This window comes from Brachybacterium sp. EE-P12 (assembly GCF_003711805.1).
Classification (GTDB): Bacteria; Actinomycetota; Actinomycetes; order Actinomycetales; family Dermabacteraceae; genus Brachybacterium.
Genome location: NZ_QXCP01000003.1, coordinates 229,264 through 284,822 on the forward strand (window position 1 = coordinate 229,264; position 55,559 = coordinate 284,822).

The following is a 55,559-nucleotide window of genomic DNA, read 5'->3' on the forward strand; positions in this document are numbered from 1 at the left end:
CGGTGGTCACCGTGGACCGCGAGAAGGCGGCCGCGCTCGGGCTCACCGAGGAGGCCGTGGTCGGCCTGGTCGCCCAGCAGATGTACCCCGGCGCGATCGGCACGATCACGCTCGAGGACGACGAGCTGGACATCGTCGTCGAGACCGGGGAGAGCGTGGACACCTTCGCGCAGCTGCAGGACCTCGAGCTCATGGGCTCGATCCCGCTGACCGACGTCGCCTCCGTCGACGAGGACCTCTCCCGCCCCTCGATCGCCACCCAGGACGGGCTCGAGACGGTCACCGTCTCGGTCACCCCCGAGGGCGAGGACGTCGGCGCGGCGACCGCCGCGGCGAACGACGCGATCGAGGCGGCGGACCTGCCCGAGGGCGTCGAGGCGACCGTCGGCGGCACCGCCGCGGACATCGACGAGACCTTCGGCCAGCTCGGCATCGCCATGGTCGCCGCGATCCTGCTGGTGTACGTGCTGCTGGTGTGGATCTTCAAGTCGCTGATCCAGCCGCTGATCCTGCTGGTCTCGATCCCCTTCGCGGCGATCGGCTCGCTGGGCCTGCTGGTCATCACCGGGGTGCCGCTCGGCCTGCCCTCGATGATCGGCCTGCTGATGCTGGTGGGCATCGTGGTCACCAACGCGATCGTGCTGATCGACCTGGTCAACCAGTACCGACGGCACGGGCTCGGGCTGGACGAGGCGCTGCACCTCGGCGCCTCCAAGCGTCTGCGCCCGATCCTCATGACCGCGGCCGCGACGATCTTCGCCCTGGTCCCGATGGCGCTGGGCCTGACCGGCAACGGCGGGTTCATCGCCCAGCCGCTGGCCGTGGTGGTCATCGGCGGCCTCGTCTCCTCGACCCTGCTCACCCTGGTGATCGTGCCGGTGCTGTACCGCATGGCCGAGGGGCCGGGGGAGCGGCGCCGCCTGCGCCAGGAGGCCCGCGCCGACGAGCGACGGGGCGGTCGCGCGCGCCGTGAGGAGGCAGAGCGGCGCGAGGCCGAGGGCGATGCCGTCGTCGATCATCTCGAGGGGACGGACGGCGCTGCCGCGCAGGCGTTCGATGCAGCTGGTGCGCAGGATGCACCGGCCGACGCCCAGCAGCAGGACCTCGCACGGCGCCGCTCCCTGAAGGAGCGCGGCGGGATCATCGGGATCGTGAAGCGCAGGCTCGGACGGGACTGACCCGTCGCGGGCCGGCGATGGTCAGGTGCTGGCGTATGGCGTCCCTCTACGGACATATCGGCGTACTGGGACGCCATACGCCAGCAGATGACCACGACCCCGCCCGCCCCGCCCCGCCTGCCCCGTCTGCCCCGCCTGCCACGCCCCGGCGGCGGCGCTCCCCGGAGGGCGTGGTCGCCTACGATGCCCGGGAGGGCACGGACGTGCACGCGCGCGGGCCTCGCGGCCGCCGAGCTCACCGGCCCGCTCCCGGGCCCGGCCACGGAGAACAGCAGCGGGGGAGGAGCACATGGCGTCGAACGAGGCCCCCGAGCACAGCCGCACCTCCCGCCCCGCCCGCGGCCCCTCCCGCTGGACGGTGCGCACCCGGGTGCTCTCGACCCTCCTCGCCTTCGTCGCCGGGGGTCTCGCCGTGACGGGCGTGCTCACCTTCGCCGCGCAGTTCCGTGCCCTGGACCAGCGGGTCGACGCCGAGCTCTGGCAGGAGCACAGCGAGCTCGCCCTGATCGCGAGCTCCACCGAGGCCGACGGCAGCTCCACCTACACCACGGTGGACGGCCTGCTGCTGCACGCGACGGACTCCGCCGCCCCGTCGGACCACGAGTCGGTCATCGCGATGGTCGACGGGCAGGCCCGGTATCAGCCGCGCCAGCAGGAGTTCTCGCTGGTGCCGCGGGTCACCGACGACATGTCCGCGACCGAGGCCGCGGCGGTGAAGGAGCAGGCCGAGCTCGTCCGCACCCAGCTCCTGGACGCCCAGGTGCCCGGGCGCACCGTCATCGTGCCGATGGAGATCGACGACCGGGACCTGCGCGTGCTCATCGCCTCGGTCACGGTCTCGGGAGATGACGCGCAGGGCGTGTTCGTCGTCGCCAGCGACATCGGCGCCCAGCGGCGCGAGCTGTGGCAGAGCGTCGCGGTCTTCTCCGGCCTGTCGGTGCTGACGCTGCTGCTGGGAGGCTGGGGCGGCTATGTCGTCACCGGGCGTCTGCTGCGGCCGCTGGAGGACCTCCGCCGCGCCACCGAGCAGGTCACGGTCACCGATCTCGAGCATCGCGTCCCGGCCACGGGCGGCGACGACATCTCCGCGCTCGCCCAGAACTTCAACCGCATGCTGGAGCGGATCCAGGAGGGCTTCGCCGAGCAGCGCCGCTTCATGAGCGACGTGGGCCATGAGCTGCGCACCCCGCTGACGATCGTGCGCGGCACCCTCGAGACGACCGACGTCGAGGACCCCGCCGACGTCACCGAGGCGCACGAGATCGCGGTGGAGGAGCTGGAGCGGATGGGCCGCGTCGTCGGGGACCTCTCCGAGCTGGCCGCCTCGAGCCGCCCCGACTACGTGCGTCCCCGTCCGGTCGAGCTCGCCGGCCTCACCCGCTCGGCCTTCGCCCGCCTCGAGCACATCGCCGATCGGGACTGGATCCTCTCGCGCAGCGAGGACGTCGTCGCCGACGTCGACGAGCAGCGGCTCACGCAGGCGGTCGTGCAGCTGGCCGCCAACGCCGTCCGCTTCAGCGACGAGGGGAGCCGGATCTGGTTCGGGGTGGCCCAGGTGCTCGGGCCGGACGGACCCGAGATCCACTTCAGCGTGCGCGACGAGGGCATGGGCATCGCCGAGGAGGACCAGCGCCGCATCTTCGAGCGCTTCATCCGTGCCGAGGGCGCCCGCGGCTCCGGTTCCGGGCTGGGCCTGCCGATCGTGCTCGCCATCGCGGAGGGCCACGGCGGGACGGTGCGCCTGCTGTCCTCGCCCGGGCACGGCTCGACCTTCACGATCGTGCTGCCGCAGTTCAGCGCCCGCGAGCCGGCGGCCGACGGGGACGGGCACGCGGCGAGCAGCGGCCATACTGGTGAGCGGGAGCCGGGCCTCCCGGAGCACGACACCGACCACGCACCCCGGAGGGAGCACGGATGAGGATCCTGATCGCCGAGGACGAGGCGCGCATCGCCCGCTTCATGGAGCGCGGTCTGAAGGCCAACGGCTATGCGACCACCGTGGTGGAGGACGGCATCTCCGCCCTCGATCTCGCCTCCGCCGGCGAGTTCGACCTGCTGATCCTCGACGTCGGCCTGCCGCGGATGGACGGCTTCCAGGTCCTGAAGGCGCTGCGCGGCATGGACGTGCAGATCCCGATCCTCATGGTCACCGCCCGCACCGGCGTGGAGGACACGGTGAAGGGCCTCGAGGACGGGGCGAACGACTACATCGCCAAGCCCTTCCGCTTCGAGGAGCTGCTGGCGAGAGTGAAGCTGCGGGCGCGGGAGGCGAGCGCCGGCGCGGGCGCGGTCGGCGCCGACGTGCTCACCCTCGGCGACCTCTCCCTGGACCTCCGCTCCCGCATCGCCCGCTGCACCGTGGACGGATCGGAGCGCGAGGTGGAGCTGTCCTCGCGGGAGTTCACGATGGCGCGGGTGTTCCTCGAGAACCCGCAGCAGGTCCTCACCCGGGATCTGCTGCTGTCGAAGGTGTGGGGCTACGACTACGACGGCGCCTCGAACGTGGTGGACGTGTACGTCGGCTACCTGCGCGGCAAGCTCGGCGCGCCGCGTCTGGTGACCGTGCGCGGCGCGGGATACAAGCTCGTCGACCCCGCCGCCTGAGACCCCCGCCGCCTACGATCGATGGTGATACGTGCAGGTCACGGCCTGGATGAGAGACCTCTCATCGACTCTTCACGACCGTCTCATCGCGCGCTGGGAGCCTCCCTGCCATGAAGACCTTGCGGACAGTCGGGATCCTCGTGGCCGTCGCGCTCGCGGCGGTCACGCTCGCTCTGCTGCCCGTGCTCCAGGCGGAGGTGACCTCCGACCGTCCCGGCATCGCCGTCGGCGAGGCCTCCGACGCCGGGGGAGCGGGCGGCGCGGAGCGCGTCGACCTCGACCCCGCTGCGACGAGCACGGCCGACGGGACGGGCGACCCGGAGGGCACGACGACCGGTGAGGACACCTCCGTCGCGCTCCCACGCTCCAGCGCGTCCGAGCAGCCGGTCTCCGGGGTCCATTCCGACACCGGGGTCGGCGCGATGGAGACCGAGCCCTCTCCTGAACCGGCCGACACGTCGAGCCCCGCGACGAGGAAGCCGTCGACGGGCAGCTCCCCGTCGTCCGACTCCTCGTCGTCCGGTTCCTCGGGATCCTCTGGCGGAGGATCCTCCTCGGGCTCGTCGGACCGCCGCACCGACGACGGGGCGTCCACCCCGCCGCGCCCCTCGAGCGTGTGCGAGTGGGACGACGGCGAGCTCGACTGCGATGACGATGACGATGACGATGATGACGACGACGATGACGACGACGATGACGACGACTGAGCGCGCACCCCGCTGAACGCGCTCGGCCCGGAGGGCTCAGGCGGGCACGCCGAGGCGCGCGAAGGCGTTGCGGAAGATCGTCAGCCCGTCCAGGCCCGGCATCTTCTGCACCCGCTTGTCGAGCTTGTCGAGCTCCCCGCCCTGATGGGCGAAGAGATGGTTCATCACGTGGCGCACCTCGGACTCGTCCATCATCCCGCTGCCCACCGGCTTCCACACCTTCGACATCACCAGGCGCACGAGCTTCTTCGCCGAGTTCGACGCCTCCAGGTGCTTGCGGGCCGAGGTCGTGTAGAAGGCGACGTGCCGGGTCTCCTGCTGCGCGATGCGCTTGAGCAGCGGGGACAGCGCCGGATGGTCGGTCATCGCGGAGAGCCGGCGGTAGGCCGCCACGGCCGAGAGCTCGTTGGCCGCGCCCCACACCATGTGCACGGCGACGAAGTCGGTGCCGGCGAGGTTGGTCAGCGCGGACTGCTTGAACGGGCCCAGTGCCTCGCGCCAGCCGAGCTTGACCCGCTTGGCCTTGACCTCGTCGTAGTCGACGACGATGCCGTGGCGCTCGAGCACCTTCGCCAGCGCCTCGCCGTGCCAGAACTCCTCGCGGTTCCACATGGTCATGAAGCCGCCCGCCTCCTCCTCGCGGTGGGAGGGGGTCACCAGCAGGTCCCGCAGGAAGCAGGAGGTGTGGTACTCGACGTCGCACATGTAGCGCAGGGAGCGCAGGGTCGGCGCGTCCAGCGGCTGGGACTCGAAGGTGTCGAAGTCGAGGTCCTCGTACTTCACGGGCACCGAGGTCTCGGCGAACTGATCGATGTCGAAGGCCATGTCACGCTCCGGTACGAGGCAGGGAGAGCAGGTGGGGATCGGGAAGGTCGGGCCCGGGCAGCAGCCGGGTGATCTCCCACCGGGCGCTGCGCAGCGCGGCACGGTCGCGCGGGTCCGCGCCGAGCACCTGCAGCGCGGCGTCGAGATCCGGGTCCGGCACCCCGCCGCCGTGCAGCGGGGAGCCCGTGGCGAGCACGAGGCGCGCGGTCAGGGCCTCGCGCGCGGAGCGGGTGATGCGGCCGATCGCCTCCGCGACGAAGAAGTCCCGGGCCGCCTCGTGACGTGCCCGCACGGTGCGGACCACCCGCTCGGCCTCTCCGCCGAGCCGCCGGGCGACCGCGTCGAGGCCGCCCATGAGCGAGGCCTCCTGGATCGCCATGCGCGCCATGTGACCGGCCGCGATCGCCTCCCCGGCGGCCGCGTTCCACAGCGGGGTCAGCAGCGGCTGGACCCGGTCCACGTGCACGCGCCGCAGCACCGCCGACGGCGAGGGGCGCCGCCCCGGCTCCGGCCGCTCCACCGGGTCGTCGCCCGTGAGCAGGTCGCGCAGGGCGCGGCCCTGCCAGTGCCGGTCCACGAGCCAGGTGGCGAGGAAGGCGGTGATCCGGGCCTCGTTCGCGGTGACGGTCGCGAGCATCATCCGGGACTCGGCCAGTGCCGAGGACTCCAGGCGCTGCAGCATCCCGAGCGCGAGCCGCTCCGCAGCGCGCAGCGGCTCCTGGGAGGCGTGCAGCGCGGAGTCCACCGGCAGCCGGGAGGTGCCCCGGCGCACATAGGCCGCGACGTCGAAGTCGGTGAGCAGGGCGGGGGTGATCGTCTCGTCGAAGTGGAGGTGGCCGGCGAAGCGGCCGGCGCGCGGCATCGACGCGTGCGGATCGGGCGAGGGGCCGGTGGCGCTCCCTCCCCTGGCGTCGTCGGACGAGGCCGACGGGTCCGCGGCGAGGTCGACGGTCACCTTCCACCTCTCTCTCGGGATGTGCGGGATCGTGGCGCGGGAACGATGCGGGAGGCCGCACCTCTGCGGAGCGACCCGGACCAGTGTACGGAGAGGACCTGGTCGATGTCCGGGACGGGCCCCAGGTGGCATGATGCCCGACTTGGTAGGTTTCCTGCTGTGATGACCTCTGGTGCCGCCTCGCTGCCGGTGCCGGGCGATGACCGCGCCGGGCGGGACCTGCCCGGACCCGAGCAGCTCCGCCTCGCGCTGCGTCCGGCGGAGCTCCCGCTCGCGCATCCGCGCGACGTCGGCCGGGCCGCCGCCCGGGTGAGCGATCTCATCTCGGCCGGTCGCCTGGACGAGGCGCGGCACCTCGCTGGGGAGTTCCGACGACGCCCCGCCCGCCCGACGGAGCGGGCGGCGCTGCTGCGCGCTGCCCTGAGAGCCGCGGACTCCGCGCAGGTCGAGAGCGACGCCGCCGATCTGGTCTCCCTCTACCACCGCAGCGGGTGCACCGAGCAGGCGGCCGCCGTCGTGCAGGTGCTGCTCGAGCGCGGTCCGATCGCCGAGGCGCCCTCCTCGCGGGGCCGACGGCGCGGCGAGGCCGCACGGGCCTCCGCCCCGATGCTCGCCGTCGTGCGCGCCCTCGAGCAGAGCGCGCTGCCCGGTCCCGACGGGGGCGAAGCCGGCACCGTCGATCCGCGCCTGGCCGTGGCACGCCTGCGCGCCGCCCTCGCCGCGCTGCCCCAGGTGCGGGAGCAGCTGCTCGAGGATCCCGAGCGGGAGCTGCGCCTGCGCCTGGCGCAGGCGCTCGAGGCCGTGGGCGACACGAGCGGCGCCACCAGCCAGGCCCTGGACGTGCTCGAGCTGACCGAGCAGCAGGCGGCGGAGACCGGCACGGCCCCCGCGGACCCGTGGCGCCTGGACACCGGCGCGCACGCCGTGCTCGCCCGCACCCTGGGCAGGGAACGGCCCGTGCCCGCCGTCCATCACGCGCTCGAGGCGCTCGGCGCGCTCGCCGACGTCGAGGACCCGCCGCTGCGGGTCGGGCTGATCACCTCCCTGCTGCAGGCCCTCATGGCGGCGGGGGCGACGGACCTCGCCGGACTCACCGCCGGGCGGCTGCTCTCCCTGCAGCGCACCGTCGCGCAGGACCGGCTGCGGACCGGACCGCTGCTGGCCGTCGCCGCACAGCGCGTCCAGGCCGAGAGCTACGAGGAGGCGTGGGTGCCGCTCGAGCAGGCCCGCACCCTCGCCCGCGAGCAGCGCGACCACCGCTGCCTCCTCGAGGCGGCGCGCCTGGCCGCGAGCATCCACGAGCGCACCGGCGACCTGGCCTCCTCCCTCGGCGAGCTGCAGCGCCTCGCCGCCGTGGCGCGCTGGCTCGTCGACGACCTCGACACCCCTCGCGCCGAGCGGTCCGAGCTGCTTCGCACCGAGCTGAACGCGAACTCGCTGGCGATGCGCCGGGCGCTGGACCTCGGCCGCTCCGGGGCGGTCCACGTCGCGGCGCGGGAGATCGAGCGCCGCACCCGCCCCGACGCGGGCTGGGACCTGCCGCCCGAGCTGCTGTGGGACCATCTCGTCGACGCCCGCGTGGGAGCGCTGATCGCCGTCGGCGACGCCCTCGCCCGGGGCGCGGAGGGGGTCGACGCGGCCGGCTACGAGACGCGACGGCGCGAGGCGCTCGAGGCGATCGGGCGGATGCCCGAGGGGCATGACGCCCGGGCCCGCTACTGGGCCGCCTATCTCGATGACCGCCACGCCGAGCTGCTCGCCCGACGCGGCGAGACCGCCGCCGCGTGTCGCGCCGCCCGGCGCGCCCGCGATGCGTATGCGGCGCTCGGCCTGGACGAGGACGCCGACCGCATGGCCGGGCTGCTCGTCGACGCGCAGCCCGGCGGTGACCGCCCGGGCTGACCGCGTCCGCAGGCGGCCGGCTGTCGGACGCGGGTGGCGGGGCGGTCAGCTCCCGTCGGCCTCGCGCATCGTCGACTCGAGCACAGCGATCACCGCGTCCGGGTCCGTCGCCGGGTTCACGAAGGCGAGCCGCAGCGCGATCTCCCCGCGGAACGCGGTGGGCAGGCACAGGATCGTCCCCTCCCGCGCCAGACGCTGCGACCAGCGTCGGTACTCGGCCGGCGTCCAGCCGGGCCGACGGAACACCACCACCGACAGCTCGGGCTCCATCAGCAGCTCGAGATGGTCGCTCGCCGCGATCGCGTCGGCGACGGTGCGGGCCGAGGCCAGGCAGCGGTCCACCGCGGCGGCGTAGGCGGAGGTGCCGTGCGTGGCCAGCGAGTACCACAGCGGCAGGCCGCGGGTGCGGCGGGAGAGATGGGCGGCGAGGTCCGAGGGGTTGGACTCGCCGCGGTCGATCGAGTCGAGATAGGCGGCGTGCTGGGAATGGGCGGCGGCGGCCGGGCGCGGGTCCCGGTACAGCAGCGCGCAGCAGTCGTAGGGCGCGAACAGCCATTTGTGCGGGTCCACGATGAAGGAGTCGGCCCGGTCGATCCCCGCGAAGCGCTCCCGCGCGGTCCTCGAGGTGAGCGCCGCCCCGCCGTAGGCGCCGTCCACGTGCACCCAGGCCCCGTGGCGGTGGGCGACCTCGACCACCGAGGCGATGTCGTCGATGATCCCCGCGTTGGTGGTGCCGCCGGAGGCGACCACGGCGCAGATCCTGGGGTCCTCGGCCAGGAGCGGCTCGAGCGCCGCGCCGGTGAGATGGCCGCGGTCGTCCACCGGGACCGTCACCACGTCCATGTCCAGCAGGCGTGCGGCCGAGGCGACCGAGGAGTGCGCGGTCGAGGCGCAGGCCAGCGCCCAGCCGCCCTCGGGACGACGGCCCCGCTCGCGCAGGGCGTGGTCGCGGGCGGTGGCGAGCGCGGAGAGGTTGCCCTGGGTGCCGCCCGAGACGAACACCCCGGCCGCGTCCGCCGGCCAGCCCAGCAGGTCGGCGAGCCAGCGCAGCACCTGGTTCTCCGCGAAGATCGCCCCGGCGCCGTTCTCCCACACCCCGCCGAAGACGTTCGCGGCCGAGACCACCGTGTCGAAGGCGACCGCGGCCCGGGTGGGCGCGGCGGGGATGTAGGCGAGGTTCATCGGGTCCTCGGCGGAGCGGGTCGCCGGCAGCAGCACCTCGTCGAACAGCTCCATCGCGCGGGCGGCGCCGATGCCGTCCGCGGTGATGGTCGCGCCGACCTCGGCCTGCAGCTCTTCGGCGCTGCGCGCGGTGGTCTTCGGATCGGTGGCGACCGTGGTGTGCGAGGCGGCCCAGCGCAGGGCGAGGCTCACCGCCTCGCGCTCGTCGCCCCAGATCTCCGAGGGCTCGCGGTGGCGCTGCAGCGCATCCGAGGCGCGGGAGAAGGCGGAGTCCTCCGGGGTGGGTGTGCCGCCCGCCGGTGCCGGGGCGCCGGTAGCGGGGGATGGGGACTGGGGCTGCACGGAGTCCGGGATCACGTCCCGCATCGTCGCATGCGTTCGGCGAGCGGGAGGACAGGACGGTCCGTCCCGCCCGCGCCATCCCCACGTGCCCGGCCCTGACAGCGCAGGCCTCCCTGCCGTACCGTGGAGACACCGACCGGAAGGTGACCGCCATGCCCACCGGAACAGGCGGCAGCCCCGCGGAGCACGTCCACGGGCCCGAGGAGACCATCGCCGTGCGGGACAACACCGCCGCGCGACGCTACGAGGCGGTCCGGGGCGGGCAGGTCGTCGGGATCATGATCTACGAGCGCACGCGGCGCCGGATCGATCTGGTCCACACCGTCACCGATCCCGAGCACCGCGGCGAGGGCGTCGCCTCCGTCCTCGTGCGCACCGTCCTCGCCGAGGCGCGGGCCGCGACCCTCCCTGTCCTCGTGATCTGCCCCTTCATCGAGAGCTGGCTCCAGCGGCACCCCGAGCAGACCGACATCGTCATCGCCGAGGACTGAGCGACCGGGCGCCGCTGCACGGCACCCCCATCCCGCCGCACGTCACCCCCACCCCGCCGCCTGGTCATGTGGTGGCGCAGGGCGTCCCCGTACGCCTATATAGGCGTACGGGGACGCCACACGCCAGTACCTGACCATGGAAGGGCTGCCCGCCGCGCGCAGGACAGCAGTGCCCGCCCCGGGACCGCGGGCGTTCCGGCGCGGGAACGAGTACCGTCTCCTCATGGACGCCCTCGTTCTGCTCCGAGACCTCGCCTCCCGCCCGCGTCATGCCGCCGACGCCCTGCGCGGCCGACTGGATCCCGCCGTGCTCGCGGCCCATCCGGGAGGGCACCCGAACTCCGTGGCCTGGCTGCTGTGGCACACCGGGCGCGAGATCGACGCGCAGCTTGCCGCGCTGACCGGCGAGGACGAGGTGTGGGAGACCCGCGGCATCGCGAAGCAGCTCGGCCTCGGGGAGGAGGGCGCCGCGGTGGGCTACGGCCACACGCCGGAGCAGGCCCGCGCGATCGAGGTGACCGACGGCGAGGCGCTGCTGGACTACGTCGAGGCGGCCCTCGACGCGTTCGACTTCCACCTCGCCGGGGTCACCTTCGCCGATCTCGACGACATCGTCGACGAGGCCTGGGACCCGCCCGTCACGCGCGCCGCGCGCCTGGTGAGCATCCTCGACGACGCGATCCAGCACCTCGCCCAGGCCGCCTACGTGCTCGGGATGCCTCAGCGCGGCTGAAAGCGGTCGGGTACGGCCGCAGGCGGTGACGGCCCTGACCTCTCCTCCCCATCGCCGCGCCGTCCCCGCGCCGCGAGGATCACGTCCCGCCCGTCCGTCGGACTTCCTACACTGGCTCGGTGACATCCACCGAAGCCTTCGAAGCCGGAACCGACCGCGGACTGGAGCGCACCCCGCCCCAGGACCTCGCCGCCGAGCGCGGCGTGCTGGGCGGCATGATGCTGTCCAAGGACGCCATCGCCGACGTCGTCGAGACGGTGCGCGGCGCCGACTTCTACCGGCCCGCGCACGAGATGATCTACGAGGCCATCATCGACCTGTACGGCCGCGGCGAGCCCGCGGACCTCGTGACCGTCTCCGACGAGCTCTCCAAGCGCGGCGAGCTGCAGCGCGTGGGCGGCGGCGCCTATCTCGCGGACCTCATCGACATGGTCCCCACCGCCGCGAACGCCGGCTTCTACGCCGAGATCGTCGTCGAGCGCGCCCAGCTGCGCCGCCTCGTCGAGGCCGGCACTCGCATCGTCCAGCTCGGCTTCGCGGCCGACGGCGGCGAGGTCGACGAGGTCATCAACGAGGCCCAGGCCCAGATCTACGCGGTCACCGAGCGCGGCCAGAGCGAGGACTTCCTGCCGCTGGGCGAGGTGATCGACGAGACCCTCAACGCGATCGAGGCGACCCAGAACCGCGGCGGCCAGGTCACGGGCGTGCCCACCGGCTTCGCGGAGCTCGACGAGCTCACCCAGGGTCTCCACGGCGGGCAGATGATCATCTTCGCGGGCCGTCCCGCCATGGGCAAGACGACGCTCGGCATGGACGTGCTGCGCTCCGCCTCGATCCACAACGGCCAGACCTCCGTCATCTTCTCCCTCGAGATGGACAAGACCGAGATCACGATGCGACTGCTCTCCGCGGAGTCGCAGGTGCCGATGAACCGCATGCGCGACGGGTCGATGGACGACCGCGACTGGCAGTCCATGGCCCGCGCCATGAGCCGCATCGCCGACGCGCCCCTGTTCATGGACGACTCGGCGAACATGTCGCTGATGGAGATCCGCGCCAAGTGCCGACGCCTCAAGCAGAAGCACGATCTCAAGCTCGTGGTCATCGACTACCTGCAGCTGATGAGCTCGGGCAAGAAGGTCGAGTCCCGTCAGCAGGAGGTCTCGGAGTTCTCCCGCGCCCTGAAGCTCCTGGCCAAGGAGATCGACGTGCCCGTCATCGCGATCTCGCAGCTGAACCGAGGCAGCGAGCAGCGCACCGACAAGACCCCGATGATGTCGGACCTGCGCGAGTCCGGCTCGATCGAGCAGGACGCCGACGTCATCCTCCTGATCCACCGCGAGGACTACTACGAGAAGGAGTCCGCCCGCGCCGGCGAGGCGGACCTCATCGTCGCCAAGCACCGAAACGGTGCCACGAAGACGATCCCCGTCGCGTTCGAGGGCCACTACTCACGCTTCAAGGACATGGCGAACGCCGGCGGCTTCAGCGGCTGAGCTCGGGCCGGTGCCGCCATGGGCGTAGGGTGCGCCCGGGCAGCTCCGGCTCGCCACCGAACGGTGCACGCGCCCTGAACGCGCCTGTGGGGGTCGTCACATCTGCTAGCGTCGACCCGATCCCGCCGTCCCCAGGGCGGGACCGACCGAGCAGAACGAAGGAGTTGTGCCCGTGCCACCCCCACCCCTGAGCCCCTCCTCCCCGACACCCGAGCAGTTCCAGCAGGTCCAGCACTCCGAGGACTTCAGCCGCCTGCGCCGCAGCTTCCGCGGCTTCGCGATCCCGATGACCGTCGCGTTCCTGATCTGGTACTTCGCGTACGTGCTGCTGTCCACCTACGCCGAGGCCCTGATGTCCACCCCGGTGCTGGGGAACCTCAACCTCGGCCTGCTGCTGGGCCTGAGCCAGTTCCTGATGACCTTCCTGATCACGTGGCTGTACATCCGCCACGCGAACCGGTCACTGGACCCGATCTCGCAGAAGCTGCGCGATGAGCTGGAGGGGGAGAGCTGATGGAATTCGGGAACCCGATCTTCAACATCGCGATCTTCCTCGCGTTCGTGGTGATCACCCTGGTCGTGGTCATCCGCGTCTCGAAGCAGAACGTCACCGCCGGCGACTTCTACCACGGCGGCCGCGCCTTCTCCGGCCGGCAGAACGGCATCGCCATCGCCGGCGACTACCTCTCGGCCGCCTCCTTCCTCGGCATCGTCGGCGCCGTCGCGCTCTACGGCTACGACGGGCTGCTCTACTCCGTCGGCTTCCTCGTCGCCTGGCTGGTGGCGCTGCTGCTGGTCGCCGAGCCGCTGCGCAACACCGCGAAGTACACGATGGCCGACGTGCTCAGCTTCCGCATGCGCCAGCGCCCCGTGCGCACCGCGGCGGCCACCTCGACGCTCGCCGTGACCTTCTTCTACCTGCTCGCACAGATGGCCGGCGCCGGTGCGCTGGTCTCGCTGCTGATCGGCATCGAGGGGCGCGTGGGCCAGTCGGTGGTGATCGCGGTCGTGGGCGTGGTGATGATCGCCTACGTGCTCATCGGCGGGATGAAGGGCACCACCTGGGTGCAGATCATCAAGGCGGTCCTGCTGATCACCGCCGTCGGCGTCTCGACGGTGTGGATCCTCGCGCTGAACGGCTTCAACCTCTCCGAGGTGCTCGGCAGGGCCGTGGCCGAGCATCCCGACGGCACGACGATCCTCGAGCCGATGCACCAGTACGGCACCTCCGGGGCGACCAAGCTCGGCTTCGTCTCCCTCGCGATCGCGCTCGTGTTCGGCGCGGCGGGGCTGCCGCACGTGCTGATGCGCTTCTACACGGTGCCGACGGCGAAGGAGGCCCGCCGCTCCGTGGTCTGGGCGATCGGCCTGATCGGCTTCTTCTACCTGTGCACCCTGGTGCTCGGCTTCGCCGCCGCGTACATGGTGGGCGTGGACGTGATCGGCACCCTGCCCGGCGGCTCGAACTCCGCCGCGCCGGCGCTGGCCTACGCCCTCGGCGGCACGGTGCTGATGGGCATCATCTCCGCGGTCGCCTTCGCGACGATCCTCGCGGTCGTGGCGGGGCTGACGATCACCGCCTCGGCCTCCTTCGCGCACGACATCTACAACGGCGTGCTCAAGGACGGGGACGCCACCCCGGCCCAGGAGGTCAGGGTCGCGAGGCGCACCGCCGTGGTGATCGGCGCCGTCTCCATCATCGGCGGCATCCTCGCGGCCGAGCAGAACGTCGCCTTCCTGGTCTCCCTCGCCTTCGCGATCGCGGCCAGCGCGAACCTGCCCTCGATCCTGTACTCGCTGTACTGGAAGCGGTTCAACACCCGCGGCTCGCTGTGGAGCATCTACGGCGGGCTCGGCAGCGCCCTGTTCCTCATCACCTTCTCCCCGGTCGTCTCCGGCTCCGAGACGGCGATGATTCCCGGCGCGGACTTCGCCTGGTTCCCGCTGTCGAACCCGGCGCTGGTCTCGGTGCCGCTGGGCTTCTTCCTCGGCTGGCTCGGCTCGGTCACCTCCCCGGAGCACGACGAGCTCAAGCAGGCCGAGATGGAGGTCCGCTCCATGACCGGCGCCGGCGCGGAGAAGGCCACCCAGCCGCACTGAGCCGCGGCGGGGTGCCAGCTCCTCTCCCCGGTGCAGCCGGCGGGGCGCGGGGCGTCAGCAGAGCAGGGCGAATGGAGTCGCCGTTCGCCCTGCTTCGCTGCGCTGCCCCTCCCCGTGCTTCCCTGCGCCCCGTTATGCGGCGCTGGACCTGGTGCTCAGGCGAGCGGCAGGCCCGCCTCCGGGCGGGTGGCGCGGTCGTGCAGGTCGATGATCCGCTGCTCGAGGGCCGACGGAGCGGGCCCGGTCACCTCGAGCAGGCGGCACACGGCCACCTGCGCCGAGGCCTCGCCGTAGCGCCGCACCCAGTCGCTGTGCTCGAGATCCTTCGCAGAGCGGGTGCCGAGCGACTCGAAGCGGTCGGCGCCCACTCGCCAGGGCTTCGGGGTGAGACGGGCGCGGTAGGTGTCGTGGACCCGACACAGCAGCATGTAGAGCTGGTCGCTGCGCACCTCCTCCATCAGCGCGCGGGCGCGGTCGCTCGCGGGATGGGCGCCTGTGCCGGAGACCAGCAGGCGGAACCCGTTGCGGGTGCGATAGGCGCGCACGCCCAGGTCGGGGTGTCGTCGGCCGAACTCGCGGATGCTCTCGAGGATCTGGGCATGTGCGCGACCGCGCTCGCCGGCACCCTGCCCGCCGAGCTCGTCCGGGAGGTCGGCGGAGGCGGCGTCGGTCCCGTGTGCAGCGGCTCCTGAGGCTTCCGCGGCACCGCCGCGCCCCTCGCCCGACGAGCCGCTGTCGACGTCGCGCTCGGTACGACCTCCGCCGAGGAGCCGCGACAGCAGTCCGGGACGCTTCCCCACGCCCGCCGATCTCGTGTCCGCCGACGTCGTGCGCCCCGTGATCTCCGGCGGCAGGTCGACGTCGCTGATCAGCAGGACGTCGGTGTTCAGCACCGCCGCGCCATAGCGGTTGCGGGTGACCGCGGCGACCAGCGTGCCGTCCTCGTCGTGGACCTCCTCGAGCAGCTCCTCGGGGAGGCGACGGCTCGGGTAGTACTCGTGCTCGGAACCGCCCCGCTGCCCGGGCCCGCCGGCGGCGACGAGCGCATCGAGCCGACGTCGGGCATCGTGACGGGCGTCCTCGACGGAGACGTCCGAGGCACCGTTGACGGTGAGGGCGAAGGTGCCTCTGCCGGGGAAGGCATGGGTCTCATGGACGGCGGCCCAGTAGCGGGGGATCGGTTCCATGATGTCGACCGTACTCCTCGCCGCGCCCCTCTCGACGCTCGCCCGGCGGCCGGAGTCGAGGTTCGGTGAGGGCACCCGCTCGATGGGCGTGCGCGGCGGCGAAAGAACCTGCCCGGCGGCGGTGCGGGCTGGGCGAGGGGTGTGCCCGGTGGTGGAGCCGACCTGGCTCACGCACCGCGACCTACCCGACGGTATCCAGTGTCAGATGTCGGAATGCGTCTCGATAGCGACACCTGACACTGGATACCGCGCAGTAGCTCAGCGGGGCGGCGGTCTCCAGCCGGAGACGGCAGTGCCGGCCGGAGACGGCAGCGTCAGCCGGGGGAGCAGCGGCATCGGCACCGCAGCAGCCCGTCGGAGAGCGACCGCCCTCGGGCCTGCGCCGTCTGCACGCCGCCCCCGGGCTCAGCCCAGCGTCGCGGTGAGCGTGATGTCCACGCCGGAGAGCGCGGCGGAGACCGGGCAGGTCTTCTTCGCCTCCTCGGCCAGGCGCTGGAAGTCGGCGTCGTCGATCCCGTCGACCTTCGCGGTGACGCTCAGCTCGATCCCGGTGATGCCGCCCTCGCCGACGTTGAAGGACACCGCGGCGGAGGTGTCCATCGAGGTGGGAGGGGTGCCGTTCTCGGCGAGCAGGTTCGAGAACTGCATCGCGTAGCAGGCGGAGTGGGCGGCGCCGATCAGCTCCTCGGGTGAGGTCGTCCCCTGCTCCGAGTCCTCCGAGCGCGCCTTCCAGCTCAGATCCATGGTGCCGAGCTTCGAGGTGTCCAGGGTGGTGGTGCCGGAGCCGGAGATCAGGTCGCCCTTCCAGATGGTGGAGGCGTTGCTGACGACGGTGCGGGGCATGGTGACTCCTTCGATCGAGGGTCGCGCCCGCGCTCCTGCGGGGCGCTCCTGCCACGCTAGCCCGGACCGCTCCCCACGTCGATGCCCGTTCGAGCCGGGCGCCGGGCAGACGGCGGCTCCCGACTCTCAGCCGAGACGTCGTCGCACAGACTTTCCTACTGCTCTCCTACTGCAGCGACTCGAACTTCCGCGCCCAGGCGGAGCCGATCGGGTTCGCGTCGGCGACCATGATCCCTAAGCGGTCCCCGGCGATCTCGGCGACCTCGGTCAGCGCCACGCGCCGCTCGTGCTCGGGGGAGTGGTCCAGGCGCCGCACCCCGGCCTCGAGGATCTGCGCGAAGGAGTCGGTGCGGCCCAGGAAGGCGACGAAGGGCAGGTCGAACTTCTCGGCGTAGCGGTCGGCGAGGTCGCGCAGCGCCTCGACGTCCTCCTCAGCCAGGCCGTCCAGCGCGAAGGAGCCGACGTCCTGGCTGATCGCGCCGGCCTGCTCCTCGTCGGCCGTGACCAGGGTGGCCATGTCCGGATAGGCGCGCACGAGCGCGTCCTGCTCGGCGCGCTCCGCGGTGAGCACCGCGTCCTCGATGGCCGCGCGCAGCGCGGGCGCGTCGGCGAAGGGGCGGGCCTCCCAGGCCCGCTCGAGCGGCCAGGTCGCGCCGTTGAACAGCGAGCCGAAGGTCGCCACGAAGGTCTCGCGGTCCATCTCTCCGACCTCCTCGATGCCGATGCGCTCCCCGCCCGCGGTGGTGGCGACGTTCGCGCCGCGCTGCCGGCCCAGGTGGAAGAACAGCACGTTCAGCACGATCGCGGTGAGCGCGCCGACGGTCACGCCGGAGGAGACGAACACCTGCGCCCACGACGGGAACACCCCGGCGATGTCGGGCTTGAAGCTGACCAGCATCGCCAGACCCAGGGAGGTGCCGACGATGACGGAGCTGCGGTTGTCGGTGAGGTCGACCTTCGACAGGGTCTGGATGCCCACCAGCGCGACCGAGGCGAACAGGGCCAGCGACGCACCGCCCAGCACGGGGGAGGGGATCGCGGCGACGACCGCGCCGGCCTTCGGCAGCACGCCGAGCACGATCATGATCACGCCCGCGCCCGCGACGACCCAGCGGGACTTCACGCGGGTCAGGCGCACCAGGCCGATGTTCTGCGCGAAGCAGGTGTAGGGGAAGGAGTTCAGCACCCCGCCCAGCAGGGTCGACAGGCCGTCGGCGCGCAGTGCCTCGGAGATGTTCCTCGGCCGGATCCGCCGGCCCACGATCTCCCCGGCGGCGAAGACGTCCCCGGTGGTCTCGACCATCGTGATCAGCATGACGATGATCATCGAGACGATCGCGGTGAGCGAGAAGGTGGGGATGCCGAAGTAGAAGGGTGTGGTGACCCCGAAGGCGGAGGCCTCCGTGACGCCGCTGAAGGAGGTGTCGCCCAGCAGCACCGCGACGAGGGTGCCGATCACGAGGCCGAGCAGCACCGCGATCGTGCCGAGGAAGCCGCGGAAGAAGCGCTGGACGAGCACGATCACGGCGAGGGTGCCGAGCGCGTAGAGGATGTCCCGGGTGGCGGGGGTGCCCTCGGCGTAGTTCGTGATGTCCCCTGCGGAGACGCCCAGCAGCGTGATCCCCATCGTCGTCAGCACGGTGCCGATCACGACCGGCGGGAAGAACCGCAGGATCTTCGCGAAGTACGGCGCGGCCAGGAAGGTGAACAGGCCCGCGACGATGATCGAGCCGTAGATCATCGGCAGGCCCTCGGCGCCGCCCTCGCCGCCGGTGGCCGCGAGCCCGATCGCGATGATCGGGGAGACGGCGGTGGTGGTCACACCCTGGATGATCGGCAGGCGCACGCCCACCTTCCAGAAGCCGACGGACTGGATCAGGGTCGCGATGCCGCAGGTGAACAGATCAGCGTTGATGAGGTGGATCGTCTGCTGTGCGGTGAGGTCGAGGCCCGAGGCGATCAGCAGCGGCACGATCACGGCGCCCGCGTAGAAGGCGAGCACGTGCTGGATCGAGAGCACGGTCAGCCGCGCGGGCGGCGGAGCCTGGTCGACGGGGTGCACGGGCGGCGCTGCGGGGGCGTCCGGGGCGGGCGATGCTGCGGCGGAGGTCATGGGCGTCCTAGGGATCCGTCGGGCGAGGGGCCGACGCAGGGATGGCGGGGGCGGGCCCGGCGCGCCGGGCCGCGCACCAGCGTAGGCCCGGTCGCGGCCGTGCGCGGGAATCGTTCGCTCCACGATCCCCGCGGGCGACGGCCGACGAGCCCGTGACCGGCCCCGGAGGCGCCGACGTGAGATCGAAGGCACCTGATGGCATGTCCTGGCCGTTCCGGCCGCGGAGGGGTAGAAGGGAATCGTGAGCACCTCTGCGCAGTCCGACGACCTGACCCCGGGAGCCCCTGTGGCCTGCGCGAGCGACGAGCCCGTCGGAGTCGACACCGCGATCGGCGCCGCCGACCCCGCGCCCGCCGGCCGAGGCGGCCGCGTCGTCGGCGGTGTGCTCGCCGTGCTCGCGGTCGCGACGATCGCGGTGAACCTGCGCCCCGGGGCGACCGGCGTCGGCCCCCTCATGGACCCGATCGTCGCCGCCTACGGACAGGGGCCGGCCGCCGCGGGCCTCCTGACCGCCCTGCCCTGCCTCGCCTTCGGTGCGCTGGGCCTGCTCGCCGTGCCGATCTCGCGGCGGCTCGGGCTGTCCGGCACGGTCGTCGCCTCCTTCGTGCTCGCCGCGATCGCGCTGCTGCTGCGGCCCGGCACGGACGTGTTCTGGCTGTTCGTGGCGCTGTCGGTGATCGGCCTGATGGGCCCGGCGCTCGGGAACGTGCTGGTCCCGGCCTGGATCAAGCTGCACGGAGGGCGGCACGCCGTGGCTCTGATGACGCTGTACAGCGTGGTGCTCGCGATCGGCGGCTCCGCCGGGGCGTCCCTCGCCGTGCCGCTCGCGGGCGGCGGCGCCGACGGATGGCGCGCATCCCTGCTGTTCTGGGGCGCCGTGATCGCGCTGCCCGTCGTGGTGTGGGCCGTGGTCCTCACCCGCACCGGGCACGACTTCCCTCCCGCCCCGCCGCGCGGCACCCTCAGCGGCTCCCTGCTGCGCTCGCCCACCGCGATCGCGCTGACGGTCATGTTCGCCCTCCAGTCCCTGAACGCGTACACGCAGTTCGGGATGCTCCCGCAGATCCTCGCCGACGCCGGCATCACTCCCACCCGGGCAGGGCTGCTGGTCGGCGTGATCTCCGGCTGGGGGCTCGTGGGCGGTCTCGTGATGCCGACGGTGATCGCTCGCGCCCCCGGCCTGCGCTTCATCGTGGCGGGCTTCGGGGCGCTGACGACGATCGGCTATCTGGGACTGCTCCTCGCGCCGACGGCGAGCCCGCTGCTGTGGGCGTGCGTGCTGGGGATCGGCGGCTTCGCCTTCCCCACCGCGATCGCGCTGCTGCCGGCCCGGACCCGCTCCCCGCTGGTCACCGCCCGCCTCTCGGGCGCCACCCAGCCCGTCGGCTATCTCCTCGCCGCCCTCGGCCCGATCCTCGCCGGGATGCTGCTGGACGTCACCGGCGCCTCCGCGACCGTGCTGTGGTTCCTGGCCGGGACCGGTGTGCTGCTGGCGATCGCCGGATATCGCGCGGGCCTGCCGCGCACCGTCGACGACGAGCTGCACGCCTGAGGACCGGCCCTCGGGCGTGCACGCGGCGCAGGCTCGGAGTCCGTGGGAAGATGCCTCCATGAGCCTCGTCCGCACCCTGCGCATCCTGGCCTCGCAGCGGCCCTCCCTGCCCCCGCGCGCCGTCGCCGATCCCTCCCGGGTGCGGCGCGTGCGCCACGACCGGGTCCCCGTGACCTGGATCGATCCGGGGCTCGCGAGCACCGCGACGATCGTGCACCTGCACGGCGGCGCGTACGTGCAGGGCGAGTCGCGGCAGACCTGGGAATGGCTCGAGGAGGTCGCGCGGCGCTCCGGTGCCGCCGCGGCGATGATCCACTACCGCCTCGCCCCGCGTCACCCCTATCCCGCCGCGGTGGACGACGTGCTCGCCGCGCTCGCCGACATGCAGCGCGAGGCGGTGCTGCGCCCGGGCCGATGGGTGCTCTCCGGCGACGGCGCCGGGGGCGGGCTCGCGCTCGCCGTCGCGCAGTCCCTCGCCGGCTCCGGGGCCGACGCCCCCGCCGCAGTGCTGCTCGAGTCGCCCTGGTCGGACCTCTCCCGGGAGGATCACGGCCAGGAGTCGCTGCGGGTCGCCGCGCGCCTGTACGCCGGTGCCGTCCCGCGCACGCAGCCGCGGCTGAGTCCCGTGCACGGCGACCTCGCAGGCCTGCCGCCCGTGCACCTCGTGACCGGGGCGGAGGACCCGCTGGTGCGGGACGGCCGGAGCCTGGCCGCCGCGCTCCTCGACGCCGGCGCCGAGCACCACGTCCTCGAGCTCCCCCACGGCGGCCATCAGGTCGCCGTCGCCGGGGAGGGGCCGCAGGCGCAGCAGGCGCGGCGCTTCCAGATCAGCGCCGTGCGCGCGGCGATCGGCCTCGACGAGTCCGCCGCGCACTGACGACGTCCCGGAAGACCTGACACTGTTCGTCTTCTCGGGAGGCGGCGCTACTCTGTGGCCATGGACGCAGGGGACCGGCCTGTGGGCGGGCACGTGATCTGGGACGGCAGCCCGCGCGCGGTCGCGCGCCTCCGCGAGGCCGTGATGCCGCATGCGGCGGTCGGCGTGCTGCGGGTGGTCCTCCAGCAGCTCGTCCTCCACGAGGAAGGACGGGAGGCCGGCCGCCACGAGGTCATCGACGAGATCGTCGACGTCGGCGGGAACCTCGTCGCCTCCCCGATGCGGGAGTCGGTGCGGGCCGATCCGGCGGCCTCGGCCGCGCTCGACGGCGCGCTCGCCCAGCTGCGCGCGGACATCTCCGCCGAGCTCCATGCGACGGTCGACTCCCTCGAGGTGGTGCTGGATCGCGACGGCCGCCACGAGGTGCGCCTGCTGCTGTCCGCGGAGGTCTCCCCGCGCGAGCTCGCCGAGGGGCCCGCCCCCGAGGCTCTGCACGACGGCGACCATCACATCCGCCACCAGTCGCCCGCGCTCGAGGAGCTGCGCGACCGGCTCGCCGTGCCGTCGGGTCCGCTGCGGCGGGTGCTGGACGGGCTGCGCGAGCGCCTCGTCCGTCGCGCCTGAGGACCCCTCCCGGGTCGACGCCTCTGCTCAGCGGTGCGACACCGCGCCCTCGGCCACGCCCGCCGCGGTCGCTCCCGGCAGCTCGAGCCCCATCGCCTCGGCCAGCGTCACCCCGAGGTCCGCCCAGGACCCCTCCGCCGGCCCGTCCGGCAGCCCCGGGCCCACCGCGAGCGCGTGCGCCGGGGCCGACGGATCCGTGACCGCGCGCGGGCCGGCGTAGTACGGATCGTCGCCCTCGACGAGGGGTCGGTGCGTGGCCGAGAGCCCGAACACCGTCCCCGGGGTGCCCTCGAGCACCGCGATCACGTCGGTGCCCTCGCTCGCCCCGACCCCGTCGTCCACGCTGCGCAGCTGCAGCCGCGAGTGCTCCGCCAGCCCCGCGAGCGCTTCGAGGACCAGAGTCCGCAGCGCCTCCCCCTCCTCGCGACGCACGTGCACGACGCCGCGGGGGCCGTCGGGCTGCACCAGGGCCCGGAACCGGTCGATGCGGGTCCCGTCGGTGCGCACCAGCCCCTCCCCGGCGAGCACCGCGTTGGGGTGCACCAGCAGCGCGGTGGGGACCAGGGCGCGCCCGGGCACGAGCAGGATCCGGTCGGCCGGGCCGGGAGCGGCGGCGGTGAGGATCTGCTCGAGCGCGTCGGCGACGTCCCCCAGCGCGGCCGCGGCGGCCGCGCTGCCGAGCCCCGCCGCCCGGCGCGCGGTCCCCAGCCCGCTCAGCCGCACGGCCAGCAGGTCGATGCGGCCCCGTCCGAGCGCCTCGAGGGCGATCTCGGTGACCAGGTCGTCGGCGGCGACCTGGGAGAGCTGCACCCCGAGCTCTCGGCGCGGGGCGAGGTGCTCGGCGAGCATGCGCGGGGAGCTGGTGCGCTCGGCCATGTCCCAGCGGTTGCGGTAGCGGCGCAGGTCCTCGACCAGCGGCAGACACAGGTCGATGTCGGCGCCGGCGGTGGCGGGCCACTGCAGCGCGGCGGTGGTCAGTCCGGCCCGGCGCGCGCTCGCGAAGAGGGTGGGGACGGTCATCGCGGCCGCGTACCAGGTCGAGCGGCTCTCGGGGCGGTCCGGGTCGAAGGGCTCCTCCGTCGCGACCCCGGTGTGTGCGACCGACGCGCCCGTGACCAGGCTCGTCAGGGCAGGCGCGGGCTCCGAGGGGCCGCCGGGCCGGATCCGTAGCCCGGTCGTGCCGTGATGCAGCTGGGGCAGCGGTCGGCCGGATCCCGGGATCGCGTGCAGGCAGTCGGCGAGGTCCTGCTCGTCGAGCCCGTCGACCGCGATCAGCAGCGTGCGACCCGAGTCCATGGCGCGCCCCCGTTCTCGCCGTCCGATGCCGTGCCGGGAACCCTAGGTGCGCACTCTGGCCGGGGCGCGAGTCCCCGGTGAGCACCTGGCCACCGCGAGGTGAACAGCAGGGGACGGGCGGTGTCCGGGAGCGGCAGGACGGTGGCCGACGGGCCCCGGCGCGGGCTCAGCTGCAGGTGAGATAGGTGCGGTCGTCGCCGGCGAAGAGCGCGGAGTCCTCCTCCAGGACCTCCGCCAGCGGGATCCGGGGCGCGCCGAGCACGTCCTGCCGCGTGGCCTCCTGCACGCTGCGGTGCGCGTCCTCGTCCGCGAGCGCGGGGACCAGCAGCCCCTCGTTCTCCTCGATCCCGCAGCCGTCCAGGCCGTGCATCGTCACGCGCAGATGCCCGTCGACGAGGCCGCCCGAGTCGTCGAGCTCGGCGATCAGCCCGAGCCGGTGCGCGATGACGCCCACCGCGCGGGTGCCCGTGTCGATCACGGCCCAGGCGATCGTGGCCGCGAGCGCCAGCACGGGGGCGCCGTCCTGCTCGGCGCGGTGCCAGCTCGCGCTCAGTGCGGGCAGACCGACGGTGCGGAACGGCTCGGCCAGGGCGATCGAGTAGAAGGGACGTCCGCCATCCTCCCAGGCGGTGCGCAGCGGGTCCAGCCAGGCTTCGGGGGTGCGCGCCGTGAGCCGGTCGAGGGTCGCGGCGTCGTCGAGACCGCGCAGCTCCTCCGGGGAGAGATAGGCGGCCGCGACGAAGTCGACGATCGCCTCGCGCGACGCCGCGACGTCCCCCTCACGGGCTCCGATCCCCGCCCAGGTCTCGAGCTCCTCGGCCGCGCCGTCGAGGGGCAGGGCGAGCAGCTCCTCGGCGGTGCGGGCGTCCCAGTCGGCGGGATCCAGCGCGGCCAGCGGGCTGCGGGGGACGTCGCCCGAGGTGGGCACGGGGGAGGGGCTGCAGGCGGGGGTGAGCAGCGCAGTGGAGGCGAGCAGGCCCAGCGGCGCGAGGGCGCGGCGGCGTGGCCGACCGGCCCGCAGCGGGGTCATCTCAGCTCGGGCTCCGCCACGTCGGCGCGACCGGAGTCGGCGTCCAGGCGCCGACGGATCAGCGCGGCCTCGTCGCGGTCCGCGCGCACGGCCTTGTCCACGAGCGGGCCGGTGTCGAGCTCGGGCTCCTCGGGCTGCAGCACCAGCCACACCGCGAAGCCGATCGTCAGCACCAGGCAGATCGCGCCCAGCAGCGCCATGAGCGGCCACGACGCCGCGACGGGATCCCAGAACGAGTCCCCCTCGAACGGGGCGGCCAGCAGGATCTCGTCCACGGGCACCCCCTCGGTTCGGGACGGACGGGCCGGGCTCGCGCCCGGGGCAGGGTCCCTCTCAGCATAACGACGTGGGGAAGGCCCGAGGTTATGCTGTGGAAATCATGGCTGACGTTATTGTCGGGCGCTTCGCGCTCATCGACCTGATCGCCAAGGGCGGGTCCGGTTCCGTGTGGCGCGCCTGGGACTCCAAGATCCAGGAGCTGTGCGCCGCGAAGGTCCTGCGTCAGCGCGACTCGGCCGATCTGATGCGCTTCGTGCGCGAGAAGGGCGTCAGCTTCGACCACCCCCACCTGCTGACCCCCTACGGCTGGGGCGCCGAGGACGAGCACGTCGTGATCGCGATGCCCCTGGTCTCCGGCGGCACCCTCGAATCGGTCGTCAAGACCCGCGGGAAGCTCGCCGAGCCCGCGGTCGTGGTGATCCTGGACCAGCTGCTGGACGGGCTCTCGCACGTGCACGCCGAGGGGTGGATCCACCGCGACGTGAAGCCCGCGAACATCATGTTCGAGCCGCGCGGGCGGCAGCTGCCCGTCTCGCGCCTGGCGGACTTCGGGATCGCGGTGCACGAGACGGACGTGCGCTTCACCCATGTGGGCATGGTCAACGGCACCCCCGGGTACATGGCGCCGGAGCTGTTCTCGATGGCGGAGCCGAACCCCTCCCACGACCTCTACGCCGCGGGCGTGGTCGCGCTCGTGGCCCTGAACGGACCGCTCACGCTCCATGACGGCGCCTTCCGGCCCGATGAGCTCACCCGGCTCCTGCGCGGGGTCACCCCGAAGCTCTCCGCCGTGATCCGCGGCCTCGTCGCGGCGCAGCCGGAGGAGCGCTATCAGGACGCCGACGCGGTGCGGCGCGATCTGCCGCGCGTGCCCCCGGGCTATCCGCTCGCACATGTCGACGGCAGCCCGCTGGATCTCCGGGACACCCTGGACCCGCTCCCGCCGAACGCCCCCGGCGCGGCCCGCCCCGAGCGCCCCGCCGCCCAGGTCGCGCCCGCCTCGCTCGAGGCGATCCGCTCCGGGCGGGTCCAGCAGGGCTACAGCGTCGGCTCCGCCTCCCCGCAGACGGGGCCGCAGTGGGCGCAGGGCCCGGGGGCCGGCGTCGGGGCCGGGGTCGGCACCACGACGACCACGGGCCGCCCCGCCGGGCAGGACGACTCCCGCCGTCGCAGCACGATGATCGCGGTGGGGCTCGGCGCCGGCACCGCGCTGGTGCTCGGGGTGATCGTGGCGATCGTGCTGCTGGTGGTCTTCGACGGCTCCACCAGCGCCCTGACCGGCGGTGCGGGCACCAGCGGTATCGACGCCGCCTTCGCGGAGGTCGAGGCGGGGCAGGACTGCGCAGCCTCCGACGAGGGCGTGATCGCCCTGACCCCCGAGGGCGCCTATGTCACCTGCACCGCGACCGACGAGGGCCACGTCTTCACCTGACCCCGCGGGGCTCAGCGCGCGGTGGTCTCCAGCGACTGCACGAGCCCCTCGCGGCGCGGATCCATGAGCAGCTCGACGTGCAGCGCCGAGACCTCCGGCCCCGCCGAACCTGTCGCACCCGTCGTTCCGTCGACATCGCGGACACGTGCCGGCAGCGTCCAGCGCAGACGCGCCCGGCTCAGCACGCGGGCGTCCTCGACCCGCAGCGCCGCCAGATCCGCCAGGTCGAGCCCGGCCGCGGCGAGAGCGGCGTCCCGTCGGCGGCGCCGCTCGGCGCGGGGCACGTCGAGGTCCATGTTGTCCGCGAACCAGGCGTCGGCCGCGGAGTCCTCGTCCGTGCGGAGCCACTCGAGCGCGCCGCGAGCCGCCTCGAGGGTGCGCGGGGCGGCCTGCGGCGGAGTGCGGGCCAGCAGCTCCGGCGCCCGGCGGCGCAGGATCCGCAGCGCCTGCATCGACAGGGGAGTGGCCGGGGCGTACTTCGAGTTCGCGAGCGCGACGACGCCCACGCCCGAGTCGCGGTGCCACACCATGAACGAGCCGTAGCCGGGATAGCCGCCGGAGTGGGAGACCACCTCGCCGAGGTCGGGGAAGTGCTCGATCACCAGGCCGAAGCCGTAGCCGCGCACCCGGTCGAAGCCGGGGGAGACGCCGTCCTCCCCGGCGGGCAGCGGCGCGAGCGCCTGGTGGCGGTGCAGCTGCTGCATCTCGCGGCGGGAGGCGGTCGCGAGCGGACCCGCCTCCCGGCTCGAGCTGTCCGGGGCGTCGGCCGCGGCGAGGAAGCGCACCCAGGTCGCGATGTCGTCCACGGTCGAGAACAGCCCGGCCATCGCCCCGTACACGCCGGGGGAGTCCAGCGGCACCGGCTCGAAGCGGGTCGCGTCGGTGCGGTCGGCGAGGCGGTGCCCGGTGGCGAGGAGGCCCTGGTCGATCTCGGCGGCGGACCAGCCCGTCGCCGTGAGCCCCAGCGGGTCCAGGAAGCGCCGGCGGATCTCGTCGGCGTAGTCCGAGCCGGTGACCTCGTCGATCACGCGTCCCAGCAGGGCGTAGCCGGTGTTGGAGTACTCGAAGCCGGTGCCGGGGCGGTGCACGTGGCCGAGCCCGCCGCGCAGCACGGCGGCGAACTCCTCCCGTGTCATCGCCTCCTGCCGGTCGCCCCAGGGGTTGTCGGTGACCAGGCCGGCGTCCATCGTCAGCAGCCGGCGCAGGGTCGGCTCGCGGTCGTCGGCCGCGAGCTCGAAGGCGTCGGCGGCCTCGGGCACGTGGGCCGAGACGGGGTCCTCGAGCCGCAGCGCGCCCTCGTCGCGCAGGGCGAGGATCGTCGCGGCGGTGAACGACTTCGTCATCGAGGCGATGCGGGAGACGGTCGCGCGATCCATCGGGGACGAGCCGGGGGCGGGTGTCCCCTCCGAGAACTCGCGGTGCCCGGCAGCACCGTGGGCGAGGATCGCCTGCTCGTGCGCGTGACCGCCGATGATCGCCCAGGTCACGCCCGAGGTGCGGTGCTCGGCGACGGCGTTCTCGGCGAGGGCGGCGATCTCGGCGACCGCCTCCGCGGGGACGAGGGGGCGGGGGCTCGAGGCGGGGGACGGCATGGATTCCACTGTACTGCGGGCCCGGTTCACCCGCGGTGGTAGAAGCCGGCGATGATCCCGGCGACCTCCTCGCCGACCACCTCCGCCAGAAGGGCGGGATCGGTGCGGCGCGGGTCGTACGGGGCGCGGGCGGGCGGCTCCTCCTCGTGCCCGCTCTCGCGGGGATCGTCCGTCGCGGGTGCCCGGTCCTGGGCGGGGTCCTCCTCGCCGGCTCCCTCGGCCGGGGCGACGAGGTCCTCGAGCGCGAGCCCGCGCAGCGTCAGCAGGTGCTGGGGGTGCTCGTCCACGGCCTCGACCAGCACGTACACGAGCGCCGAGACGTGCCGGCACGGCCCCGGCCAGTCCAGGCAGGAGCAGTCGTGGGAGAGCTCGGCGGCGTCTCGCGGCAGCAGCGAGACCATCGAGGGGGCGAGCTCGGCCTCGATCTGCTCGGGATACCGGCCGGCCGCGAGCACGGCGGGCAGCTCGGGATGGGCGCGCGCGATGCGCAGGAACGCCTCCCGGTCCCCGGCGCGGAAGGCGGGCAGCTCGAACCTCGCCTGGTGCAGCTCGCCGCCCGGGTCCTGGACCGCGGCGCGGGCGGCGCCCGCCTCGACCTCGAGCCACTGCACGCGGCCGGCCCGCGCATCGGTGCGGCCGCGGCCGGCTCGGCCGGGGCCCAGCAGCCGCTCGGCCGCCTCGCGCAGCGCGACCGCCTGCCAGGCGGTGCCGATCGGTCCGCGCCGGGAGCGCAGGGAGATGCTCATCGGTCCTCCTCCTCGTCCAGGGAGAGCAGATCCAGCAGCCGGTCGTCGTCCAGCTGCGCGAGCCAGTCCTCGCCGTGGCCCACCGTGAGATCGGCGAGGGCCTGCTTGTCGGAGAGGACGGTGTCGATCTTCTCCTCGACCGTCCCGGCGCTGAGCAGGGTGTTCACGGTGACGTCGCGACGCTGGCCGATGCGGAAGGCGCGGTCGGTGGCCTGGTTCTCCACCGCCGGGTTCCACCAGCGGTCCAGGTGCACCACGTGGTTCGCGGCCGTGAGGGTCAGGCCCGTGCCGCCGGCGCGCAGGCTCAGCAGCATCATCCCGGGCCGGTCCCGCTGCTGCTGGAACTCCTCGACCATCCGGTCGCGGTCCCGCTTGGAGACCCCGCCGTGCAGGAAGGGCACCGAGCCGAGGCCGTGCTCGGCGAAGCGCTCGGCCCAGTAGGGGACCAGCAGGTGCCCGAAGGTCGTGAACTGGGTGAACAGCAGCACCTTCTCGCCGCGCTCGAAGGCGGAGGCGAGCAGGTCGTCGACCAGCTCGAGCTTGCCCGAGCGGTGCCGGCCCTCGCGCACCAGCGGGGAGCCGTCGCCGAGATAGTGCGCGGGGTGGTTGCACACCTGCTTCAGCCGCGTGATCGCGGAGACGACCAGGGTGCGGCGCCGGGCCTGCTCGGCGCCGTCGATCTGGGCCATCAGCTCGTCCACGATCGCCTCGTACAGCCCGGCCTGCTCCGGGGTCAGGTTCACCACCCGGTGCAGCTCGATCTTCTCGGGCAGGTCCGCGATGATCGAGCGGTCCGTCTTCACGCGGCGCAGGATGAACGGCGAGGTCACCAGGCGCAGGCGGCTGATCGCCCCGCCGTGGCCCTCCTCCTCGATCGGGGTCGCGATCCGCTCCTGGAAGCTCGCGGCGCCGCCCAGCAGGCCCGGGTTCACCGCCTCCATCAGCGAGTGCAGGTCGCCGAGCCGGTTCTCGACGGGGGTGCCGGTCAGGGCGAGGCGGTGCGGGGCCTGCAGCGCCCGCGCGGCACGCGTGACCTGGGTGCCGGGGGTCTTCACGTGCTGCGCCTCGTCCAGCACCAGGCGGTGCCAGGGCACGGCCTGCAGCACCGGCAGGTCGCGTGCCAGCAGCGAGTAGGTGGTGATCACGAGATCCAGATCCGCGGCGCCGGCGACGAAGGACTCGTCCCGCACCCGGTCCCCGCCGTGGTGGACGTGCACCGAGAGACAGGGAGCGAATCTCTCGGCCTCCCGCTGCCAGGCCCCGACCACGGACATCGGGCACACCAGCAGCGTCGGGCCGACGGGGGCGGGCGGCACCTCCCGCCGTCCCGTCACGGGGGCGTCCGCGAGCCGTTCGAGGGGGATCCCCTCCCGCTCTCGGCACAGCAGCGCGAGGACCTGCATCGTCTTGCCGAGCCCCATGTCGTCGGCGAGGATCCCGCCGAGGGACTGCTCGTCCAGTGCCCACAGCCAGTTCAGGCCGTCGAGCTGGTAGGGCCGCAGCGTCGCCGCGAGCGTCTCCGGCTGCGGGTAGGGGTAGGGGCCCTCCGCGCCGGGCATCAGGCGGGCCAGGCCCCGGCTGCCGCCGGAGTGCAGGGCGGCGAGGCCGAAGTCGACGTCGGCCATGTCGGGGGAGAGGATCATCGAGAACATCTCGATCCACGGCGCTCTTCCCTCGACCTCGGCCGGGACCGGCGCCGGGGGCGGCAGCTCGGGTGCGGCCGGACGCTCCGGGGCGCGGGGTGCGCGAGCGGCCGACGCCGCGGGCGCCTCGCCGTCCTCCCTGCCCGCGAGCCGGCGGTCGCGGGTGCGGCGGCTGAACGCGTCGAGGAAGCGCTCGGCGGCGCGGAGGGTGGTGGGGTCCAGGCGCACCCACTGGCCGCGCAGCTGCACCAGCTCGGCCTGCGCCTCGCGGATCCGCTCCATCTCCTCCTCGGTCAGCTCGGTGTCGCCCACGGCCACCCGCCAGCGGAAGGAGGCCATCGCCCCGAGCCCCACCCCGGAGCCCTTCCGCTCGCCGGGATCCTCCTCGACCTCCTGCGGGCGCAGCGTGGTGCGCTGGGCGGTCCAGTCCCGCGGCAGCAGCACCGTGACCCCGGCCTGCTCGAGCGCGGGGGTGTCCAGGGTGAGGAAGGCCGAGGCCTCCTGGGTGGTCAGCAGCCAGTCCACCCCGGTGTCGTCCACGGCCGCGCCGCGCACCGTCGGCGCGAGGCGCAGCACGGCGGCGGAGGCCTCGGCGGCGCCGGCCGCGGTGAGGTCTCCGACGGCGCGGAGATCCGCGACGGGGTGGACGGTCCCGTCGTCCTCCCGCAGGCAGGTCTGCAGCGGCCAGGCCGTCCCGACGGGCGGCTGGAACAGCCGCACCACCAGCTCGCTGTCGCCGGGGCCGAGCTTCACGCCGGGTCGTCCGGAGTCGACGAAGCCGTCGAAGGCGGTGGTGAGGCGGCGCTGGGTGGGCAGGTCCGCGCGCAGCTCGCCGTCGTCGGCCAGCGCCCACAGCACGCCCAGCGGGTCCGCGGCGGGCGGTGCGGCGCGGCGCAGGTGCTCGGCGAAGGCGGGACGGGCGTGGCCGTCCACGAGGGCGTGCAGCAGAGCGGGCGCCTCCGGCTCGGGGGCGCGCCACTGCAGGATCGGCCGCCCATAGCGCTCGGCGGCGCGCACTCGCAGGTGCCGGGCGGCGAGGAGCTCCTGGGCGCGCAGGTCCAGCACGCAGGCGGCCAGGAGGTTCGGCATCGCGATCAGCTGCTCGTCCAGCCGGGCGGCGGTCTCCTCGGCGAGCAGCTGCGCGAGCCGGTCCGGCAGCTCCTGGTCGAACCGGGCCTCGAGCAGGGCGGTCGCGGCGCCGACCAGGCCGGTCAGTCCCGTGCCGGACAGCGGCAGGGCGGGCATGCGCCGGTCCCCGTCCCGTCCCGGGACCCGCACGCGGTGGCGCAGCCGGTCCGGGGCGTCCGCGAGCGCCTCGGCGAGCGGGGGCGGGGCGTCCTCGCGCAGCGCGGTGAGGTCCTCGAGGGCGCGGGAGCGGCGGGGACCGGTCTGCTCGGCGACCCACAGCGCGGGGCCGAGGTCCTCGTCGACGACGAGGTGCAGGCGGCGATCGGGCATGGGTCCCAGGTTAGGTGCAGGCGCCGACGCGCGAGGCGGGCGTCGACGGACTGTGGACGACGGGACGGCGGAGGGCGGCGAGGGGGAGGGGAGGTCCGTCCCCGCTCGTCACAGCCCGTCGACGATCAGCGCGGTCGCATCCAGCCAGGCCGCCTTGGTCCGCTTCGAGACCCGGGCCCAGTCCAGGTGGGTGCCGTCGACGAACTGCTGCTCGTAGGGCACCTCGGTGACCGCTCGGGTGTGCGCCCCGAAGTGGGCGAGCAGCCGTGAGCGCAGGGTCGGGTCGAACTTCCCCTTCGAGGAGTGGGACAGGATCGTCACCGCATGGTCCACCTGCTCGCCCAGGCCCGTCGCCCGCAGCTCGTCGATCATCCACGCCGCGGCGTTGAAGGTGTCCTCGCGGACGGTCGAGATGATCACCAGCTGGTCGGCGCTGCGGACCGCGGCGAGCCAGTTCGAGGCGCGCACGTTGTTGCCGGTGTCGATCACCTTCAGGCGGTAGAAGCGCGAGAGCGCCTCGTTGAGCTCGGCGAAGGCCTCCGCGTCGATCAGCTCCGCCGAGCCCGGGTCCTCGTCGGAGGCGAGGATGTCGAAGCGCATCTCGCCCTGCGGGCGCACGTACGGGTCGAGGTCCGCGTTGCTCGTGGCGGGGGAGCGCAGCGTGTCGATGTCGTGGAGCAGGTCCACGGCCGTGCGGCGGTGCTCGGTGGGCAGCCCGCGCCAGCCGAGCGTGCCCCGGGTCTCGTTGTTGTCCCAGGCCAGAACGTTGCCGCCGCGGGTCACGCCGAGGGTCGCGGCGATCATCAGCGAGGCGGTGGTCTTGTGCGCGCCGCCCTTGAGGTTCACCACCGCGATGTTGCGCGGGCCCTCGAGGGGACGGTGGATCCGCTCCAGACGCTCGATGGCCAGGCGCTCCTTCTGCCCCGGTCCGGGGGAGATCACCCCGCCGGTCAGGCGCGTGATCAGCCCGGGCAGGCCGCGGGTGGCCTTGACCTTCTTGCGACGCGCCGTCGAGGACTGCAGGTCCTGGAGCGTGGGGCGCGAGTCGGCCGGCACGTCGGCGCGCGAGGGCAGCGGGCGCTTGTGCACCGTGGCAGCGGTCGCCTCGGGGGCAGGAGCCGCCGAGGGTGCCGACGGGGCCGACGGACCGGACTGTGCGGACGCGGCCGACGCAGCCGACGGAGCCGACGGCGCCGATGCGGCCGACGGCGCGGAGGAGGCGGAGCGGTCCGCGGCGGCGGGCGCGCCCGGGGCGAGGCTCGCCCCGCCCTGCGCCGCCGCGCCGTCGCGCACCGCATCGGCCGAGGTCTGCGGCGCGTACGAGAAGGTGGGGACGACGGCGTGCTCGCCGGTCGCGGCGGAGAGCACGTCCGTCGAGTCCGACCCCGAGCTCGGCGCGGCCGCCGCCCGTCGGCGGCGCGCACGGAGCGGACGGGCGGAGGAGCCCGCACCGCCCGTCGCGTCGACCGCGGGGTGCTCCTCGACCGCCGCGTGGGACGGCGCGATCAGCGGCTCGTCGGGATCCGGCCCGTGCAGCGGGCGGGAGTCCGGCTCACGCGGGGTGATCCTGCCCGAGGGCTCCACGCGCAGGTGGTGGCGCACGTCGGGCTCGACGATCACCACGTCGAGCTCCTGGTCGCCGCTCTTGGCGGAGGTGATGAAGACCTGCTTGACCCGGTCCCGGATCTCGGGGAGGTCGGCTCCGGCCACCTCGACGGACTCGTCGGCCAGGTGCACCGTGGCAGTGGTCTCGGAGGTGATGCGCGCCTGCGCGATCATCTGGTCTTCCCTTCCGTGCTGAGCGCCGACGGAGCGGGGCCCGCGGCAGAGTTCGGGACCACTCTACGGGCGCTCGGCGCCCCGTCCGCGCCTACAGTGGCACCGTGCACATCACCCTGCTCAGCGACCCGGCCGTGCCCGGCGCGGACGAGGACGCGGCCGGGGTGCTGGGCGAGGTGGCGGTGGTGCTCGACGGCGCCGGGGTGCCCGCACGGTTCCGCCACGGCTGCCACCACTCGGTCGCCTGGTACTCGCACGCCCTCGCGGCCCGCCTGCTGGTCGCCGCCCAGGACAGCTCCCTCGCCCTGACCGGGGCGCTCGCCCGCGCGATCGACGAGGTGCGGGTCCTGCACGAGGACGAGTGCGACCTCTCCGCCGGCGGCCCCTCCGCCACAGTGGCCATGGTGCGCCGCGCCGGGCAGGACCTCGAGCACCTGGTGCTGTGCGACGCGTCCCTCCTCCTGGAGCGACGGGACGGTCGTGTCACGAGGATCACCGACCGGCGGATCGAGGACGTGGTGCGGCAGGAGCGGGGCGCCGAGGCGATCGAGGCGCGGCGCAACGCCCCGGGAGGGTTCTGGGTCGCCCGCCACGAGCCGGAGGCCGCCGGCGAGGCGCTCGCAGGCCGCACCCCGCTCGCTGATCTCTCCGCGGTGCACCTGGTCAGCGACGGGATCACGCGCGCCGTGGAGCTGCTGGGACTGCACGACGACGCGTCCCTCGCCCGCGCGCTCTCCGAGGATCCGGGCCCGGTGCTGGCCGGGATCCGGCGCGCGGAGACGGCGCTGGCGGGGGAGAGGGCGCCGCGGAAGCGGCACGACGACGCGACCGTCCTCTCCTGGCGGCTGTGACGGAGCTGGGAGATCGGTGCGTGCACGGTGACAGCGCCGGGCGCCGCGCGGGCCCGCTCGAGCTCTCGTGGAGCTCCGCCGCGCCGTCGGGACGGCTGCGGAAGTACCCTCCGACCGTGAGACTTGACGGTCCCATGGGGTGAGCTCGACCGAACCTCGACACAGTGAGGTGACTGAACTTCCTGCATGTCACCTGCAAGAACGACGCGTCGCGCCTCGTTTACAGACGGCGGCGGAGCGCCTAGACTCGGTGTCACGACGTCGTCGGGAGACGTGTAGCTCCCCCATCGGGGGACGTGACACGGAGAACGTGCGAGGTCGGTCTTGCGGGGATGAAACCTCCGCGTTCGGCTGGTAGTGTTCCGAGCGTCGCAAGACATTGAAAATTTGAGAGATGTGCCGTTCCCCAAGACCCCCCTCATGGGGAGCGGCCGGACGGGCACAGATGCCAGGTTCCCCCACCTGTGGCAGCCCGTCCAGCCTGTTCGCCCGCACCCACCCCTGACGGACGACAGGCCTGACGAGCGGTCCGTGAGCCCCCGACACTGTCGGTTGAGCGCTCCGGGCCGCTCGTCGCATTTCCGGCCGGGTCAGGACCCGAGGATGGCGACGTCGCTGCCCGGATCCAGGCGGTAGCCCGCCCCGCGCACCGTGGAGATCAGACGGCGGTAGCGGCCGAGCTTCGTGCGCACGCGGCGCACGTGCACGTCGACCGTGCGCTCGCCGGTGTCCTCGGGCGCCTCGGCCCAGACCGTCTCCATGAGCTCGGTGCGGGAGATCGTGCGACGCGAGTCGCGGGCCAGCTGGGCCAGCAGCTCGAACTCCTTGTGGGTGAAGTCCACGTCCTGCCCGTCGATCCGCACCCGGCGGCCGAACAGGTCGATGACCAGCGAGTCCTCAGGGGCGAGGGAGGGGCTGGAGGGGCTCACCGCGGTCGCCTGCAGCTGGCGGCGGCGGGCCGCCTCCGCGTCCCGGCGGGCCGGGGCGTTCGGGGAGACGATCCCCTTGCGGCGGGGTCGCAGCGGGCTCACGGCCGCGGCGCCCTGGGTGCGGGGCGGCAGCGTGCGGGCGGTGCCGCGGCCGGTCGCGGCGAAAGTGCGGGGGCTGTCCACCGAGACGCTGGTGCGGCCGTCGCGGGCGGCGACCAGGCGCTGCGCGCGGGTGCGCAGCTCGTCGGCGATGACCGCGGCCTCGACGTCGCCGGTCCCGGCGGGCAGGGTCACGGAGACGGTGATGGTGACGGCGTCCTCGGTGGGGACGGGGCGCGAGGCGGTCCCGCCCACCCGGTGCAGGCGGGGGGAGGTGCGGACGGCGGTCGCGTCGGCGGTGGTGGGGCGATCCAGGGCGATGGTCATGATGCGAGTTCTCCGAGGTGCGGCGCATTCAGCGCGGCGGGCGGTGGACCCGGGATCCCTGGCTGATCGACGCCTGCGGCGGATCTGTGAGGGGCGTGCTCCCGGTGGCACCTGGAGCCCGCGCCCTCCGGCCGGCTCCTGTCAGCCGATCTCGGAGAGGTCGTGAGCGCTCAGAGGCTCGGCTGACGATGCATCATCGGCATCATCATCATGAACATCATCGCGCGCATGGCGGAGCGGACCACCCGGGGGGCGGTCTCGCGGTGCGCGGCGATCGAGGTCATGGGTACGAGGATGCCCCGTCCCCTTCCGGAGGGCAAGCGAGTGTTCACATTCCGGGACGGGGCATCGAGGCCTGTTCCCGCGCCGCTGCGGCCCCTCGACGGTGGATCAGGGCTCAGTCGACGACCCCGAAGAGGCGGTCGCCGGCGTCGCCCAGGCCCGGGACGATGTAGCCCTTCTCGTTGAGCTTCTCGTCGATCGCAGCGGTGACGACGGTGAGGTCGATCGCGGGGTCGAGCTGCTCCTCGAGCGCCTTCAGCCCCTCAGGCGCGCACAGCAGCGTCACGCAGGTGATGTCCTTCGCGCCGCGCTCGTGGAGGTACTCGCACGAGGCGATGAGGGTGTGTCCGGTGGCGAGCATCGGGTCCAGCACGAAGCACTGCCGACCCGAGAGATCGTCGGGCAGGCGGTTCGCGTAGGTGGTGACCTCGAGGGTCTCGTCGTTGCGGACCATGCCCAGGAATCCCACCTCGGCGGTGGGCAGCAGGCGGGTGAGGCCGTCGAGCATGCCGAGCCCCGCGCGGAGGATCGGCACGACCATCGGCTTGGGGTTCGTCAGCCGGGTGCCGGTCATGGTGGTCACCGGCGTCTCGATCTCCACCGGCGCGACGGCCACGTTGCGGGTCGCCTCGTAGGCCAGCAGGGTGACCAGCTCATCGGCGAGCTGGCGGAACACGGAGGAATGGGTGGCGCGATTGCGCAGCACCGACAGCTTGTGGGCGACGAGGGGGTGGTCGATCTCGAGAACGCGCATGGAAGGAATCTACCGGAGCACGCCCTGGCCCACGGCATGTCGGAGGGAGGGGAGAGGATGGTCTCCCGACAGGCGACCGCGCCTGGCCCCGACGCGCGCGAAGGAGCCCGTCATGACCCGTTACCGCTACTACACCGCGACCACCCTCGACGGCTTCCTCGCCGACGAGCACGACAGCCTCGACTGGCTGCTCTCCCAGCCTGTCGGGGAGGAGAGCATCATGCCCTACGACGACTTCATCGCCGATGTCGGCGCGATCGTCACCGGCCGCACCACCTACGACTGGGTGCTCGAGCACGAGGGCGCCGTCGATGGCGCCTGGGTCTACACCCAGCCCACCTTCCTGTTCACCCACCGCCCGCCCGCGGCGCGGCGCGAGGGCATCACCGCCGTCTCCGGGGCGCCCGCCGAGCACCGCGCCGCGATCGAGGAGGCCGCGGACGGGAAGGACGTGTGGATCGTCGGCGGCGGGGACCTCGCCGCGGAGTTCGCACGTGCAGGCATGCTCGACGAGGTCTTCGTATCGATCGCCCCGGTGGCCCTCGGCGCAGGCCGGCCGCTGCTCGGCGGGAGCTTCGACCTCGAGCTGCGCGAGCACGGGCGCAACGGCGCGTTCCTGGAAGCGCGCTACGCGGTGGTGGGGGAGCGGCGCTGAGCCGGCAGCGCGACAATGGCTCCATGATCGATCCCCTGAGCGACGAGTCGCTGATGGGCCTCGCGATCGACGAGGCGCGCGGCGCCGCCGGCCGGGAGCCGGCCGACGTCCCCATCGGCGCAGTGGTCATCAGTCCCGACGGCGCCGTGCTCGCGACCGCCGGGAACCGCCGCGAGGCCGACGAGGACCCCACCGCCCATGCCGAGATCCTCGCCCTGCGCGCGGCGGCCCGGGAGACGGGCCGCTGGAACCTCACCGGCTGCACGCTCGCGGTCACCCTCGAGCCGTGCACGATGTGCGCGGGTGCGATCGTGCTCTCCCGCGTGCAGCGCGTCGTCGTCGGAGCGATGGACCCCAAGGCCGGAGCGGCCGGCTCCCTCTACGACCTGGTGCGCGAGCCGCGGCTGAACCACCGCGTCGAGCTCACCACCGGTGTGCGGGAGCAGGAGTGCGGCGACCTGCTGCGCGACTTCTTCCGCGCCCGCCGGAAGCGCTGAGCGCCCGGCCGCCGCACCCTGCGTCCACGCTCACTCCTCGTACATCGCGATGAACCGCCCGACCACTCCGCCCTCGCGGAGCTTGTCGATCGCCTCGGGGATCTCGGCGTGCGTGATGTGGTTCATCGGCGGGGTGAGCGAGCCGTCCCGCATCAGCTCGTAGATGCCCGCGAGGTCCTCGCGGGTGCCCGACTTCGAGCCCTTGATCTGCAGCTGCTTGACGATCAGCGGGTAGGTGCCGATGGTCGACTCGAGCCGTCCCATGCCCACCTGGACCAGCGTGCCGAACTCCGCGAGGGTCTCGAGCGCTTCCGCCGTCGTGGTGCCGAAGCCCGCGTAGTCGACGATCAGCTCGAGGTCGCGGTCCGCGAAGGCGGTGATGCTCTCGGCGACGCCGGCCAGGCCGATCTCGTCCTTCAGCTCGCGGGCGGCGGGGCTGATGTCGGCGCCGTACACCTCGGCGCCGAGAAGGGAGGCGACGCGTGCGCCGATGTAGCCGAGTCCGCCGAGCCCGATGACCCCGATCCGCATCCCCTTGCTCGCTCCGCCTACGGCCACCATCGCGTGATAGGAGGTGAGCCCGGCATCGGTGGCCATGGCCCCGAGGTCGAAGGGGACCTCGTCGGGCAGGGCGACCAGGTTGTCGGCGGTGGCGCGGATCCGCGGCTGGAAACCGCCGTCCCAGGCGCCGTAGCCGAGCGCGTCGCCGTCGCGCATCACCGGCGCGAGGCCCACGCGGTCGCCGACCTTCCAGGACTCCATCCCGTCCCCGACCTCGACGATCACCCCGGCGGACTCGTGGCCCATGGTGCGGGGAAGGCCTTTCTCGAACAGCGCCATCCAGCCCGGGTCGTCCAGAGTGGTCACGTCCGAGTGGCAGACGCCGGTGGCCTTGACCTCGACGACGACCTCGCCGGGCCCCGCCGTGGGCTCCTCGACCTCGCGGAGGGTGAGGGGCATGCCGGTGCCTTCGAACTGCCATGCCTTCATGGGGTCCTCCTCCCGGTGATTTGCCGGGGCGCTTCGCCCCGACTGATGCCTCCACATTAGGAATGCCCAGGTGGGCGGGACAAGGGAAGGTGGTCCCGCACAGCGGGGCCCGATACGCACCGCAATCGCCTGGTGGGACGCGCGTCTCGCACGGCGGACACCGGTCTATGGTGTCCCCTGTCGTCCGCAGGCCGAGGAGAGTTCATGAGCACAGCATCGCCGTCGTCGGCCGTCGTCGCCGAGGACGTCTCGAAGGTCTTCTTCTCCGGCACCGACCCCGTCTGGGCGCTCGAGGACTTCTCGCTGACCCTCGAGCCCGGCTCCTTCACCTGCATCGTCGGCCCCTCCGGCTGCGGGAAGTCGACCTTCCTGCGCATCCTCGGCGGGCTCGAGGAGCGGACCGTCGGCGAGGTGACCCTGCCCGCCGGCGAGGATCGCATCCCCGCCGCCTTCGTGTTCCAGGAGCACGGGGTCTTCCCCTGGATGACGGTGCTGGACAACATCGCCTTCGGCCTGCGGATGAGCGGGGTCGGGAAAGCGGAGCGCCTCCGCACCGCCCGCGAATGGCTCGAGCGGGTGCGCCTGGCCGACTTCGCGGACTCCTACCCTCACCAGCTCTCCGGCGGCATGCGCCAGCGCGTCGCGATCGCGCGCGCCTTCGCGACCGGCTCCCCGGTGCTGCTCATGGACGAGCCGCTCGGGGCGCTCGACGCCCAGACCCGCATGCTCATGCAGGAGGAGCTCATCGCGCTGTGGGAGGCGGAGCGCAAGACCGTCCTCATGGTCACCCACGACATCGACGAGGCGATCATCCTCTCCGACCGGGTGATCGTGATGTCCGGCCGCCCCGGCACCCTGCGCGAGGACATCACCGTGCCCTTCGACCGTCCCCGCTCCTTCGAGATCGAGCGCGACCCCGAGTACTCGGCGCTGCGCGCTCGCGTCTGGGATCTGCTGCGCGAGGACGCCCGCACCGCCGAGGAGACCGCATGAGCATCGAGACCCGCACGGACGACCGCGAGCGGCGCACGCTCGTGGCCGCGAGCGCGCAGCGCGCCCGCGACCGTCGCCTCGCCACGCGCGATCTCGTCCTCTCGATCGCGACGCCGATCCTGCTGCTGGTGCTGTGGGAGCTGTGCGCGCGCGTGGAGATCATCGACCCGCGCTTCTTCCCGCCGCCCACCCGGATCCTCGCGGCGGGCTGGGAGATGCTGCTCAGCGGCGAGCTGTGGCAGCACACCGCCCCCACCCTGATGCGACTCGCCGTCGGAGGCGGCCTCGGCGCGCTCGCCGGGATCGTCGTGGGCCTGCTGATGGGCGCCTCGCGGGCGCTGAACGCCGCGCTCGGACCGCTGTTCTCCGCGCTCTACCCGCTGCCGAAGATCGCGATCTTCCCGATCCTGCTGATGATCTTCGGCCCCACCGAGCTGCCGAAGATCATCGCCGTGTTCATCACGACCTTCTTCATCATGCAGATCAACACCGTCTCCGGCGTCTGGGCGATCGACCGCAAGCTCCTCGAGGCCGGCGCCGCCTACGGCGCCCGCGGCATGGACCGCTTCCGCTTCGTGATCCTGCCCGGGGCGATGCCCTTCGTCTTCTCCGGCCTGCGCACCGCCACCGGCACCGCCGTCGTGGTCGTCACCGCGGTGGAGTTCACCGGTGCGACGACCACCGGCCTCGGCTACCTGATCTGGAACTCCTGGCAGCTGTTCATCCCCGAGAAGCTGTACGTGGGACTGGTCGTCATCGGCCTGATCGGCGCCCTGGTCACCACGATCCTCAGCCGCTCCGAGAAGCTGCTGCTGCCCTGGCGCCGAGAGCGCTGACCCGTCCCGCCCCGCACCACCCGATCCTCTTCACCACCTGGAGCACCGATGCGACGTCGCACCCTTCTCTCCCTCGCCTCCGCCACCGCCCTCGGAGGTGCCCTGACCGCCTGCGGCTCCGCCGTCACCGGCGAGGACCCCGCAGGCGGCTCCGGCGGCGGCGCCGAGGGCACCGTACGGGTGGGCCACCTGCCCTCGGCGCTGTTCGCCCCGCTGTACGTCGCCGACGCGAAGGGATACTTCGAAGCCGAGGGCATCACCCTCGAGCTCACCCCGCTGAACTCCGGCCAGGACGGCGTGCCGATGCTCGCCAACGACCAGCTCGACGTGATGGTCGCCGGGTTCAGCGCCGGCATGTTCAACGCCCTCGAGCAGGGGGTCGCCTTCAAGATCGTCGGCTCCATGGGCATCTCCCCGGGCGACCCCGAGAACTCGCCCACCGCCCTCGAGGTGCGTCAGGACCTGCTCGACGACGGCACCGTCTCCACCGTCGCGGATCTCGAGGGTCGCACCATCGGCGTCGCCGGCGGGCCCGGCGCGACCGGCGGCTACCTCCTCGCGGCGATGCTCGAGGAGGGCGGGCTGTCCCTGAACGACGTGGAGATCTCCAACCTCGCCACCCCCGACCAGGAGCCGGCGCTGACCAACGGCTCGGTCGACGCGGCGACCCCGTCGGCCCCCTTCTCCTCCTCGATCGAGGAGGCCGGGATCGCCTCCCCGCTCGCGGTCCCCGCCGAGGGCACCACCGGCACCGGTGTGATGTACTCCGAGTCCTTCGTCGCCGCCGAGCACGCGCAGGGCTTCTTCACCGCGCTGGCCAAGGGCGCGCACGAGCTCGGCGAGGACGGCACCCAGACCGACGAGGTGTACGAGATCCTCGCCGACACCCTGGGGCAGGACATCGAGGTGCTGAAGGCCTCCCCGATGTACACCTACCTCCCCGACCTCGCCCCGCAGCCCGAGCAGCTCGAGGCCATGCAGGCCGTGTGGCTCGAGGCCGAGCAGATCACCTACGTCGAGCCGCTGGACATCGCCGGCATCGTCGACGCGAGCTTCGCCGAGAACGCGGCCGGCTGAGCCGCTCCGGGTCTTGACCTGACCAGGTCGCCGGAGTCAGGTCGACCAGAGCTCTGTCCATCTGGTCGACCTGGTCCTACGATGAGTCCATGAGCGCAGCGGAGACATCGGTTCCCGATCCCAGGACGGTCAAGGTGCAGGATGCCAAGACCCGGCTGTCCGAACTCCTGCGCGAGGTCGAGGAAGGCGCCGAGATCACGATCTCGCGCGGGCGGACTCCTGTGGCGCGTCTGGTGCCGGTCGAACGCCCGGTGCAGGAACCGCGGCGGAGGCAGCTCGGCTACCTCCGCTACGAGCTCCCCGAGACGTTCTTCGAGGAGCTCCCACCCGGGGAGCTGGATGCCTGGGAGGGCCGCGCGTGACCGCGGTGCTGGTCGACACGCATGTCCTGCTGTGGGCGATGACCGACCCCGTGAAGCTCACGAGTCCAGCGGAGGAGAAGGTCTCCGATCTCGACACAGAGGTGCTGGTCTCCGCAGCCACTGCCTGGGAGATCTCCACGAAGGTGCGCATCGGGAAGCTCCCGGAGGCCGAGTTCCTGGTGCTGGACTTCGGCGATCATCTTCGGCGAGGAGACTTCCGGACCCTGCCGATCGAGAGTGCAGACGCCCTGGTCAGCGGTTCTCTCGCATGGGCGCACCGGGACCCGTTCGACCGCATCATCGCGGCGCAGGCGATCCGTCGGGGAATCCCCCTGATCAGCGCTGATCGGGTGTTCGACGACCTCGGCACCCTCCAGCGGATCTGGTGACCGGGCGGCGCACGAGGCCTCAGATCCACCCCTGGCGCCGCGCGATCGCGGCGGCCTCGTGCCGGTTCGCGGCCTGCAGCTTCGCCTGGGCGCTGGAGAGGTAGTTGCGCACCGTCCCCGGCGCCAGGTGGGCGCGGCGCGCGATCTGCTCGACCGGGGCGCCGTCGGCCGCGAACTCGAGCACGTCCGCCTCGCGCGGCGTGAGCGGGGAGTCGCCCGAGGAGATCGTCTCCGCGGCGAGCTCGGCATCGATCGCGCGGCGGCCCGACGCGACGGCGCGCACCGCCCGGGCGAGCTGCTCGGCCGAGCTCGTCTTCGGCAGGAAGCCCAGCACCCCCTGGGCCAGGGCGCGCTTGAGATAGCCGGGCCGCGCGTGCGAGGTCAGGACCAGGCAGCGGGTCGAGGGGGAGGCCTCGGCGATCCGCGCGCACAGGTCCAGGCCGTCGCCGTCCGGCAGCTGCAGGTCCACTACCGCCACGTCGGGCTGTGCGGAGCCCGCCAGATGCTCTCCCTCCTCGACGCTCGAGGCCTCGCCGAGCACCGCGAGGTCCTCCTCGAGCGAGAGCATCGTCGCGAGCGCCGAGCGGATCAGGTGCTCGTCGTCGACGAGGATCACGCTCAGCGGCGAGGCGGCGGGGTCGGCGATCAACGGAGGCCTCCAGGGGCAGCGAAGCGGACGTCGAGGACGAAGCTGCCGCCCCCGCGGCGCACCTCGAGGACCGCCTCGCCCTCGAGACGCTCCCGCATCCCGGTCAGGCCGCTGCCCTCCGGCACCGGGCCGTCCCCGGGGGCGCCGTCGTTGACGAGGCGGATGCCCTGCGGGGACAGGGTGATGGTCACGGCCGACGGGTCCGCGTGCCGCAGGATGTTCGTGCCGCCCTCGCGCAGCATCCAGGCGGCGGTGCCGCGGTGGCGTGCGGGGACGTCGTCGGCCGCTCCCTCGACGGTGACCTCCGCATGCGCCGAGCGCAGCAGAGAGGCGGTGCCCTGCAGCTCGGTCGCGAGATCCGCCTCGCGATAGCCGCGCACGAGCGAACGGATCTCGGCGAGCGAGGTGCGGGCGATCTGCGCCGCCTCCCGGCCGTGCTCGGCGGCGCGAGGGTCGCCGCGCTCGGCCAGCTGCGCCACCAGCTCGCTCTTCACCGCGATCACGGAGAGGTCCCGCCCGGTGACGTCGTGCAGGTCCCGGGCGAAGCGCAGGCGCTCCTCGGCGACGGCCAGCCGCGCCTGGGCCTCGCGGGCATCGTCGAGCTCGCGCACCATCGCCGCCAGCCACAGGGAGATCCGCACCGTCAGCACCACGGCGAGCAGGAAGGCGCCGGTGGGGAAGGCGACGGGGGCGGAGAGCCCGAACGCCATCGCGATCACCGTCGTCGCGACCGACACGGCCGCCCCGATCTGCCAGCGCCATCGCACGAGCGCCGCAGCGGCGAGCAGCGTGAGCGAGGCGGCGAGCACGGGGGCGGGGGAGCGGTCGAGCAGCTGCAGCAGCACGATCACCGCCGACGGCACCGCGGTCGCGAGCAGCGAGAGGTCCATCGGAATGCGGCCCACCTGCGGGAGGTCCCAGCGGTCCCGCGCCTCGGGCAGCGCCGCCGCAGACCACAGCGTGAGCGCCCGATGCCCGGACCAGGCGCCGAGCACCACCTGCACGAGCAGCACCCCGGTCGCGGCCGGGGCCTCGGCCAGCAGGGCGGGCACCGAGGTGCTGAACGCGAGCAGGACCCCCAGCGGGAAGAGCGCCAGGATGAGCACGACGGACCATGCCGTGTAGGCGTAGAACACGCTCCACTGGCGTGCGGTGCGGGTCTCCACAGCGGTCCTCCCCTCGGTGCGGGAACGGTCGGCGAGCTGAGGCGAAGCGTATCCGCTCAGCCGATCGCGGCGAGGAACAGGCCGCCGAAGGCGCCGAAGACGATGCCCCACAGGACGATCGAGACGCCCATCCAGAGATAGACCCGGCCGCGCTCGGCGCCGAGCGCGATCAGCGCGGGGCCGGAGATCTGCGAGGCGACCACGAACGGCCCGAGCAGGCACACCCCGGGCACCCCGTACTTCTCCATCGCCGCGGCGACCTTTGCCCGGACCCGGGAGGGGCTGCGCTCCTCGGCGGAGCGGCCTCCGCGCATGCCGCGACCCCGGGCGATCGCGTCCCGGGTGCGCCCGGCCAGCGCGATCACCACGAAGGTGGCCACCAGGTTCCCCAGCACCGCCGCGGGGATCGCGAGGGCCGGGTGGATGCCGAGGGTGGTGCCCAGGAAGGAGCCGAGATAGCTCTCGATGAAGGGGATCGCCCCCGCAGGGACGAGCGCGAGGACCTGCTGCCAGGGCGCGAGGCCGGAGACGAGGTCGTGGAGCTGGACGAGGAGGTCCTGGAACATGGGGGTGTCCTTCCGGGTGGGTGATGGCCCCAGTCTCCCCGCGCACGACGCCGCGCGGCAGGGCGCGGTGTCACCGGCCGGCGTGCGCCTCTCACCTCCCGCCCGTGACAGATGTCAGAACGCTCGGCGTGACCCCGTCCACATGAGGACCTGCAGGTCTGTGACGTTTGTTGCGCAGGATGAACTAGTGCTCCGGAGAGCGCGGCCCCGGATGCTTCACTTCGGGGGTGATCACTCTCGACGCACTGCGCAAGGTCTTCCCCGCCCCCGGCGGCGGAGACCCCGTCGTCGCGCTCGACGGCATCGATCTCCACCTCGAGCCGGGCCGGATCCACGGGATCGTCGGCCGCTCCGGGGCGGGCAAGTCCACGCTCATCCGCTGCCTGACGGGGCTGGAGAAGCCCTCCTCCGGCCGCGTCGAGGTCGACGGCACCGACGTCGCCGCGCTCGACGGCGCCGCCCTGCGCACCGCGCGGCGGAACATCGGCATGGTCTTCCAGCACGCGAACCTGCTGGACTCCCGCACCGCCGCCCAGAACATCGCCCACCCGCTCGAGATCGCCGGGGTGCCCCGCGCCGAGCGGCAGCGCCGCGTCGCCGAGCTGGTCGAGCTCGTGGGCCTCAGCGGCCGCGAGCACAATCATCCCGCGCAGCTCTCCGGCGGGCAGATCCAGCGCGTCGGCATCGCACGCGGCCTCGCGGCCGAGCCGAAGGTGCTGCTGTGCGACGAGCCCACCAGCGCGCTCGACGGCGCCACCACCCGCCAGATCCTGCGCCTGCTCGCCGACCTGCGCGAACGGCTCGGCATCACCGTCGTGATCATCACCCACGAGATGGCAGTGGTGCGCGAGGTGTGCGACACCGTCACCCTGCTGCAGGACGGGCGCATCACCCAGAGCGGCGACCTGCTCGACGTCGCCGCGGACCCGCACGGCCCCCTCAGCGCCGAGCTGATCCCGCTGCCGCCGGCGCCCACCGGCATCGAGGCGCTGGTCGTGAACTGCGACTACGGCGACTCCGAGCGCTTCCGCACCACCGAGGACCTGATCCAGCTCGCCGAGACCTACGACGCCGAGGCGACCCTCGTCGCCGGCACCATCGAGACCATCGGCGGCCGTCAGGTGGGGCGGGTCCAGCTCGCCCTGCGCAACCGCTCGGGGCAGCCGATCTCCCGTGAGGGGCTGACCGCCTTCCTCGCCGAGCTCGAACGTGCCGGCGTCGTCGCCCAGGAGGTGACCGCATGATCGACACGCTGCAGGAATGGCTCCAGAACCCGCTGCTGACCCGCTGGGACGGCGGCCCCTGGCAGGCCACCCTCGTCACCCTCTACATGACCGCCGTGACGATGCTGCTCACCGTGCTGCTGGGGCTGCCGCTCGGTGTGGCGCTGTTCGAGACCGACGACTCGCCCTCCCCGTTCGTGCGCCGCCTGAACCAGCTCGTCGGCTTCGTCGTCAACGTGCTGCGCTCCTTCCCCTTCTTCATCCTGATCATCGCGCTGATCCCGATCACCTCGGCGATCACCGGCCGCTCCACCGGACCGAACGCGGCGATGATCGCGCTGACCATCGCCGCCGTGCCCTTCGCGGCGCGCCTGTTCGAGCTGAACCTGCGCGAGATCCCCGCCGGGAAGATCGAGGCGGTGCGGATGATGGGCGCGACCCGCTGGCAGGTGATCCGTCAGGTGCTGATCCCCGAGGCGCTGCCGGGCATCATCGGTTCGATCACCACCACCACGATCGCCGTGATCGGCTACACCGCCATGGCCGGCTCCGTGAACTCCGGCGGCCTCGGCCAGCTCGCGTACAACCGCGGCTACACCGGCTACCAGACCGAGATCATCATCGTCACCGTCATCCTGCTGGTCCTCATCGTCATCCTGGTCCAGCTGATCGGCTCCCGTCTCGCGCGCGCGGTGGACCACCGTGCACGCACCGCCTGATCCCGTCCCCGCACCCTGGAGGTACTCCTCATGACCGCCCTGTCCTCTCGTACCCTGTCCCGCCGCGGCGTGTTCGCCGCCTCCGGCGCCGGCCTCGCCGCCCTCGCCCTCGCCGCCTGCGGCGATCAGAGCGAGCCCCTCGCGGAGGAGGGCGGGAGGACCACGGTCCGGGTGGCCGCGACCCCGCTGCCCCACATGGAGATCCTGACCTTCGTCAAGGACAACCTCGCCGAGGACGCCGGGCTCGAGCTCGACCTGCAGGAGCAGACCGAGTACCCGATCCCCAACCGCCTGCTCTCCGAGGGCGAGGTGGACGCGAACTTCTTCCAGCACCTGCCCTATCTCGAGACCGAGATCGAGGAGAACGGCTACGAGCTGACCCCCTTCGAGGGCGTCCACATCGAGCCGCTGGGCATCTTCTCCGAGTCGCTGACCAGCGTCGACGAGATCACCGACGGGGCTTCCGTCGGCATCCCGAACGATCCCACCAACCGCGGCCGCGCCCTCGCGCTGCTGGCGGCCGAGGGCCTGCTCGCACTCGCCGACGGGATCGAGCCCACCGAGGCGACCCCGGACGACATCGCCGATAACCCGAAGGGCCTCGCCTTCGAGGAGATCGACGCGGCGCTGCTGCCCCGCACCCTGGGCGACTACGCGATCGCCGTGATCAACGGCAACTACGCCCTCGAGGCGGATCTCAGCCCGGCCGAGGACGCCCTCGCCCTCGAGTCCGGCGAGGACAACCCCTACGCGAACATGCTCGTGGTCCGCACCGAGGACAAGGACAACGAGGCCCTGGTGGCGCTCGACGAGCTGCTGCACTCCGAGGACGTCAAGGCGTTCATCGAGGAGAACTACTCCGGCGCGGTCATCCCCGCGTTCTGAGCAGTCTGCTGAGTAGCCTGGGGCGATGAGCCCCGACCAGCACCAGCGTCCCCTGTCCGGCCGCAAGGCCCTGATCACGGGAGCGAGCCGAGGGATCGGCGCCGACATCGCCCGCGCCTACGCGGAGGCCGGCGCCGATCTCGTGCTCACGGCCCGTGACGGCGCCGCCCTCGAGGAGCCCGCCGCGCGCCTGGCCGACGAGCACGGCGTCCGCACCGCGGTCCTGGCCGCGGACCTCGCCGACCCCGACGTCCCGGACCGCCTCTGGGACGAGGCCAGCGGGCTGATGGAGGGCCTGGACACCCTGGTGAACAACGCGGGCCTGTCCCATCCGGAGACGGTCGAGACGCTGCGGACCGTGCACTTCGACGAGACGCTGCAGGTGAACCTGCGCGCCCCGGCCCTGCTCGCGGCACGAGCCGGTGCGGCGATGGCGGCCACCGGCGGCGGGGCGATCCTCACGATCGCCTCCGCCGCCGCGCTGCGCCCGCTGGCCGAGCACTACGCCTACTCGACCGCGAAGGCCGGCCTGGTGATGGCCACCCGCACCCTCGCCCTCGAGCTGGGGGAGCACGGCGTGCGCGCCAACTCGATCTGCCCCACCGTGGTGCTCACCGACATGGGGCAGAAGGTGTGGGGCGAGCAACCGGACAAGGCCGCGCCGATGCTCGCCCGGATCCCGCAGTCCCGCTTCGCCCAGCCCCGCGAGGTCTCCGACGTCGCGGTCTGGCTCGCCTCGGACGCCGCCTCGATGGTCAACGGCGCCGAGATCCCGGTCGACGGCGGGTACCTGGTCAGCTGAGCGGTCGACCGGGGCTCGTCACAGCCGCTCGGTCGCCCCCAGCTGATCCAGCAGCCAGGCGAGCTCGTCCGCTCGCTGCTCCCACTTGCGGTAGCGCCCCGAGCGGCCGCCGTGCCCGGCGACCATCTCGCAGCGGAACAGGATCGGCCGCTCCGCCTGGTCGGAGGTGACCGTCTCCCGCAGCCGCGCGACCCACTTCGCCGGCTCGACGAAGAACACGCGCGTGTCGTTCAGCGAGGTCGAGGCGAAGATCGCCGGGTACTCCATGGCGCGCACGTTCTCGTAGGGCGTGTACTCCTTCATGTAGGCGTACACCTGCGGATCGTGCAGCGGGTCGCCCCACTCCTCCCACTCGCCGACGGTCAGCGGCAGGGACGGGTCCAGGATCGTGGTCAGCGCGTCGACGAAGGGCACTCCGGCGATGATCGCCCGGAACCGCTCGGGGGCGAGGTTCGCGACCGCGCCCATGAGCAGCCCGCCCGCGCTGCGCCCCTCCGCCCCCAGCCGTGCCGGGTCCACGAGGCCGCTCGCGCCCAGGTGCTCCGCGGCGGCGACGAAGTCGCTGAAGGAGTTCTTCTTCTCGAGCAGCTTGCCGTGCTCGTACCAGTCGCGGCCCATCTCGCCGCCGCCGCGCACGTGCGCGATCGCGATGACCACGCCGCGGTCCAGGAGCGAGAGCCGGGTCGGCACGAAGGACGGATCGATCGAGACCTCGTAGGAGCCGTAGCCGTACAGATAGCCGGGCGCGGTCCCGTCGGCCGGGACCTCGCGCCGTGCGACGACGCTGAGCGGGATCGCGGTCCCGTCGGCCGCCGTCGCCCACTCGCGGCGCTCGACGTAGAGCGACGGATCGTAGTTCGGCACCGGGGTGACGCGCAGGATCTCGGTGCCGCCGCCGGCGACGTCCCACTCGGCGACGGTGGTGGGGGTGAGCATGCTGGTGAGCTGGTAGCGCACCGCGGTCTGGTCCCAGTTCGGGTTCGCGTCGAGCTCGACGGTGTCCAGCTCCCCGCCGTGGGTGATGTCGGCCGCCTGCTCGAGCAGCAGGGTCCCGTCGTCCGCGCGGGGGACGAGCCGCACCGAGGCGAGCCCGCCGGCGCGCAGCTCGAGCGCGACGAAGCCCGCGAAGGCCTCCGCGCCGAGCAGGCGCTCGCCCTCGCCCGCGACCAGCAGCTCCTCCCACCGCTCGGGGGCGTCCAGCGGAGCCTGCGCGAGGGCGAAGCCCTCGTGGCCGTCGTTGTGCACCACGAGCAGGCGGTCCCCGGCGTGCTCGACGGTGTAGTCCACGCCGTCGCGCCGCCCGCCCGCGCTCACCGGCGCGGAGGTCGGGTCCGTGAGGTCCAGCAGCCACGCCTCCGTGGTCGTGGTCGACCCGGACTGGAGGACGAGGGCGGACCCGTCGCGGGAGCGGTCGAAGCCGATCATGAACCGCTCGTCGGGCTCCTCGAGCACCAGCACGTCCTCGGCGGGGTCGCCGCCGATCCGGTGGCGCCAGATCTGGTGCTGCCGCCAGGCCTCGTCGACCCGGGCGTAGAACAGCCACTGCTGGTCGGTCGAGAACGCGATCCCGTAGCCGGTGCCGGTCACGGACTCGTCGACCGCCTCGCCCGTCGCGATCTCGACGACGCGCAGGGTGAACCGCTCGTCCCCGGCGGTGTCGACGGCGGAGGCGAACAGGGTGTGGTCGGGGGAGGGGAGCAGCCCGCCGAGGGAGTAGAACTCGTGCCCGTCGGCCTCGGCCTGCGCGTCCAGCAGCACCTGCTCGCCCTCGAGCATCTCCCCGGCCTCGACGCGGGGCAGCGTGCCCCGGTCCGGCACGCGCGTGAACATCGGGTAGTCGTGGCCCGCGGTGGTGCGGGTGATGTACCACCAGTCGCCGCGGCGCACCGGCACCGACAGGTCCGTCTCCTGGGTGTGGCCGACGAACTCGTCGACCAGCGTGGAGCGCAGGCCCTCCAGGTGCGCGGTGCGCGCGTCGGCGTAGGCGTTCTCCGCCTCGAGGTGCGCGATGACCTCGGGGTCGGTCTTCTCCCGCAGCCACTCGTACGGATCGACCACGGTGTCGCCGTGGAAGGTCCGCTCGGCGGGGCGGCGCGCGGGGGCGGGGGCGTTCGGGTGCTGGCGGGTCATCCCTCGAGACTAGCGGCGCCCAGCTGGTCCAGGAGCCAGGCGACCCCTTCGACGTGCAGCGCCTCGCCGTCGGCGAGGGAGTCCGCCATCCGCAGCAGGATCGGCCGCTGGGCGAGATCGGAGGTGACTCGCTCCCGCAGCCGTGCCACCCAGATCGCGGCGCAGGCGGGCGGGATGTCGATGCCCTCGAGGGCGGTGGACGCGTAGACCGCCGGGTACTCGGTGGCGCGGATGTTCTCCGCCGGGCTGCAGGCGCGCAGCGCACGGTAGGCGGTCTCGTCCTCCGCGGGATCGCCGAACTCGGTCCACTCCTCGAGGGTGAGCATCACCTCCGGGCTCAGCAGCGACTCGAGCGGATCGACCAGCGGCGTGCGGGCGAGCACGGCCCGGAACAGCTCCGGGGCGCGGTTCACGGCGGCGCCGACGACCATCGCGCCCGCCCCGGTGCAGACGGCGCCGAGCCGATCCGGTGCCGCCCAGCCGGTGCTCACGAGGTGATCGGCGCATGCGACGAAGTCGTCCACGGAGTGCGTCCGGCGCTGGCGGCGGCCGTCGTGGTGCCACTGCGGCCCGAGCTCGCCGCCGCCGCGCACGTGCGCGAACGCGACGACGATCCCGCGGTCCGCGAGGGCGAGCGTCTCGGGGTGCAGCAGCGGGTCGGTCGCGATGCCGAAGACGCCCTCGCCGTACAGGATCGCGGGGGCGGTGCCGTCGGCGGCGACGTCCCGTCGGGCGATGAGCGAGATCGGCACGCGGGTGCCGTCGGGCGAGGTCGCCCACAGCCGCTGCTCGACGTACCGCGAGGCGTCGTGGCCGTGCGCCTCGGAGCGCTGCAGCACGTGGACGTCGCCGCCCTCGAGCGAGGTCTCGACCACGGCCGTCGGGGACAGGAAGCTGTCGATCCGGCAGCGGACGGTGCGCTGGCGCCAGTCGGGGGTGTGCTCGAGGCGCACGGCGTCCAGCGGGCCGCCGACGGCGACCTCCCGCACCGCGAGCGTGTCGAGGGAGCCGTCGGCCCGGCGCGGGATCACCCGCACCGAGGGCAGGCCGGCGACGCGCAGCTGCAGCGCCACGAAGCCGGCGAAGGCCTCGACGGACTCGAAGACCTCGTCCTCCTGCGCGTGCAGCAGGGGGCGGATGCCCTCGGGCAGGGTGCGCGAGCCGAGCGGGGCCTCGGAGAGCACGCAGCGGCGCGTGGCGGGATCGGGATGCAGCACGAGCAGCCGGTCGCCGGCGTGCTCGACGACCGCGGCGGTGCCCTGCAGGCGGTCCGTGACCGGGGCGGGCGTCGCCGCGGGGGCGCCGAGGTCCAGCATCCACACCTCGGTCGCGACGGGCGAGGCGGAGCGGATCATGAGCGCGGAGCCGTCCCTGGTGCGGCTCAGCTCGAGCTCGGCCCAGTGATCGGGCTCCTCGAGCAGCACCTGGTCCTCGTCGGCCGCCGTGCCGAGCACGTGCCGGCGCACCTCCGCGCGCCGTCCCAGGTCGTCCAGTCGCGTGTGCAGCAGCGCGGAGGAGTCGGCGGAGAACACGGGGTCCGGGCCCGCGCCGTGCACGGTCTCGTCGACGACCTCGCCGGTCGCGGTGTCGGTGACGACGAGGCGGCAGCCGCCCGAGGCCGCCTCGGCCCGGGCGAGCAGGCGATGGTCGGGGGAGAGGGCCACGCCCAGCACCATGCGGCAGTCCTCCACGAGCACCGTCTCGCCGGGCAGCCTGCTGCCCGGCACCGGCTCGGGCACCCCGGCCGGTCCTCGCACGGCCTCGGAGTCCCGCACGCGGGAGAACGTGGCGCCGTCCAGCGGACCGGAGCGGTCGATGTACCACCAGCCGTCCAGCAGCACCGGCACAGACGGGTCGCTCGGGGCTCCGACCTCGAGGGCCGGGGCGAGCTGCGCCCGCAGCGGTGCGAGCGGGGCCGTGAGGGCGTCGGTGTACGCGTTCTCGGCGCCCAGGTGCTCCCGCACCTCGGGGGAGCGGATCTCCCGCAGCCAGCGGAAGGGCAGGTCGGCGGTGTCGCCGAAGAGGGAGCGCAGGACGGTGCGCGGGGCGGGGCGGGGCGGGAACGGGGCCTCGGGAGCTCCCGGGGAGGTGCGAAGGGAGGCGGGGGCGAGACGTTCGGTCATCGGAGCGGCTTTCCTCTCGGGGCGGCCGAGCGAGGAGGTTCGTCCACCGCGGCGGTCTCGGCCGTACGGGCCGTGGTGGCGCATTGCTGGGGATCAGCTCCCCGGTGAGGGAGCCTGATCGGCGAGCGGGGCGGCGGCGATGCCGCCGGGGACGGGACGACCGCGCGAGCGGTGCGGGGACGAGGCGGGACGCGGCCACCACGACGACGGCACCTGCGATGCCTGCAGTGCGTTCATCGTGTGCTTCCTCCCGTCGTCGGTGGTCGTGGCCATCGCGCGGACGCGATGTGAGATGCGCCATGGACGCTACGCTTCCTCTTTAACAGGTATGTGAAAAGTCCTGAAAGCCGATCCGTGGCCCTTCGCTGGGGGATGATCGGGGCAGGACGCCGCGGAGGAGGACCAGCGAGGATGGCGACGGACGAGCATGAGCGATTCGCTCCCGAGCTGCGCGCCGCCATCGAGCGCAGCGGGTTGACCCTCACCGCGATCTCGCAGCGGCTGCGGGCTCGGAACCGCCCGGTGAGCGTCGCGACGCTCAGCAACTGGCAGTCGGGTCGGAGCCTGCCCGGCGGAGGGCAGTCCCTCGGTGTCGTCGCGGCGCTCGAGGAGCTGCTGGGGCGACCCCCGGACTCGCTCGCGGACCTGGTCGGCGGGCCGCGGCTCCAGGGGCGGGCCGTCCAGGAGGTGAGCTTCGTGGGGAGGCCGACGAGTCGGGAGGTCTTCCGCGAGGCGCTCGAGGAGCTCGGCTTCGCCGGCGCCCAGGAGTACGCGCACGAGCGCGTGATCCATCAGCTCGCGATCATCGACTCGACGCAGTCGGTGCAGCGCATCGAGCACCGCATGATGGTGCGCGCCCTCGAGTCCGGGATCTGCCGGCTCCCGGCCGTGCACGTGCTGGGCGCGACCGAGCCCAACATCGCCCCGCGCTACATCCCCACGGAGGGGTGCACGATCGGGCGGCGCGTGGCCTGGCCGCGGCGGCGCGCCTACGGGGTCGAGTTCCTCCTCGACGGGCGCCTGGACGCGGGTCAGGTCGCCACCTTCGCCTATCGGGTCGAGATGCACGCCGCCGCCACGGACGTCACCGGCTCGATGTACTCCGTGCCCCGCCCCGCGAACGACGTGCTGCTCGAGGTCGAGTTCCGCGGCCCGCGCCGCCCGCTGGACTGCGAGCGCTACCGCCGCACCGGGGCCGGGGAGACGGTCTCCTCGGTCCGGCTGGACCATCGCGACCGCCTCCAGTTCACCGAGGCGCGCTTCGGCCCGGGCACCTTCGGGCTGCGCTGGTCCTGGGAGGACGACGACGGGCTCGACGAGGACGACGACCTGCTCTGACCTGCCCGCCCGGCGAGAGGGTCCCTCGTCAGCGGGGAAGCGGCGACGTATCCTGGAGGGACCCCGCCGGGGCCGCCCGACGGGACGCGGCACGATCGCGGATCGCCGCCTCACGGTCGTACGGGGAGGTGCCGGAGATGGAACCATCCGCTCGGAGCATCCTGGTGGGATACGACGACACCAGCGCCGCCATGGCGGCCGTGCGCTGGGCCGCCGAGCTCGCCCGGGACACCGGCGTCGGGATCCGCCTGCTGCACGCCTGGACCTGGCCGCTGCTGGGGCAGGGCGTCGCCGGCATCCCCGTGCTCGACCCGGCCGGGCCCCGCAATCAGGCCAGCCGCCTCCTCGACGACGTCGCCGAGCGCGTCGCGGTGCAGTACCCCGATGTGGCCGTCTCCGCGGAGCTCGTCGCCGGCATGCCGCGCGAGGTGCTCGAGGAGGCGTCCCCCGGGGCGGATCTGCTCGTCGTCGGCACCCGCGGCCTCGGCGCGGTGCTCGGCACGCTGCTGGGCTCCGTGAGCCGGGGGCTGCTCCATGATGCGGGCTGCCCCGTCGCGATCATCCGCTCCGACCAGCACCGGGCGGGGCCGGTCCTCGTCGCCTACGACGGCTCGGAGACCGCGGGGGAGGCGGTCGATGTGGCAGCCGACCTCGCCGCCGCCTGGGGCACGCCGCTGCGCGTGGTCCACGTGCGCAGCTCGAACCACGCGCCTGCCAGGAGCGGGGGCGAGGCCTGGGAGTCGGGGGCGGGTGCGCGCGCCCTGCTGGACGAGGGAGTGGCCCGGGCCCGTGCCCGACAGGCGGGCATCGAGGTCCAGTCGCGCATCCTCGAGGACCGCACCGCCGCGGAGGGGCTGCTGAACGCGGCCGCGGGGGCGCGGATGCTCGTGCTGGGCCATCGCGGGCGGAGCCGGGGACGCTTCGGGTCGACGGCTCACGCGACCGTCCTGCACGCCACCGGGAACGTCACCGTCGTCCGCCCCGCGTCCGCGGAGTGATCCGCGGAGTGACCTGACTCGCTCCTGCGGGTCCCCGGTTTGAACGGCGGGCGTCCGCCCCGCTACTCTGTTCGGCGGTAGCGTGTCCGAGCGGCCGAAGGTGCATCACTCGAAATGATGTGTACGGTAACCCCGTACCGCGGGTTCAAATCCCGCCGCTACCGCTCCTGACCTGGGGTTTCACCCGGTCGACGAAGGCCCCCGCCGGATCCGGCGGGGGCCTTCGCGCATGCGGGGCGGGCCGCTCAGCTCTCCTGGAACTCCTCGTCGAGGTTCTTCGCGAGCATCTCGGCCAGCGCGTCCAGCGACTCCTCGGCCCCCTCGCCCTCCGCGCGCAGCGTCACCTCGTCGCCGTGGGCGACGTCGAGGGTGAGCAGCATGAGGATGCTCGAGGCGTTCACGGGGCCGCCGTCGGCGGTCTCGATCGTGACGGCGGCGGGCTGCTCGGAGGCGGCCTGCGAGAAGAGGGCCGCCGGGCGGGCGTGCAGACCGCTCGCGCTCGCGACCTTCACGGTTCGTGCTGACATCTGGCGGGCCTTTCTCGACATGGTCGCCCCAGGGTATCGCCGCCGACGTCCGGGAGGGCGCTCGTCCGCGGTCCCCGCCCGTCAACGACGTCCCCGGACAGGTGGAGATCCGCCTTACACCTGCCCGGAAACTCTCGTCCCGCGCCTCCCGTCCCGCTACCGTGGACGGGGCCGTCAGGGGTGACGGAGCCGGAGCGCGCTCGGGGGAGCGCGGTCGAGGGGCTCGACGGGGCGGCGCTCGGGAGCCGCAGGGGGCTGGTCTACGATGTGCCGATGACCACCTCGAGCGAGCGCGCCCCGGATCCCCGACCAGCCCGCACCCGTGCCGCGATCTTCACCGCGGCCCGCGAGCTGAGCGCCGCCGACGGCGAGGTCACCGTCAACGCGCTTGCCAAGCGGGCCGGGGTGAGCCGCGCCGCCTTCTAC

At 73.3% G+C, this 55,559-nt stretch carries 52 protein-coding genes and 1 tRNA gene (2 of these 53 only partly in view); 30 read left to right on the forward strand and 23 right to left on the reverse strand.

Features of this window, described 5'->3' with window-relative positions:
• The 4 genes from D1648_RS02455 to D1648_RS17770 all read left to right on the forward strand — a co-directional run.
• Positions 1-1,178, forward strand: partial view of an efflux RND transporter permease subunit gene (locus tag D1648_RS02455; protein ID WP_122939227.1) — the end only. The gene continues 2,272 nt to the left of window position 1, outside the view; 1,178 of the gene's 3,450 nt are visible here — the last part of the coding sequence; its start codon lies beyond the left edge, outside the window; the stop codon is at positions 1,176-1,178.
• Between the two features lie 289 nt (positions 1,179-1,467).
• Entirely contained in the window at positions 1,468-3,096 is a 1,629-nt protein-coding gene (locus D1648_RS02460) for a cell wall metabolism sensor histidine kinase WalK (RefSeq protein ID WP_122939228.1), read from the forward strand.
• Positions 3,093-3,782, forward strand: a complete 690-nt coding sequence (locus tag D1648_RS02465) for a response regulator transcription factor (protein WP_122939229.1) — start codon at positions 3,093-3,095, stop codon at positions 3,780-3,782. Before D1648_RS02460 ends, D1648_RS02465 begins: the two co-directional genes overlap by 4 nt.
• Before the next feature lie 110 nt (positions 3,783-3,892).
• Positions 3,893-4,489, forward strand: coding sequence for a hypothetical protein (locus D1648_RS17770; protein ID WP_126281966.1), 597 nt, complete (start codon positions 3,893-3,895; stop codon positions 4,487-4,489).
• Positions 4,490-4,525: 36 nt separating this feature from the next.
• Here the strand turns inward: D1648_RS17770 and D1648_RS02475 are convergent, their stop codons facing one another.
• Together D1648_RS02475 and D1648_RS02480 are read right to left on the reverse strand one after the other, a co-directional pair.
• A complete protein-coding gene (locus D1648_RS02475) occupies positions 4,526-5,314 on the reverse strand; it encodes a ferritin-like domain-containing protein (protein ID WP_122939231.1) in 789 nt (262 codons plus the stop codon).
• Between the two features lies 1 nt (position 5,315).
• A complete protein-coding gene (locus D1648_RS02480; protein ID WP_122939232.1) occupies positions 5,316-6,269 on the reverse strand; it encodes a hypothetical protein in 954 nt (317 codons plus the stop codon).
• Between the two features lie 162 nt (positions 6,270-6,431).
• On the opposite strand from D1648_RS02480, the gene D1648_RS02485 reads away from it, so the two are divergent.
• Positions 6,432-8,171 carry a hypothetical protein gene (locus tag D1648_RS02485; protein ID WP_206424761.1) on the forward strand — a complete coding sequence of 580 codons (1,740 nt, stop codon included), beginning with the start codon at positions 6,432-6,434 and terminating at the stop codon, positions 8,169-8,171.
• Between the two features lie 45 nt (positions 8,172-8,216).
• Here the strand turns inward: D1648_RS02485 and D1648_RS02490 are convergent, their stop codons facing one another.
• Positions 8,217-9,710 carry an aminotransferase class V-fold PLP-dependent enzyme gene (locus D1648_RS02490; RefSeq protein ID WP_241155326.1) on the reverse strand — a complete coding sequence of 498 codons (1,494 nt, stop codon included), beginning with the start codon at positions 9,708-9,710 and terminating at the stop codon, positions 8,217-8,219.
• Between the two features lie 137 nt (positions 9,711-9,847).
• On the opposite strand from D1648_RS02490, the gene D1648_RS02495 reads away from it, so the two are divergent.
• From D1648_RS02495 to D1648_RS02515, 5 genes are all read left to right on the forward strand, one after another.
• Positions 9,848-10,186, forward strand: a complete 339-nt coding sequence (locus tag D1648_RS02495; RefSeq protein ID WP_122939233.1) for a GNAT family N-acetyltransferase — start codon at positions 9,848-9,850, stop codon at positions 10,184-10,186.
• 223 nt (positions 10,187-10,409) lie between these two features.
• Positions 10,410-10,919 carry a DinB family protein gene (locus D1648_RS02500; RefSeq protein ID WP_122939234.1) on the forward strand — a complete coding sequence of 170 codons (510 nt, stop codon included), beginning with the start codon at positions 10,410-10,412 and terminating at the stop codon, positions 10,917-10,919.
• A 119-nt stretch (positions 10,920-11,038) separates the two neighbouring features.
• Positions 11,039-12,415 carry a replicative DNA helicase gene (gene dnaB, locus D1648_RS02505; RefSeq protein ID WP_164518554.1) on the forward strand — a complete coding sequence of 459 codons (1,377 nt, stop codon included), beginning with the start codon at positions 11,039-11,041 and terminating at the stop codon, positions 12,413-12,415.
• Positions 12,416-12,587: 172 nt separating this feature from the next.
• Entirely contained in the window at positions 12,588-12,929 is a 342-nt protein-coding gene (locus D1648_RS02510; protein WP_164518555.1) for a DUF485 domain-containing protein, read from the forward strand.
• Positions 12,929-14,515 (forward strand): cation acetate symporter, encoded by a 1,587-nt coding sequence (locus tag D1648_RS02515; RefSeq protein ID WP_122939236.1) that lies wholly within the window; start codon positions 12,929-12,931, stop codon positions 14,513-14,515. The genes D1648_RS02510 and D1648_RS02515 overlap by 1 nt, the downstream gene beginning before the upstream one ends.
• Positions 14,516-14,670: 155 nt before the next feature.
• Here D1648_RS02515 and D1648_RS02520 read toward each other — a convergent pair whose 3' ends face one another.
• The 3 genes from D1648_RS02520 to D1648_RS02530 form a co-directional block, all read right to left on the reverse strand.
• Complete coding sequence (locus tag D1648_RS02520; protein ID WP_122939237.1) at positions 14,671-15,702, reverse strand: hypothetical protein; 1,032 nt, start codon at positions 15,700-15,702, stop codon at positions 14,671-14,673.
• 405 nt (positions 15,703-16,107) lie between these two features.
• On the reverse strand, positions 16,108-16,545 hold the full coding sequence (locus D1648_RS02525; RefSeq protein ID WP_122939238.1) for an OsmC family peroxiredoxin: 438 nt from the start codon (positions 16,543-16,545) through the stop codon (positions 16,108-16,110).
• A gap of 166 nt (positions 16,546-16,711) precedes the next feature.
• Complete coding sequence (locus D1648_RS02530) at positions 16,712-18,658, reverse strand: solute carrier family 23 protein (protein WP_122939239.1); 1,947 nt, start codon at positions 18,656-18,658, stop codon at positions 16,712-16,714.
• A 241-nt stretch (positions 18,659-18,899) separates the two neighbouring features.
• On the opposite strand from D1648_RS02530, the gene D1648_RS02535 reads away from it, so the two are divergent.
• From D1648_RS02535 to D1648_RS02545, 3 genes are read left to right on the forward strand one after another with little or no spacing between them, the layout of a single operon-like run.
• Positions 18,900-20,210 carry an MFS transporter gene (locus D1648_RS02535; protein ID WP_122939240.1) on the forward strand — a complete coding sequence of 437 codons (1,311 nt, stop codon included), beginning with the start codon at positions 18,900-18,902 and terminating at the stop codon, positions 20,208-20,210.
• Between the two features lie 58 nt (positions 20,211-20,268).
• A complete protein-coding gene (locus D1648_RS02540) occupies positions 20,269-21,087 on the forward strand; it encodes an alpha/beta hydrolase fold domain-containing protein (protein ID WP_122939241.1) in 819 nt (272 codons plus the stop codon).
• Between the two features lie 60 nt (positions 21,088-21,147).
• A complete protein-coding gene (locus tag D1648_RS02545; protein WP_126281967.1) occupies positions 21,148-21,711 on the forward strand; it encodes a hypothetical protein in 564 nt (187 codons plus the stop codon).
• Between the two features lie 27 nt (positions 21,712-21,738).
• On the opposite strand, the gene D1648_RS02550 is transcribed toward D1648_RS02545, so the two are convergent.
• The 3 genes from D1648_RS02550 to D1648_RS02560 all read right to left on the reverse strand — a co-directional run bounded on the left by D1648_RS02550 (position 21,739) and on the right by D1648_RS02560 (position 24,312).
• On the reverse strand, positions 21,739-23,007 hold the full coding sequence (locus tag D1648_RS02550; RefSeq protein WP_164518556.1) for an alkaline phosphatase family protein: 1,269 nt from the start codon (positions 23,005-23,007) through the stop codon (positions 21,739-21,741).
• A 166-nt stretch (positions 23,008-23,173) separates the two neighbouring features.
• A complete protein-coding gene (locus D1648_RS02555) occupies positions 23,174-24,037 on the reverse strand; it encodes a hypothetical protein (RefSeq protein WP_122939243.1) in 864 nt (287 codons plus the stop codon).
• Positions 24,034-24,312, reverse strand: coding sequence for a hypothetical protein (locus tag D1648_RS02560; protein ID WP_122939244.1), 279 nt, complete (start codon positions 24,310-24,312; stop codon positions 24,034-24,036). Before D1648_RS02560 ends, D1648_RS02555 begins: the two co-directional genes overlap by 4 nt.
• 104 nt (positions 24,313-24,416) lie before the next feature.
• On the opposite strand from D1648_RS02560, the gene D1648_RS02565 reads away from it, so the two are divergent.
• Positions 24,417-25,748 carry a serine/threonine-protein kinase gene (locus D1648_RS02565; RefSeq protein ID WP_122939245.1) on the forward strand — a complete coding sequence of 444 codons (1,332 nt, stop codon included), beginning with the start codon at positions 24,417-24,419 and terminating at the stop codon, positions 25,746-25,748.
• A gap of 11 nt (positions 25,749-25,759) precedes the next feature.
• Here D1648_RS02565 and D1648_RS02570 read toward each other — a convergent pair whose 3' ends face one another.
• The 4 genes from D1648_RS02570 to D1648_RS02585 form a co-directional block, all read right to left on the reverse strand.
• A complete protein-coding gene (locus D1648_RS02570; RefSeq protein ID WP_122939246.1) occupies positions 25,760-27,340 on the reverse strand; it encodes a serine hydrolase in 1,581 nt (526 codons plus the stop codon).
• Positions 27,341-27,366: 26 nt separating this feature from the next.
• Positions 27,367-28,086 (reverse strand): hypothetical protein, encoded by a 720-nt coding sequence (locus D1648_RS02575; RefSeq protein WP_122939247.1) that lies wholly within the window; start codon positions 28,084-28,086, stop codon positions 27,367-27,369.
• Positions 28,083-31,187 carry a DEAD/DEAH box helicase gene (locus D1648_RS02580; RefSeq protein ID WP_122939248.1) on the reverse strand — a complete coding sequence of 1,035 codons (3,105 nt, stop codon included), beginning with the start codon at positions 31,185-31,187 and terminating at the stop codon, positions 28,083-28,085. The genes D1648_RS02575 and D1648_RS02580 overlap by 4 nt, the downstream gene beginning before the upstream one ends.
• Positions 31,188-31,295: 108 nt before the next feature.
• Entirely contained in the window at positions 31,296-32,966 is a 1,671-nt protein-coding gene (locus D1648_RS02585; protein ID WP_122939249.1) for a chromosome partitioning protein, read from the reverse strand.
• A gap of 104 nt (positions 32,967-33,070) precedes the next feature.
• Here D1648_RS02585 and D1648_RS02590 point away from each other — a divergent pair, with 104 nt between their 5' ends.
• Positions 33,071-33,817, forward strand: a complete 747-nt coding sequence (locus D1648_RS02590; protein WP_122939250.1) for a protein phosphatase 2C domain-containing protein — start codon at positions 33,071-33,073, stop codon at positions 33,815-33,817.
• Between the two features lie 590 nt (positions 33,818-34,407).
• Here the strand turns inward: D1648_RS02590 and D1648_RS02595 are convergent.
• A complete protein-coding gene (locus tag D1648_RS02595) occupies positions 34,408-35,172 on the reverse strand; it encodes a winged helix-turn-helix domain-containing protein (protein ID WP_122939251.1) in 765 nt (254 codons plus the stop codon).
• Between the two features lie 397 nt (positions 35,173-35,569).
• Positions 35,570-36,208 carry a uracil phosphoribosyltransferase gene (gene upp, locus D1648_RS02600; protein WP_122939252.1) on the reverse strand — a complete coding sequence of 213 codons (639 nt, stop codon included), beginning with the start codon at positions 36,206-36,208 and terminating at the stop codon, positions 35,570-35,572.
• Positions 36,209-36,320: 112 nt separating this feature from the next.
• Here upp and D1648_RS02605 point away from each other — a divergent pair, with 112 nt between their 5' ends.
• Both D1648_RS02605 and tadA read left to right on the forward strand, forming a co-directional pair.
• On the forward strand, positions 36,321-36,863 hold the full coding sequence (locus D1648_RS02605; protein ID WP_122939253.1) for a dihydrofolate reductase family protein: 543 nt from the start codon (positions 36,321-36,323) through the stop codon (positions 36,861-36,863).
• A 23-nt stretch (positions 36,864-36,886) separates the two neighbouring features.
• Positions 36,887-37,360, forward strand: coding sequence for a tRNA adenosine(34) deaminase TadA (gene tadA, locus D1648_RS02610; RefSeq protein ID WP_122939254.1), 474 nt, complete (start codon positions 36,887-36,889; stop codon positions 37,358-37,360).
• A 30-nt stretch (positions 37,361-37,390) separates the two neighbouring features.
• On the opposite strand, the gene D1648_RS02615 is transcribed toward tadA, so the two are convergent.
• Positions 37,391-38,350, reverse strand: coding sequence for a zinc-binding dehydrogenase (locus D1648_RS02615; RefSeq protein WP_122939255.1), 960 nt, complete (start codon positions 38,348-38,350; stop codon positions 37,391-37,393).
• A gap of 204 nt (positions 38,351-38,554) precedes the next feature.
• Between D1648_RS02615 and D1648_RS02620 the strand changes: the two genes are divergently transcribed.
• From D1648_RS02620 to D1648_RS02640, 5 genes are all read left to right on the forward strand, one after another.
• Positions 38,555-39,343, forward strand: coding sequence for an ABC transporter ATP-binding protein (locus tag D1648_RS02620; protein WP_122939256.1), 789 nt, complete (start codon positions 38,555-38,557; stop codon positions 39,341-39,343).
• Positions 39,340-40,179 carry an ABC transporter permease gene (locus tag D1648_RS02625; protein ID WP_122939257.1) on the forward strand — a complete coding sequence of 280 codons (840 nt, stop codon included), beginning with the start codon at positions 39,340-39,342 and terminating at the stop codon, positions 40,177-40,179. Before D1648_RS02620 ends, D1648_RS02625 begins: the two co-directional genes overlap by 4 nt.
• Positions 40,180-40,227: 48 nt before the next feature.
• Complete coding sequence (locus tag D1648_RS02630; protein WP_122939258.1) at positions 40,228-41,256, forward strand: ABC transporter substrate-binding protein; 1,029 nt, start codon at positions 40,228-40,230, stop codon at positions 41,254-41,256.
• Positions 41,257-41,345: 89 nt separating this feature from the next.
• The gene (locus D1648_RS02635; RefSeq protein ID WP_122939259.1) at positions 41,346-41,618 is read left to right on the forward strand and encodes a type II toxin-antitoxin system Phd/YefM family antitoxin; all 273 of its coding nucleotides are present in this window, start codon (positions 41,346-41,348) and stop codon (positions 41,616-41,618) included.
• Positions 41,615-42,007 (forward strand): type II toxin-antitoxin system VapC family toxin, encoded by a 393-nt coding sequence (locus tag D1648_RS02640; protein ID WP_122939260.1) that lies wholly within the window; start codon positions 41,615-41,617, stop codon positions 42,005-42,007. Before D1648_RS02635 ends, D1648_RS02640 begins: the two co-directional genes overlap by 4 nt.
• A gap of 19 nt (positions 42,008-42,026) precedes the next feature.
• Here D1648_RS02640 and D1648_RS02645 read toward each other — a convergent pair whose 3' ends face one another.
• The 3 genes from D1648_RS02645 to D1648_RS02655 are packed head-to-tail and all read right to left on the reverse strand — an operon-like array spanning position 42,027 to position 44,388.
• Complete coding sequence (locus D1648_RS02645) at positions 42,027-42,656, reverse strand: response regulator (RefSeq protein WP_370239748.1); 630 nt, start codon at positions 42,654-42,656, stop codon at positions 42,027-42,029.
• On the reverse strand, positions 42,653-43,822 hold the full coding sequence (locus tag D1648_RS02650) for a sensor histidine kinase (RefSeq protein ID WP_122939261.1): 1,170 nt from the start codon (positions 43,820-43,822) through the stop codon (positions 42,653-42,655). Before D1648_RS02650 ends, D1648_RS02645 begins: the two co-directional genes overlap by 4 nt.
• 56 nt (positions 43,823-43,878) lie before the next feature.
• Entirely contained in the window at positions 43,879-44,388 is a 510-nt protein-coding gene (locus D1648_RS02655; protein ID WP_122939262.1) for a hypothetical protein, read from the reverse strand.
• A 227-nt stretch (positions 44,389-44,615) separates the two neighbouring features.
• Here D1648_RS02655 and D1648_RS02660 point away from each other — a divergent pair, with 227 nt between their 5' ends.
• Genes D1648_RS02660 through D1648_RS02675 form a run of 4 tightly spaced genes read left to right on the forward strand, consistent with a single transcriptional unit; the run spans position 44,616 to position 48,017 of the window.
• Positions 44,616-45,632 (forward strand): methionine ABC transporter ATP-binding protein, encoded by a 1,017-nt coding sequence (locus D1648_RS02660; RefSeq protein WP_122939263.1) that lies wholly within the window; start codon positions 44,616-44,618, stop codon positions 45,630-45,632.
• Positions 45,629-46,330, forward strand: a complete 702-nt coding sequence (locus tag D1648_RS02665; protein WP_122939264.1) for a methionine ABC transporter permease — start codon at positions 45,629-45,631, stop codon at positions 46,328-46,330. Before D1648_RS02660 ends, D1648_RS02665 begins: the two co-directional genes overlap by 4 nt.
• Before the next feature lie 30 nt (positions 46,331-46,360).
• A complete protein-coding gene (locus D1648_RS02670; RefSeq protein ID WP_122939265.1) occupies positions 46,361-47,215 on the forward strand; it encodes a MetQ/NlpA family ABC transporter substrate-binding protein in 855 nt (284 codons plus the stop codon).
• Positions 47,216-47,240: 25 nt separating this feature from the next.
• Entirely contained in the window at positions 47,241-48,017 is a 777-nt protein-coding gene (locus D1648_RS02675) for an SDR family NAD(P)-dependent oxidoreductase (RefSeq protein ID WP_122939266.1), read from the forward strand.
• 18 nt (positions 48,018-48,035) lie between these two features.
• Here D1648_RS02675 and D1648_RS02680 read toward each other — a convergent pair whose 3' ends face one another.
• The 3 genes from D1648_RS02680 to D1648_RS17840 all read right to left on the reverse strand — a co-directional run bounded on the left by D1648_RS02680 (position 48,036) and on the right by D1648_RS17840 (position 52,507).
• Positions 48,036-50,147: a S9 family peptidase gene (locus tag D1648_RS02680; RefSeq protein ID WP_122939267.1), complete on the reverse strand. Its 2,112-nt coding sequence runs from the start codon at positions 50,145-50,147 to the stop codon at positions 48,036-48,038.
• Entirely contained in the window at positions 50,144-52,270 is a 2,127-nt protein-coding gene (locus D1648_RS02685; protein WP_122939268.1) for a prolyl oligopeptidase family serine peptidase, read from the reverse strand. Before D1648_RS02685 ends, D1648_RS02680 begins: the two co-directional genes overlap by 4 nt.
• A gap of 93 nt (positions 52,271-52,363) precedes the next feature.
• Entirely contained in the window at positions 52,364-52,507 is a 144-nt protein-coding gene (locus tag D1648_RS17840; protein ID WP_164518557.1) for a hypothetical protein, read from the reverse strand.
• Between the two features lie 174 nt (positions 52,508-52,681).
• Here D1648_RS17840 and D1648_RS02690 point away from each other — a divergent pair, with 174 nt between their 5' ends.
• The 3 genes from D1648_RS02690 to D1648_RS02700 all read left to right on the forward strand — a co-directional run bounded on the left by D1648_RS02690 (position 52,682) and on the right by D1648_RS02700 (position 54,770).
• Positions 52,682-53,608 (forward strand): helix-turn-helix transcriptional regulator, encoded by a 927-nt coding sequence (locus D1648_RS02690; RefSeq protein WP_122939269.1) that lies wholly within the window; start codon positions 52,682-52,684, stop codon positions 53,606-53,608.
• A gap of 137 nt (positions 53,609-53,745) precedes the next feature.
• On the forward strand, positions 53,746-54,606 hold the full coding sequence (locus D1648_RS02695; RefSeq protein WP_122939270.1) for a universal stress protein: 861 nt from the start codon (positions 53,746-53,748) through the stop codon (positions 54,604-54,606).
• A 76-nt stretch (positions 54,607-54,682) separates the two neighbouring features.
• Positions 54,683-54,770 (forward strand) — tRNA-Ser (locus D1648_RS02700).
• A gap of 81 nt (positions 54,771-54,851) precedes the next feature.
• Here D1648_RS02700 and D1648_RS02705 read toward each other — a convergent pair.
• On the reverse strand, positions 54,852-55,133 hold the full coding sequence (locus D1648_RS02705) for an HPr family phosphocarrier protein (protein ID WP_122939271.1): 282 nt from the start codon (positions 55,131-55,133) through the stop codon (positions 54,852-54,854).
• Positions 55,134-55,406: 273 nt separating this feature from the next.
• On the opposite strand from D1648_RS02705, the gene D1648_RS02710 reads away from it, so the two are divergent.
• Positions 55,407-55,559, forward strand: the 5' end (the start) of a protein-coding gene (locus tag D1648_RS02710) for a TetR/AcrR family transcriptional regulator (protein ID WP_122939368.1). The gene runs 552 nt beyond the window's last position; 153 of the gene's 705 nt are visible here — the first part of the coding sequence; it begins with the start codon at positions 55,407-55,409; its stop codon lies beyond the right edge, outside the window.

What these genes read in the sequence shown, in the direction of transcription:
- D1648_RS02460 (WP_122939228.1), top strand. Translation starts at nt 1,468, where the DNA reads ATGGCGTCGAACGAGGCCCCCGAGCACAGCCGCACCTCCCGCCCCGCC.
- D1648_RS02465 (WP_122939229.1), top strand. Translation starts at nt 3,093, where the DNA reads ATGAGGATCCTGATCGCCGAGGACGAGGCGCGCATCGCCCGCTTCATG.
- D1648_RS17770 (WP_126281966.1), top strand. Translation starts at nt 3,893, where the DNA reads ATGAAGACCTTGCGGACAGTCGGGATCCTCGTGGCCGTCGCGCTCGCG.
- D1648_RS02475 (WP_122939231.1), bottom strand. Translation starts at nt 5,314, where the DNA reads ATGGCCTTCGACATCGATCAGTTCGCCGAGACCTCGGTGCCCGTGAAG.
- D1648_RS02485 (WP_206424761.1), top strand. Translation starts at nt 6,432, where the DNA reads ATGACCTCTGGTGCCGCCTCGCTGCCGGTGCCGGGCGATGACCGCGCC.
- D1648_RS02495 (WP_122939233.1), top strand. Translation starts at nt 9,848, where the DNA reads ATGCCCACCGGAACAGGCGGCAGCCCCGCGGAGCACGTCCACGGGCCC.
- D1648_RS02500 (WP_122939234.1), top strand. Translation starts at nt 10,410, where the DNA reads ATGGACGCCCTCGTTCTGCTCCGAGACCTCGCCTCCCGCCCGCGTCAT.
- D1648_RS02515 (WP_122939236.1), top strand. Translation starts at nt 12,929, where the DNA reads ATGGAATTCGGGAACCCGATCTTCAACATCGCGATCTTCCTCGCGTTC.
- D1648_RS02520 (WP_122939237.1), bottom strand. Translation starts at nt 15,702, where the DNA reads ATGGAACCGATCCCCCGCTACTGGGCCGCCGTCCATGAGACCCATGCC.
- D1648_RS02525 (WP_122939238.1), bottom strand. Translation starts at nt 16,545, where the DNA reads ATGCCCCGCACCGTCGTCAGCAACGCCTCCACCATCTGGAAGGGCGAC.
- D1648_RS02530 (WP_122939239.1), bottom strand. Translation starts at nt 18,658, where the DNA reads ATGACCTCCGCCGCAGCATCGCCCGCCCCGGACGCCCCCGCAGCGCCG.
- D1648_RS02540 (WP_122939241.1), top strand. Translation starts at nt 20,269, where the DNA reads ATGAGCCTCGTCCGCACCCTGCGCATCCTGGCCTCGCAGCGGCCCTCC.
- D1648_RS02545 (WP_126281967.1), top strand. Translation starts at nt 21,148, where the DNA reads ATGGACGCAGGGGACCGGCCTGTGGGCGGGCACGTGATCTGGGACGGC.
- D1648_RS02550 (WP_164518556.1), bottom strand. Translation starts at nt 23,007, where the DNA reads ATGGACTCGGGTCGCACGCTGCTGATCGCGGTCGACGGGCTCGACGAG.
- D1648_RS02555 (WP_122939243.1), bottom strand. Translation starts at nt 24,037, where the DNA reads ATGACCCCGCTGCGGGCCGGTCGGCCACGCCGCCGCGCCCTCGCGCCG.
- D1648_RS02565 (WP_122939245.1), top strand. Translation starts at nt 24,417, where the DNA reads ATGGCTGACGTTATTGTCGGGCGCTTCGCGCTCATCGACCTGATCGCC.
- D1648_RS02570 (WP_122939246.1), bottom strand. Translation starts at nt 27,340, where the DNA reads ATGCCGTCCCCCGCCTCGAGCCCCCGCCCCCTCGTCCCCGCGGAGGCG.
- D1648_RS02575 (WP_122939247.1), bottom strand. Translation starts at nt 28,086, where the DNA reads ATGAGCATCTCCCTGCGCTCCCGGCGCGGACCGATCGGCACCGCCTGG.
- D1648_RS02580 (WP_122939248.1), bottom strand. Translation starts at nt 31,187, where the DNA reads ATGCCCGATCGCCGCCTGCACCTCGTCGTCGACGAGGACCTCGGCCCC.
- D1648_RS02585 (WP_122939249.1), bottom strand. Translation starts at nt 32,966, where the DNA reads ATGATCGCGCAGGCGCGCATCACCTCCGAGACCACTGCCACGGTGCAC.
- D1648_RS02595 (WP_122939251.1), bottom strand. Translation starts at nt 35,172, where the DNA reads ATGACCATCGCCCTGGATCGCCCCACCACCGCCGACGCGACCGCCGTC.
- upp (WP_122939252.1), bottom strand. Translation starts at nt 36,208, where the DNA reads ATGCGCGTTCTCGAGATCGACCACCCCCTCGTCGCCCACAAGCTGTCG.
- D1648_RS02605 (WP_122939253.1), top strand. Translation starts at nt 36,321, where the DNA reads ATGACCCGTTACCGCTACTACACCGCGACCACCCTCGACGGCTTCCTC.
- tadA (WP_122939254.1), top strand. Translation starts at nt 36,887, where the DNA reads ATGATCGATCCCCTGAGCGACGAGTCGCTGATGGGCCTCGCGATCGAC.
- D1648_RS02615 (WP_122939255.1), bottom strand. Translation starts at nt 38,350, where the DNA reads ATGAAGGCATGGCAGTTCGAAGGCACCGGCATGCCCCTCACCCTCCGC.
- D1648_RS02620 (WP_122939256.1), top strand. Translation starts at nt 38,555, where the DNA reads ATGAGCACAGCATCGCCGTCGTCGGCCGTCGTCGCCGAGGACGTCTCG.
- D1648_RS02625 (WP_122939257.1), top strand. Translation starts at nt 39,340, where the DNA reads ATGAGCATCGAGACCCGCACGGACGACCGCGAGCGGCGCACGCTCGTG.
- D1648_RS02630 (WP_122939258.1), top strand. Translation starts at nt 40,228, where the DNA reads ATGCGACGTCGCACCCTTCTCTCCCTCGCCTCCGCCACCGCCCTCGGA.
- D1648_RS02635 (WP_122939259.1), top strand. Translation starts at nt 41,346, where the DNA reads ATGAGCGCAGCGGAGACATCGGTTCCCGATCCCAGGACGGTCAAGGTG.
- D1648_RS02655 (WP_122939262.1), bottom strand. Translation starts at nt 44,388, where the DNA reads ATGTTCCAGGACCTCCTCGTCCAGCTCCACGACCTCGTCTCCGGCCTC.
- D1648_RS02665 (WP_122939264.1), top strand. Translation starts at nt 45,629, where the DNA reads ATGATCGACACGCTGCAGGAATGGCTCCAGAACCCGCTGCTGACCCGC.
- D1648_RS02670 (WP_122939265.1), top strand. Translation starts at nt 46,361, where the DNA reads ATGACCGCCCTGTCCTCTCGTACCCTGTCCCGCCGCGGCGTGTTCGCC.
- D1648_RS02675 (WP_122939266.1), top strand. Translation starts at nt 47,241, where the DNA reads ATGAGCCCCGACCAGCACCAGCGTCCCCTGTCCGGCCGCAAGGCCCTG.
- D1648_RS02680 (WP_122939267.1), bottom strand. Translation starts at nt 50,147, where the DNA reads ATGACCCGCCAGCACCCGAACGCCCCCGCCCCCGCGCGCCGCCCCGCC.
- D1648_RS02685 (WP_122939268.1), bottom strand. Translation starts at nt 52,270, where the DNA reads ATGACCGAACGTCTCGCCCCCGCCTCCCTTCGCACCTCCCCGGGAGCT.
- D1648_RS17840 (WP_164518557.1), bottom strand. Translation starts at nt 52,507, where the DNA reads ATGAACGCACTGCAGGCATCGCAGGTGCCGTCGTCGTGGTGGCCGCGT.
- D1648_RS02690 (WP_122939269.1), top strand. Translation starts at nt 52,682, where the DNA reads ATGGCGACGGACGAGCATGAGCGATTCGCTCCCGAGCTGCGCGCCGCC.
- D1648_RS02695 (WP_122939270.1), top strand. Translation starts at nt 53,746, where the DNA reads ATGGAACCATCCGCTCGGAGCATCCTGGTGGGATACGACGACACCAGC.
- D1648_RS02705 (WP_122939271.1), bottom strand. Translation starts at nt 55,133, where the DNA reads ATGTCAGCACGAACCGTGAAGGTCGCGAGCGCGAGCGGTCTGCACGCC.